General features: G+C 44.5%; 25 protein-coding genes (1 of these 25 cut by a window edge). 10 read left to right on the plus strand and 15 right to left on the minus strand.

Features of this window, described 5'->3' with window-relative positions; translation table 11 throughout:
* From C7460_RS16195 to C7460_RS16255, 13 genes are all read right to left on the minus strand, one after another.
* Nucleotides 1–1,490, minus strand: partial view of a sulfatase-like hydrolase/transferase gene (locus tag C7460_RS16195; RefSeq protein WP_115869173.1) — the 5' portion only. 181 nt of this gene lie to the left of the window's left edge; 1,490 of the gene's 1,671 nt are visible here — the first part of the coding sequence; it begins with the start codon at nucleotides 1,488–1,490; its stop codon lies beyond the left edge, outside the window.
* A 166-nt stretch (nucleotides 1,491–1,656) separates the two neighbouring features.
* Nucleotides 1,657–3,144: a PKD domain-containing protein gene (locus C7460_RS16200; protein WP_115869174.1), complete on the minus strand. Its 1,488-nt coding sequence runs from the start codon at nucleotides 3,142–3,144 to the stop codon at nucleotides 1,657–1,659.
* Nucleotides 3,145–3,336: 192 nt separating this feature from the next.
* Nucleotides 3,337–4,803 carry a PKD domain-containing protein gene (locus C7460_RS16205; RefSeq protein ID WP_115869175.1) on the minus strand — a complete coding sequence of 489 codons (1,467 nt, stop codon included), beginning with the start codon at nucleotides 4,801–4,803 and terminating at the stop codon, nucleotides 3,337–3,339.
* 34 nt (nucleotides 4,804–4,837) lie between these two features.
* Nucleotides 4,838–5,710 (minus strand): DUF1735 domain-containing protein, encoded by an 873-nt coding sequence (locus C7460_RS16210; protein WP_170148045.1) that lies wholly within the window; start codon nucleotides 5,708–5,710, stop codon nucleotides 4,838–4,840.
* Nucleotides 5,711–5,724: 14 nt separating this feature from the next.
* Nucleotides 5,725–7,467 carry a RagB/SusD family nutrient uptake outer membrane protein gene (locus tag C7460_RS16215; protein ID WP_170148046.1) on the minus strand — a complete coding sequence of 581 codons (1,743 nt, stop codon included), beginning with the start codon at nucleotides 7,465–7,467 and terminating at the stop codon, nucleotides 5,725–5,727.
* A gap of 12 nt (nucleotides 7,468–7,479) precedes the next feature.
* Entirely contained in the window at nucleotides 7,480–10,266 is a 2,787-nt protein-coding gene (locus tag C7460_RS16220) for a SusC/RagA family TonB-linked outer membrane protein (RefSeq protein ID WP_170148047.1), read from the minus strand.
* Between the two features lie 24 nt (nucleotides 10,267–10,290).
* Nucleotides 10,291–12,111, minus strand: a complete 1,821-nt coding sequence (locus C7460_RS16225) for a RagB/SusD family nutrient uptake outer membrane protein (RefSeq protein WP_115869179.1) — start codon at nucleotides 12,109–12,111, stop codon at nucleotides 10,291–10,293.
* Between the two features lie 21 nt (nucleotides 12,112–12,132).
* A complete protein-coding gene (locus C7460_RS16230; RefSeq protein WP_115869180.1) occupies nucleotides 12,133–15,291 on the minus strand; it encodes a SusC/RagA family TonB-linked outer membrane protein in 3,159 nt (1,052 codons plus the stop codon).
* A 490-nt stretch (nucleotides 15,292–15,781) separates the two neighbouring features.
* Nucleotides 15,782–19,252, minus strand: coding sequence for a carbohydrate binding domain-containing protein (locus tag C7460_RS16235; RefSeq protein ID WP_170148048.1), 3,471 nt, complete (start codon nucleotides 19,250–19,252; stop codon nucleotides 15,782–15,784).
* 107 nt (nucleotides 19,253–19,359) lie between these two features.
* Nucleotides 19,360–20,895 carry an alpha-L-fucosidase gene (locus C7460_RS16240; RefSeq protein WP_245986407.1) on the minus strand — a complete coding sequence of 512 codons (1,536 nt, stop codon included), beginning with the start codon at nucleotides 20,893–20,895 and terminating at the stop codon, nucleotides 19,360–19,362.
* Between the two features lie 78 nt (nucleotides 20,896–20,973).
* Nucleotides 20,974–22,548 (minus strand): hypothetical protein, encoded by a 1,575-nt coding sequence (locus C7460_RS16245; RefSeq protein WP_115869182.1) that lies wholly within the window; start codon nucleotides 22,546–22,548, stop codon nucleotides 20,974–20,976.
* Nucleotides 22,548–24,365, minus strand: a complete 1,818-nt coding sequence (locus C7460_RS16250) for a RagB/SusD family nutrient uptake outer membrane protein (protein ID WP_115869183.1) — start codon at nucleotides 24,363–24,365, stop codon at nucleotides 22,548–22,550. The genes C7460_RS16245 and C7460_RS16250 overlap by 1 nt, the downstream gene beginning before the upstream one ends.
* Nucleotides 24,366–24,383: 18 nt before the next feature.
* On the minus strand, nucleotides 24,384–27,494 hold the full coding sequence (locus C7460_RS16255; RefSeq protein WP_115869184.1) for a SusC/RagA family TonB-linked outer membrane protein: 3,111 nt from the start codon (nucleotides 27,492–27,494) through the stop codon (nucleotides 24,384–24,386).
* Nucleotides 27,495–27,912: 418 nt separating this feature from the next.
* Between C7460_RS16255 and C7460_RS16260 the strand changes: the two genes are divergently transcribed.
* From C7460_RS16260 to C7460_RS16295, 9 genes are all read left to right on the plus strand, one after another.
* On the plus strand, nucleotides 27,913–31,992 hold the full coding sequence (locus tag C7460_RS16260; protein ID WP_170148049.1) for a hybrid sensor histidine kinase/response regulator transcription factor: 4,080 nt from the start codon (nucleotides 27,913–27,915) through the stop codon (nucleotides 31,990–31,992).
* 79 nt (nucleotides 31,993–32,071) lie between these two features.
* Nucleotides 32,072–33,850: an arylsulfatase gene (locus tag C7460_RS16265; protein ID WP_170148050.1), complete on the plus strand. Its 1,779-nt coding sequence runs from the start codon at nucleotides 32,072–32,074 to the stop codon at nucleotides 33,848–33,850.
* A 4-nt stretch (nucleotides 33,851–33,854) separates the two neighbouring features.
* On the plus strand, nucleotides 33,855–35,339 hold the full coding sequence (locus tag C7460_RS16270) for a sulfatase family protein (protein WP_221409550.1): 1,485 nt from the start codon (nucleotides 33,855–33,857) through the stop codon (nucleotides 35,337–35,339).
* 527 nt (nucleotides 35,340–35,866) lie between these two features.
* The gene (locus C7460_RS16275; protein WP_115869188.1) at nucleotides 35,867–39,043 is read left to right on the plus strand and encodes a carbohydrate binding domain-containing protein; all 3,177 of its coding nucleotides are present in this window, start codon (nucleotides 35,867–35,869) and stop codon (nucleotides 39,041–39,043) included.
* A 202-nt stretch (nucleotides 39,044–39,245) separates the two neighbouring features.
* A complete protein-coding gene (locus tag C7460_RS16280; RefSeq protein WP_115869189.1) occupies nucleotides 39,246–40,109 on the plus strand; it encodes a family 16 glycosylhydrolase in 864 nt (287 codons plus the stop codon).
* 24 nt (nucleotides 40,110–40,133) lie between these two features.
* On the plus strand, nucleotides 40,134–40,259 hold the full coding sequence (locus tag C7460_RS24415) for a hypothetical protein (protein WP_262511858.1): 126 nt from the start codon (nucleotides 40,134–40,136) through the stop codon (nucleotides 40,257–40,259).
* A 27-nt stretch (nucleotides 40,260–40,286) separates the two neighbouring features.
* Nucleotides 40,287–41,525 (plus strand): DUF6786 family protein, encoded by a 1,239-nt coding sequence (locus C7460_RS16285; protein WP_115869190.1) that lies wholly within the window; start codon nucleotides 40,287–40,289, stop codon nucleotides 41,523–41,525.
* A 110-nt stretch (nucleotides 41,526–41,635) separates the two neighbouring features.
* Nucleotides 41,636–42,067 (plus strand): UPF0158 family protein, encoded by a 432-nt coding sequence (locus C7460_RS16290; protein ID WP_115869191.1) that lies wholly within the window; start codon nucleotides 41,636–41,638, stop codon nucleotides 42,065–42,067.
* Nucleotides 42,060–42,764, plus strand: a complete 705-nt coding sequence (locus tag C7460_RS16295; RefSeq protein WP_221409551.1) for a matrixin family metalloprotease — start codon at nucleotides 42,060–42,062, stop codon at nucleotides 42,762–42,764. Before C7460_RS16290 ends, C7460_RS16295 begins: the two co-directional genes overlap by 8 nt.
* Before the next feature lie 68 nt (nucleotides 42,765–42,832).
* Here C7460_RS16295 and C7460_RS16300 read toward each other — a convergent pair whose 3' ends face one another.
* Both C7460_RS16300 and C7460_RS16305 read right to left on the minus strand, forming a co-directional pair.
* Nucleotides 42,833–43,408: a YIP1 family protein gene (locus C7460_RS16300; RefSeq protein WP_115869193.1), complete on the minus strand. Its 576-nt coding sequence runs from the start codon at nucleotides 43,406–43,408 to the stop codon at nucleotides 42,833–42,835.
* A 197-nt stretch (nucleotides 43,409–43,605) separates the two neighbouring features.
* Nucleotides 43,606–44,889: a restriction endonuclease gene (locus tag C7460_RS16305; protein ID WP_115869194.1), complete on the minus strand. Its 1,284-nt coding sequence runs from the start codon at nucleotides 44,887–44,889 to the stop codon at nucleotides 43,606–43,608.
* Between the two features lie 104 nt (nucleotides 44,890–44,993).
* Here C7460_RS16305 and C7460_RS16310 point away from each other — a divergent pair, with 104 nt between their 5' ends.
* Complete coding sequence (locus tag C7460_RS16310) at nucleotides 44,994–45,389, plus strand: hypothetical protein (RefSeq protein WP_115869195.1); 396 nt, start codon at nucleotides 44,994–44,996, stop codon at nucleotides 45,387–45,389.
* The last annotated feature ends 130 nt before the right edge of the window (nucleotides 45,390–45,519 follow it).

Consider the following 45,519-nt stretch of genomic DNA (forward strand, 5'->3'; position numbering starts at 1 on the left):
GCCAGATGATAAAGCTCCTCGTATACTGGCTCTTCTCCCTGAAGCGGCCCTTCTATATAGGATCTATAGATAGCAATATCCGGATCGTGCACTTTATACAGCATTGCATTCACAGGAACACCCAGAGCTTTGGCGGTAGCTATTTTCTTGCGAGCCGAAAAATTGTTGTTTTTGTAGTACCTGATGTATTTCCACTGCAGATCCTGTACTGACTCGCAGCGAGGGTTTCCAAACTGGGTAGACCAAAGGTTTTCGGTAAATAAATAGTCCCTGACAGCCTTGCTCTGGCCGGTCATTAATGGCACCAGGCTTTTTCCCTGATAGGAATCGGGAATAGGAATGTCTGCCATTTCTAGCATAGTGGGTGCCACATCTATAGACTGCACCAGAGCATCTATTTTTCGTCTGCGGCTCGATCTTCTAGCTTTGGGATCATATACAATCATAGGTACATGCGTGGTAGTTTCATAGCAAAAAGCCTTTCCGCCCAGGCCATGTTGCCCCATAAATAGCCCATGGTCAGAAGTGAAAATGATAACCGTATTTTTATCCAACCCCTGATCCTTTAAAGTCTGCCGAAGCTGCCCTACCATCCGGTCTATTCCAGTCATGGCCTGTAGCTGACGCGTATAGCGCTCACGTGTATCCTCAGGAGTATCTACATAGTCATAACCAGTCTGTCGGTCTGCTACATGGTGAATCTTCGGCGGTAGTTTTGGGGTCACTATATCGGCTTTGGCCACATAGTTGGTAGGTAGTGGCAGGTCCTGATCACGGTAGAGCGATTTATAGATTTCATCGTCAGTGGGTTTTTGTTTCATAGAGCTGGTGCCCGCACCATGTGGTAAGTTGAAACACACTGAAAGCATAAAGGGCTGGTTTTTAGGTCGCTCATTGAGGAATTTTATTGACCCCTCCAGTTTTTGCTCATTGGATAGAAAGTCACTTACACCCTCACTAATGATTTCTGCTTGCGTGTCGGATTTGGCCGCACGAAATATCTCATGATGTTGTTTGGGATAAAAACGCAAATGACCATGCCCTGCATACCAGTAGTCAAAGCTTTTTTCCATCACCCCACTGGTATAGCCTCCCTCACCTACGGGCACGTGGTTTTTACCAATCCAGCCGGTATAGTAACCGTTTCTGCGCATCACCATCGGGTAACTATCTTCCCAGGCATTTACGCGCATGCTAGTACCTGAGTTGAAGTTGATACCGTGCTTTCGCTCAAACTCACTAAGTAAGATGCTCGCTCTGCTGGGTGTGCAAATAGCGCTGGTTACATGGGCATTGGTAAACAATATACCTTCCTCAGCCAGCTTATCCAGGTTTGGAGTTTTTACTATGGGATTGCCTGTACACCCCATATAGCCATAAGACTGATCATCAGTCAGTATGAAGACAAAATTTGGGTTGGAGGTGTCCTGAGCAAAACTCAATTGTATCAGGCCAAAGATGATAAAACAACTAAATGCAAAAGATTTCATATCGATGTTTGAATTACCTCAAACTAATTAAGAATAGTGGAGACTATTGATGGAAACCCATTGCGCAGATATGGTACTCCTTAAAAAGATATAATAAGGAGGTGTGTTTCACTTCAGCCAAAAAAAAACACGCATGCCGAAACATGCGTGTTAAAATCATTCTAGACTACTGTATTGGCTGCCAGTCAACATAATCTATTTCGAAAGCAGCATCTGAATCTGAGGCTTGTGCTGCTCCAATACGTATCTGAAACTTAAAGGCACGATCTACGAGCTCTTCAAGAACTGTAAGTTTGAAGGAGACCTCTACCCATTCATCAGTATCTGCAAAATTTCCATCATCATCCGTATCTGTAAATTCAGAATGAGACCAGGTTGTCAGGTTTGAAGAGAACTTTCCTCCCAACTTAAAAACCCCAAGAACCTGCTGTGCAGTCTCAGCATCACTTCCCGGTCCTTGTGTAAATACCGCATGATCCTGAATATAGCAACGCATCTCTAATGGACCTCCATCGGCTTCTGAACCACCCAGTGTATTTCTAAATCGAATTTTTAGATTGTAGTCACCTGCTGGTATTGAGCTGATTTTATTGGAGCTAATTACTGCTCCTGAGGCCATATCGCCACCTTGAGGAACCTTAACTCTCATGACACTTTCGCCTCCTCCATCAGCGGAGATAAACGTTACATTTTCGGCATCAACACCCTGCACAATCGTCCAGCCCGTGCCTGATTCAAAATCCCATTCGGTCCCGGCCTGTCCCAAAATTTGATTCGACACCTCCTCCACTACAATTACATCATTCAGCGTTTCCGTGTCCGAATTTCCGTCTTGAGTCCTGGTAGCCACTAGAGTCACATCAAAAACTCCGGGAGTGTTATATGTAATTACAGGATTTTCATCGGTAGACGTTGCAGGTGTTCCTCCTTCAAAAGTCCAAACAAAACTATCAGGGCTATTGGCTGATGTATTTGTGAAAGTAACGGTCATTCCCTGATTAATGGTCGTTGCACTTGTAGTAAAAGATGCCTCTACAGCCTCTTGCTGAACAGTGATCATTTCTGATTTCACTTTAGTATCATTGCCGGAATCAGAAGCCCTGGTGACTTTGAGGGTCACATCATAATTTCCAAATCTATCGTATGTTACGGTAGGATTTCGAATAGTTGAACTTGCGGGAGTACCACCTTCAAAAGTCCACTCCCAGGTATCTCCTTCCCTTAGACCGATAGATTCATCCGTAAATACAACCTGTCCACCTTCCGGGATAGTAGTCAAATCTGCACTAAAAGCAGCTTGCACCTCCACGGGTTCAGCAGAAACTTGAATGGTTATTTCTTCACGCTTCTTTTCTCCATTTCTAAAAGTCACCTCCACTGAAGCTGTAAAACTCCCGGTACTGCCATACTTAACAGTAACAGTTCTATTCGTTGAAGTAGCTGGATTGCCACCTTCGAATGTCCAGACTCTGCTTTCTGCTTCCGTAGAAGCGTCTGTAAATGTCACGGATTCTCCAATGGTGATTTCTGTGGCGTTGGCAAAAACGTCTAGCTCACCTGCCAGGATCTCGGGCTCATTATCTTCAGTACATCCATAAAAGATAGCCGCCCCACCTAACAGTAGCACTGGTAGAATATGTCTAAATATTTTCATGTGTATAAGTTTATTTCAACGGTCACATGGAATTCGCGATAAACTTTATTCATCCTTCGGTTGGTATAAATTAGGATGCCTAAAGTTTATGCTCATTTCATGATTTCTTTTTTAAAGGTCCAATTCGATTAATGATTTCACCAAAAAAGGGCACCGGCAGCCCCTAAGGACTACCGATATCCCATTCTTTTATTAAGGTTCTTCGGTGAGGTATACATTATCCAAAAGAATGTCGCATTCACCCCTTACCCTCAATACAGGAAAGGCAACTGCCGCATTTCCAATGTGCGTACACTCGAAAGTATAGGTGTGTTCTACCCATTGGTTTGGTGTGAAACTATCAAGTCGGACTGGTGCTGTAAGGCCGGACCAATTGTTAAGTGCCTGCCCAAAGTTCTGAATCATCGCAGGTCCTTTATCTCCTTCCGTAGGATGCGTCCAGCTTCCACTCGACAATACTTTGATCATCATGGACACCCTGTAGGTTTTACCTACCTCCAACTGAATGGCATTGTCTGCAGGATTATTATCTATTCTAGGGTCTGTAGCATCACCCGCGGCCTGAATTAATCGATAATGCGCATTGCCTGAATAGGATGTCTCGGCAGTCACCGATTCGTCGAGATCGAAGGTACCACCACCTCCGGCATATGACTTCCCATTAAACTCAATCAACACCTTACCATCTGCCCCATCTGCCGCAAAAACAAACTCCCTCCATGGATCAATAGTCAATCGATCACCATCCAGTTCGAAACGTTCGAAATTACCATTATCATTGATGACACTGGCTGGCTGAAGTTCTCTGACGATGATATAGTCAACAACTACTGTATCAGCCGCGCCTCCGGCATTGACCGCAACCAGGCTTACATCGTAAACACCAGGCTCATTGTAAGTGACTACTGGGTTGGCCTCTACTGAAGTGGCTGGCGTACCGCCTTCAAAGGTCCACTGGTAGGTATCCGCTCCAGTAGTGGTGTTGGTGTAGGTAACGCTACCACCTGCATCGATGGTAGTTTCATCGGCTGTAAAACTAATAATCGCCTCATCCAGTGAATTGACAGTGATGTAATCTTCCATCACCAGAGTATCCACTGATGAAACATCGCTGCGCGTTGCGATCAACGTAACATCATAAACCCCTTCTGCGGCATATGTAACTTCCGGGTTTTGGTCTGCGGAAGTGGAAGGCGTACCACCTTCAAATATCCACTTCCAGGTATCCGCTTCGCCAGTAGAGGCATCGGTAAACTGCACCGAAGCATCAATAATAGCGGTGGTTGGTTCTGCGCTGAAATCAGCCACAACTGCTCCTACCACATCCACTGGAACTCTTGCTATTTTACCGGATCCATCCTCAAATGTCAGCTGAACAGTAGAAACATAATCACCAGCAGTCATGTAAGTCACCTCCACTTCTGCTTCAGTAGACTCTGAAGGATTTCCTCCCGGAAAATTCCACAGCCTACTCACGACTCCCTCTGTCTGGTCATTGAAAAGAACCTTCCCTCCTTCTACCACCACTGACTTATCCACTGAAACAGCAGTGCTCTGATTGATTAGGACCGGATCTTTGGGCTTGTCTTCTTCACAAGACAGTGACAGTACTGCCAACCCAAAAACCGTCATATATTTTAGTTTTCTAAATTGTATCATAGGTTTTCTATTAGGTTATTTAGTTGGTAATTCATCACCATGTTTCGAAGACCACTCCATTGTCTCTAAACACCAATGAATCATAGACAGGTACTGGATCCTCCGTACCTATCTGATAGGAATAGGTATATACCAGTGCCTTATTACTGGCTACCTTGCCACTAAAATTCAGTATCTGAACATTTGGATCAGGAGTACCGAGCGCTGCACTCAGCGCCAAACTCTCCGGATCTACATTGAGCTCAAGTGAATTTGTAACTTCAGTACCATCACCAATTGCCGGAACAACTACCTGATTTACTCCACTAGTAGTCACTTCGAGTGCATCATAAATCCGAAGATCATCAGTGAGTCCGGTTCTGCCGGCATCTTCATCATACTTGTAGACCTTTCCATTCACAGTACCCAACTGATAGTAGGTACCATGGAAATCATTGATGTATTTCACCATTAATAAAACATAGTCTTTGCCAGCCAGCACCTGATCAGTAGTAAACCCTGTCAGTTTGATTGGCAACACATAGTTGTTACCCAAAGACAAATCGTCAACATAAAAATCATCAGTGAAGGTCAGTCTGAATTGTCCTTGAAACTCCCCAGACTTCACTTCAATAACAGAGTCTTCACCAACGTGCATGGTATAATGGCTGCCAGGCAAAAGTGAAACTCCATCTGGAAGCAAATCCGGAGCAAGTGAAAATGATGCCAACTCGGTGACTTCATTGTGCCGCTTTCCCCCAAGGACAATCCCCACTTCAATATCAGTATCTGAAGTAAAAACTGTTCGAAGGGGTTTTTGGTGAGGGAAATACAATGAACTTACTTCAAAGTCTTCTTTAAAGTCTTCATAACAGGAAGTCATACTCACTAATAAAACTCCCAATGTGATATATAGTAATTTTTTCATGTTCCTTCTATTTATTACCATCCCTGGTTTTGTGAAATTGTAGGAGTCTTGATTGACTCATTGAACGGCATGGGACCAAACCTCATATGAGCTTCAAACTGTGGCGTCACTAGCGGCTCTACTGAATAGGACTTATCTCCCAATTGATCTTTAGTGATCACGATTCTGTTGATGGTCTCATTGAGGTCTTCGAGATCACCTCCCCATCTTCTGATATCATAGAAGTAGTGTCCTTCAAAGCAAAGCTCTACCCTTCTTTCATTGCGAATGATCTGCCTTAATGTAAACTCATCGTTGGCAGCAACTGCGAGGTATTCGTCATTAGAAATGCCCGCGCGTCTTCTTATTTCGGCCAGAGCCTGGTAGGCTGTAAGTCCAAGACCATTGGGGTCATTATGAGCACCATATGCTTCTAGCGCTGCCTCTGCGTAGTTGAGCATCAACTCTCCTTTTCTAATCAGCGGGAAGTAGTGCCGGGCATTGGAGTTGGTATTTAGATCCGCTGCAGCGGCAACCCATTTCCTCAGGTAATACCCCGTTCTTGTAGAATTATTCACCGTTGCTGCGTCGCTTCCACCAGGATAATCTTTTCCATCCACAAACGTTTCGATAACGCTGCCTTTGAAAGCCTGTCCATCGTAAAGAATAGTCGCATTGAACCGGGCATTTCTTCCGGCATAAGGCTGATCTACATCATAACCACTTAATGGATCATCAGTAGGGTACCCATTTGCCAATGGAAATGCATCCACCAGATTTTGCGTCGGGTTGGTTCTGCCTCCACCTAAATAGGTAGGTGGAAATTCATTACGCTCTATTGCATTGTTTATTCCACCCAGTTTCCTAAGGATGACTTCATCATTTTCAGAGTCTGTATAGAATGCCTCTCCACCATCATCGTAAATATTAGGCAGACTGGTGCCCAACACTTCCAGTGCAGCTGCAGCAGCATCTGCTGCTTTGGCCATCATGTCTTCATCTACTCTACCTTCATTATACAAAGCACTCCCTGCGTATAAATACACTCTTGATAGCAAAGCATTGGCAGCCACACTGGTAGCTCGCCCATAGTTGAAGTTATAGCCCAAAGCAAAATCATCACCCGGAGTATATGCTTCTGGTAATAAAGTTGCCGCCTGATTTAGATCAGCGACAATTTGATTGACTACTTCATCAAAGGTATTTCGCTCAAGCAACTCATAATCATTGGCATCCTGCACTTCCAGTATTAAGGGTACTCCCATCATTTCACCCGATGCATCCACACCAGCAAAACGCTTGAGAAGATTAAAGTACCAATAGCCTCTTAGGAAATACGATTCACCTTCGAGTCTTTGCCGTATGGTGGCATTAATCGTAGAATCTGACTCACTTTTCCCTTTCCAAAAGGTGAAGTTTGAATCGATCCCCAATTCAAGGAAGTTATGTACAGCCTGGATCGCACGATAGCTAATGGTCCATCCACCTATATCTACAGGGTTACTGATCCTCTCCCATCGCTCTGCCAGTGTTTTGTTCAAATTATTCGTCAAATTATTTGTCACCGCATTTTGCGTGGCACAATCCAAAAATCCTCCGTATGCATCAGGCGAGCTTGGCATCAGGCTGTATGCCCGCAGCAACATACCTTCTACCCGAGCTGGGTCATTTACCGTTTGCTCAAGAGTTCGCTCATTGTCGTACTTCGGTTCGAAAAATTCTTCGTCGCAGGCACTTAGCATGATAAGCGCCAAAGACATGTATAGTATCTTTTTCATTCTGTTCATTCGTTAATATGAAAGAGTAAGTCCAAGGGAAACGGTCTTCATCAAAAAGCCTTGAGATAGACCAGCAAATGGATTATCTGCATTGAAATCCGGGTCATCAGAAATAGACAATAAGTCTGTTCCCCGAACAAAGATCTGAAGGCCCGAGGCATTTCCTATTTTGCTTCTCACGGCTTCTGGAAAGGAATAGCTCAACTCGATATTTCGCATTGTGAAATAATAAGCATCCGTCATCCAGAAGGTAGAGCCCACATAGCTATGAGCAGAACCAGTGGCAGAGGTAAGCCTTGGATGAGTGGCATTTGGGTTTTCCGGGGTCCATCGGTTTAAAGCATTCGCCGCATACTTTTGATCACCACGCCCTGTATAGGAGTTTAGACCATTTTTCAGTCGGTTGAATCCTGCTGCCCCCTGGCCCAGCACAAACAAGTTGAACCCTTTATAACTTACGTTAAAGTTGAGTCCGAACAAATGACGGGGCAAGCTATTGCCGATCACTACACGATCGTCACTGTTAATAACACCATCACCTGTAACATCTCTGTATTTCAGATCACCCTCCTGCACATCACCACCAAGAGAGCTGATCACATTTACCTCGGCTGATGAGGTGTAAAACCCTTCAGACACATAGCCCAGAATACGGTCAACTGGTTGGCCGTCTCTATGAAGGTGAGGCTCTGAAACTATGTCTCCGGTTTTTTCATAAACAGCTCTGGTATAGCTATAAAACCCTCCCAGCGAATAGTTTATATCTCCCGCATCACCAAAGTAAGTCAAGTCCACCTCAACTCCTCTATTGCTAATTTCGCCAAAATTCAACGTAGGAATATTCTGTATGCCTAAATAATCCGGATAGGCTGCAGAAACCTGCATAGGTATGTCTGAGCGATACTCGTTAAAGTAATTAAACTCCAAATTGAGGTGATCAAATAGTGTAGAGGTCACTCCCACGTTAAGCTCAGTGGCCACTTCAAACCCAAGGTTTGGATTACCGTACGTAGATACATCAAATGCTCCTTCGCTGTTGGTAGCTTGATCTGGTCCTAACAAAATAGCTCCAGCCCAATTGTAAGCTGTCCTATATCCAAAGAATGGTATATTGGAGTCATAGCCCATCTGACCATAGCTGGCTTTTACTTTAAGAAAATCAATAGCATCAATTGCCTTCAAAAAGCCTTCATTACTCGCCACCCAACCGATTCCGGCTGATGGGAACATCTGAAACCTGTTACCTTTTTCCAACCGATTGGTACCCATATAGGCTAGAGTAGCCTCTGCCACGTACTTCGAGTCAAAGCTGTAATTAACTTTAGCTCCATAGTTAAGGTTCTTCGATGGCTGATTGAGTCCACCTGCCTCACGGTTCTGAAAATTAAAGTTGGCCAGTATACTCAACTCATTCACGCCTTCTGTGAGGTCATAATTCAATGTGGAAATAAACCCATAGTTCCTGTAAAGCTGATTACCATTTACGTTTTGATTGGATGTAGGGTCATTGGCACCATATTGATTTCCCTGGGTGTCAAATCGTGCGTACTGCTCTTGTTTCCCATACCTGAGTATAGAGTATGAATCTACTCCAATGGAATTTTCCCACGTTAGTCCGTTGATTCCAATGGCCGAAAAATCCATCAAGGATGAAGTCTTAATTTGAGAAATTCGAAATTCGTCTTTTACGTATCCAGCTCTCAACAGCTCCCCTTCGATATTTGTGGATCGCTCGGGACTCCACCCTAACCGACCTTCTCCAATGTAAATCGGATACTCGTTTGGCCGGTGTGTACTTAATGTGGAAAAGAACCCAAGCCCAGACCAGTCTGTGTAGGTCAGTCTGTTTGAAGTAGTCAACTCTATCCGTGATGCCAGATCAAGCTTGAATGAAAGAAAGTTATTCATCGCAAAATCAAGATTCCCTCTTACATTGAAGCGGTTATACTGCGTTTCCTGACCTACAGCCTCCAGTCCATTTTCATTCACATAACCTGCAGAAATAAAATACCTGGTCTTATCCGTTGAATTGGTGTAAGTACCAAAGAATCGCTTAAAAGTTGTAAACTCTTTTAAGTATCGATCATAATAATCAACGTTAGGCAATGAATCATTGGGGCCGGCATTCCGATAAGCCTCGATCTGTTGAGGCGTATATATCGGATTTAACCCATTATTGGTCAATGACTCGTTATACAGTTCTGCATATTGCGCTGAGTTTAAAAACTCCGGAAGATGTGTTGGTCTTCTCACACCATGTTCGGCACTAAATGTTTGCAGCTTTTGACCAGACTTACCTCGCTTTGTAGTCACTAGGATCACACCATTTGCCGCAGCTGCTCCATACAGTGCTTTTGCCGTTACATCCTTTAGCACTGTGATAGACTCAATTTCATAGTAATTGAGCATTTCCAATGCACGATTGGCAATTCCATCGATCACCACCATGGGTGCATTATTCCCCAATGTATGGTTTCCTCGTACCAACATGGTAGTACCATCAAGACCAGGACGTGAATTCCACTTTCTCATATTCAATCCTGCAGTCCTGCCAACAAGGGCATTTCTAACGTCTAAATCAGCCGTAGTAATCTGATTATTTGTAATCGTAGAAACCGCCCCTACAAGACGGTCCTTTGGTATTTCACTGAAAGGAAGTCTTACCTTTTCCTCGGGTGCCACAATAGAAGTGTCTTCCGGTTGTACCACTTCCTGTATTGCTTCGCCCTCTTGAGCTATACTATTACCCACCATAGAAAAGAGGCAAATAGCAGCTACTATATATTCTTTTAATTTCATAAGATACATTGTTTTTTGCGCTAGTTACCAACCAGGACTTTGCGCCAGGTTAGGGTTATTTTGAACTTCAGCTTGAGGCAACGGATACCAGTAATGTTTATCCGTATACTGTCTGGCATTTTCAATTTCTGCTTTATCGTAAGTGAAATTGTCACCATCTTTGGTAATCACTGCGTAATAAATATGCTGTAGCTCATCAAAAGCTCTCCATCTTCTTAAATCCTGAAAACGGTGCATCTCCTGATAAAGCTCAACGGCACGTTCGTTTCTGATTCGCTCGCGGAACACATCAGCATTCACGGTATAATCAGCATGAATATCAGGCATTCCTACCCTATTTCTCACCACATTAATGGCTTCTACGGCAGTCATGGTCATGCCTGCATGACTAATGGCTCCATTAGGCCCAACGAGCTCATTCGCAGCTTCTGCAAAGTCTAGATACAACTGAACAAACCTGATGTGTGGCATCCGTCTTTGCTTCCCTACATTATCTACATTATTACATCCTTTCCAGAGGTGTTTTCTGGTGAAATAACCGGTCCATCTGCCCTGTTGGTTGGCATTATTCCATTGAGGTCCCCCTACCCAGGCTTCTACTTTAGTATCATTGTTGAAGAAGTAATCATCTCCATTTTTCCAGATAAACTCATAGAACCTGGGGTCGCGATCCTCATAAGGATTCTGCGGATCATATTCTGGGCTATCTTCAATGGCTTTGGCGGCATTGCCATTGTCATAAATGTGCTCAAACTTGTCTACCGCATTTTGAGTAGGTGCAGCATGAGCTGCCCAACCTCCTGCACCTGGAATGGCCCTCGGACGAAACATTCCAGCACCAACTACATTGGCATTCCCCTGGTTATCCCAGTATTCCTGGGGTGGTCCCCATAATGCTTCATCACTAATGAAATCATTGTCACTCCACCAGTTTTCCATATATTCTGACCAGGGGTACATTCGGTAATAGCCTGAGTTTTGCGCAGTTTGGATGGCCTCCAGAGAGGCTTCCGCTGCACGCTGCAAGTATTCGTCATTGTAAGCCTCCACGCCATTGTCGAGCAGGTTCATATTAGGACTAGCTGCATATAGCAAAGCCATAGATCTAATCGCCATAGCCGAGGTTTTAGTAGCTCTTCCTTCAAAATCACCTGTCCATTTTTCCGGCAGCAGATTAGCAGCAGTTTCCAGCTCTGACACGATCCAGTCGGTCATCACATCATACCGCTCTCGCTCAGCCAGGAATGGTTCGTTGGGGTCCATAGGCACATCAATAATTACCAAAGGCCCGTATCTACGAATCAATTCAAAATGAAACCAGGCTCTTAAAAGTCTGAATTCCCCCTCCATGTAATCTTTGATCTGGTCTCCGGTAATGCCTCCGGGTAACTGCGGCACCTCCTCTATCTCCCGAATGGTTTCGTACTCATCCAAGGCAATGTTGGCCAGCCGTATTCCTACAACAGCAAGGCCACCGACGGTTACTCCTTTTCGTCGCAACTGTCCACCACCGCCATCGTTGTACTGAAAGCCCATTTCTCTCCAGGTCCAGTCCAGCCAGTTTCCTGTATGAGCATTGGTAGAGTGCGGTCCGTTAGCGTGTACAGGCTGGCATTCGTCGCTGTAAACCCCCACAGGCCCACTCCAATCATCTCTACCAGCAATGTAATTGTGTACACTCCAGTAAGTAACACCGAGCACTTTATTTACAGACTCGTAGTTCGTAAACACTCGATCTTTGGTGATCTCGTTTTCAGGTACTGCATCCAAATACTCCTCACATGAATAAGAGGAGAGGACCAGCATCACTATCAGTATTTTATATAAATATTTTCTTACTCTCATGATTCATTCTTTTCGTAAGTATTAAAATGAAATTCTGGTCCCAACATTATATCTTCTCGAAATGGGATATACCTGAAGGTTTCTAGACTCAGGATCTACCTCTGGTGGGATCTTTGTCCATGTCCATAAATTATTACCGTTTACATAGACCTGAAATCTGTCAAAAAACCTCAGGTACCTGAATTTGGCAACCGGCAATTCGTAAGAAATCTCGGCTGTTCTCAAGCGTATGAAATCAGCGTCTCGGATGGAGTAAGTTGTAGGATTTCTGTTTGCCTTATTATGGTTATTGTTGATGCGTCGGACAGGTGCTTTTGCATCCAGATTGTCGGGGGTCCAGCTGTCCATGGCTTCCGTATTGTTTAGCTGATAACCAAACGTAGAAGAGGTCTCATCTGACCACAGGTAGTTAAAAGACAAGTTTTTGTAGACACCATCTACTCCCGTGAAATTTACCGAAGCAGCAAATCCCTTAAAGACGATTCCACCTGAGAAAGCATAAGAAGTGGCCTGATACCCAACACCTATGGGCACTCTGTCCAGATCGGTAATTATACCGTCACCATTATAGTCGACAAACCGAAAATCTCCTGGTATAAGCTGTGGTTCCCAACTAGATGCGGTGGAGTTGTAAACATCATCCCAACTATTTAAATGATCTGCTACAATCAACCCGGTCTGTACGCCAATTGGTTTTCCAGCTTCTTTCTGATACTCGGGTCTGCCCTGAGGGTCGTCTCGGGTAATTACACGGTTTTCTGAGAAACTGTAGTTACCTCGTACCCAGTATCTAAATTCTGAGTTTAGTACCTGCTCCCATCGCAAGTCAAATTCAATCCCGTGATTCTTGGTTTTACCGCTAGTGGCTATTGGGTCCGTTCGATATCCGGCCAGCACACTGGATGTCTCACTTCTTTTAAACTGTAGGTTTTCTCTTTTTTCGTCAAACAAATCAGTGGTCAAAGTCAGCTGACTATTAAAGAAACCAAGCTCAATACCAATGTTTTGTTTGGTACTGTTTTCCCATGTTGCATCCAGGTTTGGTATTCTGGCCTCGGTAATTTTCCCGCCGAGCACCTCTCTGTTCTGCCCAAAAAACACATGATAAAACGCGCGATTATCTTCTGTATACGTCGCTCGATAGCTCCAGGCCTGGAATGATTTATCAATTCCTACCTGACCATAGGAGTATCTAAATTTGACCAAATCCAGCCAACCTCCTTTTATGGTTTCCATAAATGGCTCATTGGTGAGTATCCACCCGGCGGCCATGGATGGAAAGAATCCAAAACGCTTGCCCGCAGCAAACTTATCACTACCCATATAGGAGCCATTCGCTTCTAAAAAGTATCTTTCGTCAAAATTATAGGTTACTCGTCCTACCCAACTTTCACGGTGTGTAGGAAAGCTGGCTGCACCATTTCTATCTTCCTGCCTGTAAAACAAGGCCAGTCCACCCAGGTTGTGCTTGCCAAAAGTCCTCTGATAGTTAAAAGATCCTTCATAGTAAAGTCTCTGACTATAGCTTGTAAGCGATTCTCCCTGCAGTACTGGAGGGGTCTGAACCGCCTGCGGGCCATTAAAGGGCTCCAGCCCCAATTCAATCACCTCTCCTGTCTCCTCATTAATGACAGTGTTGTTTCTGTTTCGGATGTAATAGAGTTGACTATAGTTCAACGCCTGCTGATACTGCGTGTAATTGTTGTACGATAATTTTGCGTTGAAAGAAAGACCGGGAACAAGTGCCTTCAAGTCCTGTCTCACAATTAAGTCTGTCCAGGTTCTTGCAGCTTTTTTAGATATTTGCCCACTTCGTTCAAACAAGCCTCGATAGTTAGTAGGAATAGATGAACCTTCCTCTCTGGTCCATTCTCCCGTGGAGTACCGAATCGGTACCATGGCCGCTGAGCTGAACAGTCTTTGCAGTGTTAGGTTGCTATTGTTCTCATTAAACCCTTTAGCTCCTCCCGAGGCAGTGCCTGGGTTTCCATTCCAGTTGGTAATTTGATTTGACAGCTTTACATCAACCTTTGTGGTTTTTGTAAGGTTGAAGGTCATGTTCTGTCTGAAATTATAGCGCTTTTGCCATGTCCTTGGATCAAACTCTGGCTGCTTGTCGATATCAAATACATCGCCATCATAATTGTAGCCGATGGATGTGAAAAACGTCACAAAATCATTACCCCCGCTAAGGTTTATATTGTGACTTTGTGCAGTACCTGTACCAATCAAATCATCCACCCAAGTGGTGTAGCTGTATAAATCGGGATTTCTATTTGGGTCCTCCCACCTGGCAATTTCAGAGTCTGGAATGATCTGTCCGAATTGGCGGTCATTCATGCTGGCCTCATTAAAAGCCCTCATCGTTTCACCGATAGAGGCTATGTAATCCACGTTGGCTACAGGCTCTTTGAAGCCAAAATTTGCTGTATAGTTTACCTTTACCCTACCTTTTACTCCATTTTTGGTAGTGACGATGATTGCCCCATTACCTGCACGTGAACCGTATACCGCCGTTGCAGATGCATCTTTCAGTACAGTAATTGATTTGATTTCATTGGGATCTATATTGTTCATATCCCTTTCGATACCATCTACCAGTACAAGTGGAGAACTATTAGACCAGGTACTAAGCCCTCGAATAAGTATGTTCGATTGAGAAGCACCAGGAATTCCTGCATTCTGCTGAGTAGTGACCCCCGGCATCAAACCTGCAAGGGCTTCACTTACGGTCGTGACACCACCTGCCTGAGTTACCTTCTTGCCATCAGTGGAGGCAATTGACCCGACTACACTTTGCTTCTTTTGTGTGCCAAAACCAACCACCACTACTTCATCAAGAGCCTGCACATCGACCTGCATGGTCACATTTACTGTACTCCTTCCATTCAGTTTTATCAGTTGCTTCTTGTATCCAATAAAACTCAATTCAAGCGTTACGTTTTCATTAGGAACTGTAAGCTTAAAGTTCCCGTCAAGATCAGTAATAGTGCCATCTCCAGTACCCTGTACCACAATGGCTACCCCGGGTAACCCTTCGGTGCCGTTTTCGTCCGTGACTCTACCCTGAACGATGTGCTGAGCCCAACCACCATAGCAGAGTAGCATCATTACCATCAATGCCAGTATCCTTCCATACGGAATTGATGTTCGTTTTACATCTGGTAAGTTTTCTTTCATGTTAGTATAGTTTGATGATTTGCAATCATGACGATTAATGGGGGAATCGACGTAAATCAAAACTATGGAGCCCTCGAAGGGAGAAGGGGTTCATTTTTATTACAAAAGCGGGAGTACAGTTATTGTACAGGGGGGTATTTCCTTTTCTCGAGGGAGGTCATTCGGTAAAAAACCTGCCTAATCAACGTAAAAAAGGGGTTTTGCTAAATACTCAAAATACACCCCATAAAATGCGTAATTACTATTTTCGTCACGCATTTTACAGGTGTAATTATGAATTTTAAATTAAAAAAATAAGAAAAGGAGGTACCACTTACTAAAGACTCACAAGGATTTGCTGCCAAAATCTAATCATATACTGGTGTTCAATGGCTTCTGCAGAAGTAATGAACAGGTATTTATCACTTTATAATCTTGTGTGTGAGGGGGAATGGGCTACTAGTCATAAACAATCTTAACTGGCAGACTGGGCAACACGCAGCACTACTTATTATTCTTTGATAATTTTATACTGTAATGTACCTGCCTGAATTTCCAGATCTAGCAGATAAATTCCCGAACTCTGGTCTGAAAAATCTAAGGAAGAATCAATAGCTCCAGACTTTAAAGCTTTTCCCGTCAGGTCTCTCAGGACAAATTTTCCAGAAATAGCCCCTGAAATCCACAACTTACTCTTGACTGGGTTTGGGTAGACCATCAAACTACCCTGAGTGTTCGAATTGAGCACTGGCTCTTCCTCCTTGGGGCATTCGCCTTCTGCAGGGTCCAGTCCTGTATTTCCGCCCACACATCGTCCGCACCGATCGATGTAGGCACTACCCCCGGCATCACCATTACAATCGTCACTGGGGGCTGCTCCAGAGGGCTGCCAATCTGGGCCAGGCACCCAATAAGGCTGCCCGCGCTCGTATGCACCAGCATCTGGGGCTTCTCCTGAGCTATTATCTGTAATGCCATCGATACTCATACCAGCATCTACAGCCATGATTCCTTCTTTTGGCATAAAATTGCGATTGGCAAAATCTTCAAATGGATCTGCATCGAGCTCAAGGGTTACATTATTTTTCAGGTCTGTCGCATGGTATTCACTGTTGTTGGCAAGTGTATTGTAAACCGGCACATTGGTAAATTCATAACCATTGACCCATCTGCCCATGGTGGAGCTCTCCGGGCTGTCCATACTCCACACCGTATTGTTGTAGATCTGCAGGTTTGTACCGGCCCAGTTGATCTGAATACCAGCCCACTCCAGGTTCCAAAGCACATTATGATCTACCACTACGTCTACTGTGGAGTTGTCCAGGTAAATTCCCGTGGCTTTATAGCTATTGAAATGCTCATTTCTGGAACTGATATCATGGATCCAATTGTGGTGAATGCGCGTATTGCCGTAATTGCCACAACACATGTAAATGGCTCCACAGTCATCATTGATCAGGTTAGCAGCATACAAATCATTATACGCTATTTCTGCGCCTTTGCCTCCTCCGTTGATCAGGTCACGACCGGCATTGAATATTTCATTGTGCAAGATCTTGTTAGCGCCTGAGAGCCTGATAGGTGCCGCATAGCTACCACTGTAGTCAAAATTGCCTACGTAGCTGTTTTGCACAACATTGCCTACACCATTTACTATCACGCCACTGCCTGAACCAAATTGAATGTTGCAGCGATTGATTACATTGTTTTGAGAGCTGCCACTAAGCTGAATAGAAGCTATTCCCGGGCGAAAAGACTGGTTTGCAGCACTGCCCTCTGCAGACAAACTGTGTGTTCCATAAAGTATTTCCACATCTTCTATCAGGCAATTCGTAGCGCCTTCCATGCGTAGGTTACCCCCATTCAGTTTCAGTCCGCGAATGGTCACCTGATCTCGGTCTTGTAAGTTAAAGCAAGAGACACGCTGCCTGACCTCCACAGACTTTCCTTCTAACGACACGCCTCCTGGAGCTTGAAAAAACAATTCATTGGTGGCACCATTTACATACCACTCTCCATCAGTATCTAGCGCCTCAAAACTGTTGTACAGGATGAACTCTCCTCCGTTTGATGGGCTATGAGACCCATTAAAAAACCAGTCATCAGGAAGGGTTTGGAAGCCAACAGAGCCAGCCGGATTACTTGTGATCTTACGCCTCCAGGAGGTCCAGCGGCTTTTGCCCAAAAACCAAACCACCCCTCCATTTTCAAACCCCTGAGCAGGAATACTCGAATTTTCTATGGTGCTGGCTGAGCCAAATCCCTTAGCAGACTGCAGATCAAAAGGATCAAAGCTTTCTTTATTCGGCCAACGAGCAAGGTTCATGAGTTGATCATCAAACATTACCGAGTTTTGCTCTCCAAGCGAAAAAGCAATTTCCGTTTTGTAAATCTTACCTGTATGCACAGTCCAGTCGTTGTAGCTCTCAAAAGCCGAGATAACCACCTCATCTCCCTCTACTGCCTCAAAGGTCACACCATCGGAAACAGGCTTCACATACTCACGGTAAGTCCCTTCAGCAATCACACACTTCTCACCGGGCAGCATTTCGTCAGCCGCTCGCTGGATTGTTAAAAATGGAGCTTCGGCTGTGCCGGGGTTATCATCAGACCCTGACTTAGCCACATAAAACACACCCTCGAAACAAGTAACACCTGCTGTACCGCAAGCCACCACCTCAAAGCTGGTGGAAGCAGAGGCCTCATGGTAAAACTCATTACCTGCTTGTGTGGCTGTGACGGTCACGGTGCCTTCTATACCGTCTAATATCAACTGGTTGCCATCCAGTGAAGCCGGGCCAGATACAGCAAGTGCTAGCTCAAGTCCCGATGAAGCTGATGCTTCTACTCGAATGGGACGAGATTTCACACCCTGATCTGGAATTTGGCCTAGTTCAATCTGTTGATGTGCCTTGCTAATGCTAAACGTTTGCTCTACAGGAGTAGCGGCATTGTAGTTGGCATCTCCTGCCTGATGAGCGCTAATGGAAGCTTCTCCTATTCCTGTAATAGTCACTTCACTTCCTTCAATGGAAATATTTTCCGTAAGGGCAACATATTCTACTGTTAACCCTGAACTCGCCGTTGCCAGCAGTTCAAACGCCGGATCACCATAGGCCTTTTCAGTAATGGCTGGAAAGGTGATTTGCTGATCTTCTTTATTGGGGTCTGTGACAATGAGCGTGCGCACTACTGGATCTGCCGGTGCATACTCCTCATCGCCCTCCTGAGTGGCCGTAATCTGCGTGGACCCATCGCCAACAATCGACACCACATTACCATTGATAGTAGCCACATTGGTATTGGAGCTGGCATAGCTGACTTGTAGCCCGGAGGAAGCAGTGGCAGTCAGCTCAAAGTCAGCATCCCCTACTTGTCGGTTGGCTAGATCAGCGAAGGTTATTTCCTGAGGCGCTTTATACACAGTTTGCACCAATTCAAAATCATCCACAAAATAGGTTCCTACATTGGCTCTAAAGTCTATGTCAAACCTGATTTGACTATAGTCCGTACCGGCTACATCTGTAGCAAATGGAAATACAATTTCCTCCCAATCACCCCCTGTATAGACAATAGCAGTATCTGCAATAGACACCACAGGATCGGTTAAATAATCTCCTATACTTAAAAGAATTTCTTGACTCCCTGCCTGCTCTGCTTTTACATAAAACCGGAGTTCATAGGTTGTCTGAGTCTTGATACCCGTGACCTCTCTTCTGAGCCCGGCCATTCCGGCTACTTCTTTCCCTCCTGTGGTTTCAATATTTATAGACACCCCGTACGCGCCTGACCTGGCGGCAGCTTCAGTACGCGATACATTCATTTTACTATCTCCCCAGCGTTTATAATGCCAGTCATCCACTACGGAAGACCAACCGGGATTTCCCGCTTCAAACCCTCCGTTATAATCCATCAGATTACTTTCCTGCGCATGCAGCACAGATACCATTAAGCATACAAACAGTTGAAAAAGGTTTTTCATATCATTCCATTTTAAAAAAATAGCCCATGGCATGAATTGCCACAGGCTATTTGAAATAAACCACTATGAAGAAAATATTACAGTTTTTTGTGTACTCATCACAAGCATTAAAAGATGACTTTAAAGGCGCAGGCGTAGTTTCCTTTGGCTGAAGTCTGAATATTCAACCCCTCTGGAGTTTGCTCCCATCGAAGCTTTTCGACACTGCTCACCAATTGTACATCTGTGATCTTTTTGCCTCCCAAATACATACTCTCACTTCCAAGGGAAGTGATGGTATAGTCACCACTTTCACTATAATCCATAGCTATGGCGTAGAGGTGACCGTCTTTGGTGGTAAACCGAATATCCTGAGAGGTAAGTTCTTTGTTTTTACTTTCGGTATGGTGACCGGTAGCCACTTCAGTAGGCCCTTCACCAAAAACCACCCAAGGCCTAGTACCATAGATAGCCTCCCCATTTTTTTGGAGCCATCTCCCCAGCTCTTGCAAAACCTGCTGCTGATCCGCTGGAATAGTGCCGTCTGCTTTGGGGCCCACATTTAGCAGTAGGTTACCATTTTTACTTACGATATCTATGAGGTCATCCACAATTGTGTTGGGCGATTTTGACTTCCAGTTCGTAACATAGCACCAGGAATTTTTCCCAATAGAAGTGTCCGTTTGCCATGGATATTTACTGATATCAGACATCTTTCCGCGCTCGAGATCCAGCACATTGGTACCTGGCGGATAAGACTCAAACCCGTTAAAATTTTTATTTTGGAGTACTACCTCTTTGTTCCATTCAGTGGCCTTGTTGTAATAGTAAGCAGCTAGTTTGGGATGATAGGGGCGGTACTCCTCTCTGTCTATCACAAAATCGAACCATAATACGTCCGGCTGATAGTTGTCAATGATGTCTTTGGTGCGTGCCCACCACAGTTCTAAAAATTCGGTGTCTGCAGGCGTATAGGGCTCATGTTTTCTACCGTAGAGACCGGCATATTGCGGGTCATTTGTATCAAATCCAGATTTTTTATTGAAGTAGTCCCAGTTAAAAGCAAAATGTGACGATGCACCTACTTTTAGCCCCTGGGCTTTGCCTGCCTTGATCAGTTCACCGAGCACATCTCGTTTGGGGCCCATGTTTACGGCATTCCACCGGGTGACTTTAGAATCATACATGGCAAATGCATCGTGATGCTCAGCTACAGGCACAATGTATCGTGCTCCTGCCTGTTTAAACAACTCCACCCATTGCTGAGCGTCAAACTGCTCTGCTGTGAAGAGTGGAATAAAATCTTTGTAACCAAATGTATCGGGGTGTCCATAGTTTTTAAGGTGATACTGATGCGCGAAAGAAGGCTCTTTCTTAATTACCTCCCCTGTGGGGCTCCACACTACAGAGTCTTGGTACATCCAGCGTGGGTACCACTCAGACCCATGTGCAGGCACACTATATGGCCCCCAATGAATAAATATACCCAGCTTGGCATCTCGAAACCATTCTGGGGTTTCGTACTTTTTGAGAGATTCCCAATTGGGCTCGTAGTGTTCAGTCCTTTCTCTAGCTGATTCAAGTTTATCTTCTCTTTTTAAGAAGAAGAGAGCGGAAGCGCTCATCACCACTACCACCAGGCCTGTCATTATCCTGATTTTCATGAGTGTGTTTTAGTTAATGTTGCACACTTTATAAAAATATCCGCGACCAACTGGTCGCGGATATTTAGGGTACAGACCTTAAGGTCTTTCTTCTTTTACTGCAATACTCCAGTCATCTATATACATAGGGCCTGCAGCACTGTTGTGTCTAAACATGAAGTAGAAATCTTCATTACTGTTATTGTGCTCATATTCTTTCACAAGCTCTGTCCACTCTCCTTTGGTAACATCTCCAGTGGAAGTCCAAAACTGTTTCCCAAACCAACCTGGCGTATCTGAACGTATCCATGGGGAAAGTGCGGCAGCATCGTTTGAAGGATCTACAAAAACTTTAAATCTAAGTTCGTAAACAACACCTTCTTCCAATTGGAAGAACTCACTAGTAGTAGAACTTTGTGCCGATACGAAATTACCTCCTGCTTCGTATGAAAGCTTTAGAGAATAAGACCCTGAGGCAGCCTGCTCAGTAGAGTATTCTATGCTTCCGCTACTATCCCAGGTAGGTTCCCATCCGGCTGTTCCTCCTGCTCCGCCTACTTCAAAACCTGAATCAGGTCCTGCCAGGTTAGGGTTTTGATACATCTCAACAGGCTCATTCGAAAAGGACTCGAGAGATCTGGTGTCAATGGAAGTCAGATTACCTCCACTGTAAGACACTGTGATGTTATCATTCTGATAAATAGGCTCAGATAAAGTAAGTAGAAGCTGACTTCCATCTGCCGGGTTTTTCTCCACTTTTTTCACAGCTATTTCACCAACAGCCTCAACATCTACAGTAAAGAATGACTCCTGACCACCGAAATCTTCAAATTCACCATTGAAGCTAAGCACGATGGTTTCGTCTTCACGCTCAGTGATGGTCCCAATTTGCTCAAATGGCAAACTAGACGGTATTACCTTGATAGGGTTTGGGATACGTAGAAAATCCGATCCACCAGGAATGTTTTCACCTGAACGACTAGACCTTAAAGTCGCGCTATAAACGCCTAGTCTCGTAAAAGTTACTGTCGAAATACTATCAGCACTGTTCTTTCCTGCTACACTCCAGCCACGGTCATTTGGACGACCCTGTGTTGATACATCTACAAAATCAATGGATTCGCCAGCTTCAATTACCAATGTATCTTCACTCAATGGAATCTCAGCACCTTTGTAGAAAATCTTGGCCTCAGCTTTGATAGAATCATAAACATCTACCATGAATTGTTTTTCATAGAGCCATCTACCGTCTGGTTGCTGTACAGCAGCTACTGTATCCAGCCCTCTAAAAGCTACAGAATCTTTGAAGTAGTTTCTCAGCGTCACGATTTGCTGGCCGGGTTCAGTGAACAATACATGAATGGTCTTTTCATCCGAAACGGTATCCCCTCTATTTACGATCTTATCGGAATATACCGTATCCTTTCGAGTGATGGTTCCTTCAAGGAAAAATGCTCCTCCAGGAATGATCCAGGCATGCTCTAGCGCGTTTACAGACAAATCTGAAAAGGAAACATACCCATTAATCCCTGCACTCCACAGTGCTGAATCCTTACGAAACTCTGTGGTATACCAGCCCACATCACTAAAGTCTGTGGGCGCTACATAATCCTCTTCACAAGCCATGAAAACCACAGCAAGAAGAAGCGTTGCTATTTTTATAATATTTTTCATTACTGATCAGAGTTAGAGTTGATTAAATTATTTGTGGTAAGCTCTGAGTTTGGAATCGGCCAATAAGCATGGGCTGACTCGATATAATTACTTGCTGGCATAGATCGATCTACATACCTATTGTGTGCTTCATCCACTGTAGATACTCTTATCAAAGAAGAAGCCCAACGAGTAGCTTGATTTCCTTTCTGATCGATGAACTGATGGTCTTCAGCATTGTAAAGTCCTACAGATAGCTCTTCGAAACGCTCTTTGGTGATTCCCCATCTTCTGAGGTCAATGGTACGAATGGCGTGACCTTCAGCAGACAACTCCAACGGACGCTCCACATACATAAGGTGGTCCATCAATGTTCTGGCATTGTAAGTGACTCCATCATGTTGATTAGCAGGGTATTCGCCAGTACCGTCTTGTCCAAGCAATACAGTTTTAGCACGTCTTCTTATACGGTTGATATAGCGCATGGCTTCTTCCACTCCAGCGTCATCTGTACCACCTTTGATCAGACACTCTGCATACATCAGGTAGACATCTGCCAGACGAATCAATCGCATATTGATGCCTGAACGTTGCGCCGGATTGAAATCACGCTCGCTTTCTACGATAGCCCAGTTAGTGTATTTTCTCCAGTAAGCTGTTTCACCGTTATTAAATGGAGCAGCCTGAGCTGGAGTAGCCTGGTAATAGGGTAGAATGTCGTCCACTAACGCAATACTTTGTGAAGTACGATGCGAATAAGGCCTTAGCACAACCGAATCCTCACCATTAGATGCAGTTAAAGGTTCACCTTCTTCATCCACCACCGTCACATAGTTGTCAGGGTCGTTTTCATCCACCTGCTCCTCTTTATAAGCCATGATCAACCAACACGCTGGGTATACACTTCTCCATCCACCAACGGGGCTAAATGAGTAGTTGAGGTTATTAGAAACCTGCTCCTCACTCCATACACTCTCCTCTGATTTAAACTGCGTGGTATAGCTTATTTCGAGTATCGATTCCTGGTTAAACTCATTCAACGAAGTGAAGTTATCACCTAAGTTGCTTACTAAAGAATAACCATAATCAGGGTTTTCTATTACATCTTTGAAGTACTCCGCAGCAGTAGTGTAATCACTGTCGTATAAGTAACTCTTACCCAATACTGCCGTAGCAGCACCTGCAGTCACCCTGCCAAGATTTGGAGAGTAGCTCGGAGGCAAGTTCTCTCTGGCATATTCCAGATCTTCACGGTAAAAGGCCTTTATTACTTCAGACTCACTCAAAGGTTGCTTAAACTCCTGATCGTTTTGAGGAATGAAATCAAATAATACCACCGCACCTTCATTGAAAGACGTGTTTAGGTAGAAGTAAAACAATCCTCTAAAAAACCTTGCTTCAGCATAGATCAGGTCAGCAATCTCCTGACTCTCTTCTCCCTCGAATGTCCCCGTAAGACGTTCATAGGCTCTTATCACCTGATTCGCTCTAAAAACACCTTTATACAAAGACTGCCATTTACCATTTGGCGCACCAGATGACTCTGTAAATGTTTGCAAGAAGTATTCGTTAGACGTATTGGGTCTTCCCCATCCTGGCCAGGACAAATCACTTCTATTGATTTCAGAAGTTACCTGATAAATGCCTTGATCCTTGAACGAATTATATACGGCATTTATACCTAATTCCAGATCACCAACAGTTTTCCAAAAACTATCCGTAGACAGTTCATTGGGATTTACTTCTTCTAAAAAATCTTTTTCGCAGCTGACAAAAGGCACACTTCCAAGAATTAAGCCTATTGCCAGGAATATTGATTTATAAAATGCTTTTTTCATAACAATGTATGTTTATTCTTAAAAGTCAAGTTGGATACCAGCTCTGTAAATGGCACTGATCGGGTAATTACCTCGGTCTAAGCCACGCGATGACAGTCCGTTGTTACCAACTTCTGGGTCATAACCCGTGTACTTGGTCAGTGTGATAGGATTCTGAGCTGAGAGGTACACTCTTAGCTTAGATATACCAGCTGGCTGAGTAATGGCCTTAGGTAATGTGTAACCAAAAGCAATGTTTCTAAGACGTACGAACGTACCATCTTCTAACCAGTAGTCGGTGTATCCACGCGCATTGTAATGATCTCTACCGCGGTGTGCCGGAATATCCGAATTAGGATTCCATGGGCTCCACTGATAGTACTGATCCATATGTCTTCCAAACTTATATGCATACGCTTTGCTTCCGTTCATCACTTCTCCACCTACAGCGGCATACCAGTTCATAGAAAAGTCAAACCCTTTCCAGTCCATGCTGAAGTTTAAACCAACTTCAAAATCAGGAATACCAGATCCCATGTACACTCTATCATCCAGTGTGATGGTGCTATCTCCGTTTTGATCTACATATTTCAGGTCTCCCATTTTGGCCGTAGGCTGAATCTTCTTATAAGCTTCCAGCTCTTCTTCTCCATCTACAATTCCATCCGTCTCGATCAGAAAGAATGATCCAGCAGGATAACCTAGCGCAATTGCTGTAACAAGATCCTCGTTAGGCACGCCCTGTACTACCGTACTGTTGTCCAGATACATAATTTCAGACCCTTCTTGCATTTTGGTCACTTCGTTGATGTTTTTCGAGAAGGTACCACCCAGGCTCCACGACAACTCACCTGCCTGTCTCCAGTTTGCTGCCAGCTCCACTCCTTTGTTGGTCATGTCACCAATGTTTAGAATCACTGAGCTAGTAGTACCAGCAGTAGGAGGCACTACGTAAGGAAAGAGCATATCTATCTTATTGGTATTGTAGAAATCACCAGTCACTGTCAGCCGATCACTAAGTAATCCCATGTCAAAACCAACGTTTAACTGCTGTGACGTTTCCCACTTCACTTCAGGGTTGGCATAGTCTAACTGAGTAGCTCCAAGCCCAAGCATTACGTTATCCTCTGGCCCAAATGGATAATCTCTTCCAATGGCGATCGTCGCTGCATTGCTGTAATCAAGGAAGTTCTGGTTTCCTGTAGTACCCAAACTAGCACGTAGTTTTAGAGTAGATAATGTACCTGCTACAGGTGCCCAAAATGCTTCATCCGACACGTTCCATCCTGCGGATACAGAAGGAAATACCCCCCATCTATTCTCTTTCGCAAATCTGGAAGACCCATCACGACGAACACTCGCGCTAAACAAGTATTTACCTCTAAAGTCATATTGCAAACGAGCCAACATACCGATCAATGAATTGGAACGATCTTGATTCCAATTGTTGCCAGTACCTACATTAGGATCAGCGGTAACTCCCTGGAGCGTGGTAACGTCATTACTGATTAGATCTTTCTTTTCAGCAAAGAAAGAAGTGAATGTATAGTTCTCCATCGAGAACACACCTAACAGTTTGAAATTATGCTCACCAAAAGATTTTTTATAGTTGATCATATTTTCCCAGGCCAAACTACTGGCACGCGAGCTCTGGTTGTATACTCCTGATCTTGCATTGCCATCAAATGCTATTCGATTTCCATCGTCATCATAGGCAATAAATAGAGGGTTAATTCTTACCCTGGTATCATCCGTAAAGGTTGTTCCAAATCGTGAGGACAGACTTAGGTTTTTAGTGATCTGATTGCTGATCTGGATCATTCCATTGAAATGGTTTCCATGTCGGCGATCGTCTTGTTTGAGTTTTGCCATCAATCCACCAAGTGCCGCGGCTTGAACTCCATTACCTGCATCCTGTACAATAGATGCATCCGGATGTAGTGGCTGCTGAAGTGGTTTATACTTGATAGCATCAAGCAAAAACTGCCATGGAGCATATTGCTGCTTTTCTACTCTGGCACCCATACCAGTATTCACTGTCCACTTATCTTTCTTGAAGACGGTGTTGGCACGAACATTATAGCGCTCATATCCCGAGTTGATGATAGTTCCCTGGTTTTCATGAAAAGACCCTACCACATTGTAGGTAAGTCCATCGCGACCACCAGAAACTGTCAATGCATGGTTTTGAATGATGGCATTGTCATTTTGAATGATTCCTCTAATATCGGTATCATTGGTAAAGCTAGTAGGGTTCGTTTCTAGTGATGACCAGGTATTTTGAAAATGCTGGTTAGGGTTTAGGTGATACTGATGAATAAAATTCGAGTAGAGCGACTGCTCTCTATTCATCAGATGTTCTCCGGAAGTAATTCGCTGAACACCTACATAGCTATCCAGACCAATCTTCATGCTACCTGCTTTACCTTTCTTAGTCGTAATCAGGATCACACCTCCAGATCCACGTGTACCATATATTGATGCGGAAGCCGCATCTTTCAGTACATCGATGGACTCGATCTCGTTCATACTCAATTTAGGGTCACCGTTAAAAGGAACTCCATCCACAACATAAAGTGGATTGCTAGATCCATTCACAGAGCTAAGTCCACGAATCTGAATATTAGACCCTGCACCTGGCTCACCAGAGACAGCCTGTACGCTTACTCCGGCTATTTGACCCTGAAGTGCTGTACCTATATCCACCGTTGCGTTTTTGATTAGCTCTTCGGTCTCGATTCTGGCTACAGCACCTGTTACTTCTTTCTTCTTTTGTTCGCCGTAACCAATGACTACTACCTCGTCCAATGCCTGTACATCTTCAGACATTTCTACGTTAATCACCGAACGACCATTAACAGATACAACCTCTTTTTTGTAACCAATAAAGCTGAACTCCAAAATAGCGTCATCTGCATTTGGAACACTCAACTTGAAATTGCCGTCTATGTCCGAAATCGTTCCGTTACTAGTACCTTGTACAACAATAGCTACCCCTGGAAGCCCCTCGTCTCCAGCCTCTGATGTAACTACCCCTTGCACAGTCTGCTGCGAATACCCCGGCAAGTGTATCAACACCAATGCCAGAGCGCAAAGCCACCTGGTGGCACTTACCATTCCTGGAAGTTTTAATGGTAGACTCTTTCTCATGTTTTAGTTTAGTTAAGGATTTAAGTAAATTACTCAAGCGACAAAAGCCGCTTTTCACACTTTACAAATGTACTTTCGCTATTGAGCGTCAATATGAATTTTTTCAGTCCAAAAGCGGGGAGAAATTCTAAATGGCGGGGGTATTTTTATGAAATTACAGAGGGTATTTATACAAATAACCTCACGGAATAGACTTAAAAAGCAAAATACAACAAATTAGAGGAATAAAACACATCCCCATTATTAACCTTTGAATTCTGCAATCAATTTGGACAGGTACTATATGAGTAAAAGTAAAATTGTATTTTTCATAGTTAGGAGCAATACACCCCACCATTCAACAAAACGGTGGCTACTGTTTTTAGGCATCGTATTATGCACTGCACTAACCACACTTTTACACGCCCAAAATGGGGCAATGCAGCTTCATGGTAAGTTTGATATTTATTCCACAAAAAACGGACTTTCACAAAACGATGTACGCTGCTTGTTCCAGGATTCTTACGGTTTCATATGGATTGGCACTCATGGAGGACTCAATCGATTTGACGGATATTCGTTCAAAACCTATCAAAAAAATATTGACGACCCTACATCGCTTCCCAGCAACCTAATCAGCTCGCTTGCGGAAGACCAGCACGGAAACCTGTGGATCGCCACGGATGATCAGGGCATCGTGATCATGGATCGGCAAACGGAGTCTTTCCAACAACTACGCCATGAACCAGCAGACCCAAACACCATTACCAACAACCACGTAATCACGCTATTTATAGACAGTAAGGGAATTGTATGGGCTGGTACCTCCACAGGACTCAACCGGATAGAATATGACCACCACAGCAAATCGGCAAAAGTCCAACGCCTGACTGCCGACAAAAACAACCCAAACTCCATCAGCCACAACCATATTTACCACCTCTTCGAAGATAAATTTGGCAATGTATGGGTAGGGACTATCAATGGACTAAATCGGTATATTAGCACAGACGACACCAACCACCAGTTTCTCTCCTATCGAGTTGGGACCTCCAATAACATCAGACATATTACCAGCAATGACACCAGCCTGCTCATAGCTACTACCCTCAATGTATTGGCACTACCCTTTAGCCAAATAAACACAAACACCCCTGACCTTAAAGTCATCGTAAGCCAACCTTTTTTAGAGATCATAAGTGACCAACATCAAAACCTGTGGGGCATCAATAACACAGGCGTGAGCCTCCATTATGTACAAAATGGCCAAATGAAAGATCACCAGTTTGTCAATAGCTGGGCAGACCCTAAAAGTCTGAGTAAAAACATTGCCACAGCGATTATTGAAGACCGCTCTGGACTCATCTGGATAGGAACAAACGGTGGAGGCCTCAACCTGTACAACCCTGATCGAAAAAACTTCAAGCATTACCATAAAAACGTATCTCCCGGTAGTCTCTCATACAACAAAATCAGAGGTATAGAGGAAGATCCTCAGGGCAATCTATGGATCGGCACAGAAGGTGGCGGACTCAACTTTTTGCCGGCCGCTAGAAAAAATGAATTTGAATCCGGTTTTAAGCAAATCGATATCAATCGCGGCACAGGCAATTTCGTATTTAGTCTGGAAAGCACCAAACAGGGCTACCTGCTCGCAGGTGCAGGCTACCCGGCTTCTCTATATGTACTAGACGCAAACCATACCAACACGCCTAAAATCGTAGAAACATTCAATGCCAAAGGCAATGTATTCTCCATACTACAGGACTCTGACGATAACATTTGGCTAGGCACCTATAGCAATGGCCTCTATCGAATGACACAAGATAATAATGGGCACATCACTGTTTCTGCGCACTTTACTCATGAACCAGAAGACTACTCGAGTCTGTCATCCAATGTCGTACGTAGTATTGGAGAAGACCGAGATGGGAACCTCTGGATAGGGACAGATGAAGGGCTCAACAAAATCACACGTCAGGAGCGAACAAAAGACACCCCAAACATCATCCGATACAAACAGGGAGATCATGAAAAAAGCATCAGCTACGATTACATTCTACCTATTTTTATATCCTCTACAGGAGATATCTGGATAGGCACCCTCGGTGGCGGCCTCAACAAACTAATTCCCGGCACCACACCCAACAACGACCGGTTTGAGCACATAACCACCAGCGACGGACTGCCCAACAATGTGGTGAAATCCATCCAGGAAGACGACCAGGGCAACCTCTGGCTGGGTACTAACAAAGGATTATCAAAATACAACCCAAAAACCCAACAAATCACCAACTACGGTATCAGTGATGGGCTGCAAGACATGGAGTTTAGTGAAATCGCTTCACACAGACTTTCCTCTGGCGAACTGATCTTTGGTGGTGTAGATGGCTTCAATGTATTTGACCCCCAGGATATCATTCCGGACACCTCTGAAGTAAACGTGGTATTTACCGAGCTGCAAATACTCAACCGCACGATTAACACCGGAGAGGAAATCAACGGACGAATCATCCTCAGTTCAGATCTCAACCGCACCCAAACACTGGAGTTGTTTCATAATGAAAACAGCTTTTCTGTAAAGTTTGCGGCCCTCCACTATGCGGCTCCCGAAAAAAACAAATACGCTTATAAGCTTGAAGGTTTTGACAAAGAATGGATCTACACCTCGGCGCAAAACCGAATAGCCAAGTATACCAACCTGGCCCCGGGCACCTACACGCTACTGGTAAAAGCCAGCAACAGTGACGATTACTGGACCGAAGACCCCATACGACTTCAAGTACAAATAGCCCCGCCTTTCTGGCGCACACACCTGGCCATGATCTCGTACATCATACTCATTGTTACGGCTTTGTGGTTTTTTAGAAAATACACACTCATTACCAACTCACGAAAAAACCAGCTGGTCATCGAACACCTCGAACGCGAAAAAATCGAGGAACTGAGCCAGTTAAAACTGCGCTTTTTCACAAACGTGTCACATGAGTTTAGAACACCACTCACGCTGATCCTGGGGCTGATAGAGCGCCTAAAAAACACCGCCAGCAAGCTAGACGAAACCGAACGCCAGAAATACTACGACAAAATACACCGCAACTCTCAGGTGCTGCTCAACCTCATCAACCAGCTACTGGACTTCCGAAAAGTGGAGCAAGGAAAAATGAAAGTCAAAGTACAGCATGGTGATATCGGCACGTATATCCACGGCCTGTGCGAAAATTTCAACGAACTGGCCCGCAAGAAAAATATAGACTTTCAGTTTATCTGTGAAGAGCCCATCAGCGGCTACCACGACAAAGACATCATCGAGCGCATTACGTTTAACCTGCTTTCCAACGCCTTTAAATTTACGAACGAAGAAGGTGAAATCACGGTGAGCCTGGAAGCCGTAGGAGATGCCTTAAAGATGCAAGTGGTAGATACGGGCATAGGCATGAGCAAAGAAGTGCAGGACCATCTCTTCGACCGCTTTTCCCACACATTTGTAAAAAGAGAGCACGGATCTGGTATTGGGCTTTCCTATACCAAAGGCCTCGTGGAGCTGTACCACGGCGAAATACAATGTGAATCTGCTCCAGACCGAGGCACTACCTTTAGTATAACTTTCCCTTTCAAAAAAGAAGCCTTTAGTCAAGACATCATCCTGGACGATCAAGATCAGGATGCAAACACCACTCGCGATGTAGACTGGCTAATCGAAAACACCTCCACGCAGGTCAGAGAAAGTCAGGTAGACCCATCAGGGCAAAAGGCCACCGTACTCCTCGTGGAAGACAATGAGGACATCCTTTTTTACCTGGAAGAACACTTTAAAGACCGCTACATCATCCACAAAGCCAATGAAGGACAAGGTGCCCTCAATATCTGCCTGGACAAGCATGTGGACCTGGTAGTGAGTGATGTGATGATGCCGGGAATGGACGGTCTGGAGTTTTGTGAAAAACTCAAAGAAGATGACCGCATCAACCACATACCTGTAATTCTGCTTACCGCAAAACGCTCTCCAGACAACAAGGTAAAAGGCTACGAAAAAGGTGCCGATGCGTACATCCCCAAGCCTTTTGATATGAATGAGCTGGAAACACGCATGGAAGCGCTCATCAGCGGGAGACAAAAAATCCTAAGCAAACTGCGCAAAAACATTGAGCTTAAGCCTTCCGAAGTAAAAGTCACGAGCCTCGATGAGAAGTTCCTAAAACGCGTACTTTCCTACATCGAGGAAAACATAGGCATGACGGAGTTTACCGTAGAAATGCTAGCTCACGAGTGCGGCATGTCGCAGCTCCACCTCAACAAAAAACTCAAAGTACTGGTAGGCCAAACAGCCAATGCGTTCATCCGGTCGATACGTCTGAAGCGTGCGGCTCAGCTACTGAGCAAAAACCGGTACTCTGTAAACGAAGTGATGTACGAAGTGGGCTTTATTGATGCCAAGTATTTCCGGACTTGCTTCAAAAAGGAATTTGGCACCACTCCTTCTGACTATCAGAAAACCCACGCCGAAGAGGAATCTTAGAGCAATGCATTGCGCAGGGAGCATGCTCCGCTAGCAGGTAATTTTAAGTCTATTTTTTAGCATAGAAATGAACTTACGCATGCATTGGAAAACACATCTGTTCCTTATCACACTAGTGGGGCTATTTTTGGCCTGTAAGCCCAGTACACCTCCCAATATCATCCTGATCGTTACTGACGACCAGGGCTGGGGTGATGTGGGCTTTCATGGCAATGAAATTGTAAAAACACCACAACTGGATGCCTTTGCAAAGAATGCTGTAGAACTCACCAACTACCACTCAGGCACCACTTGTACGCCCACACGTGCGGCGATCATGACGGGCCGAAACTCCAACCGAAACGGTGCCTGGCACACCATAGCGGGCGCCAGCATACTCAATGCGGACGAACAGACCATCGCGGAAGTATTCCAACAAAACGGCTACCGTACGGGGATGATAGGCAAGTGGCACCTCGGCGACAACTACCCCTACCGCCCTCAAGATCGGGGATTCGAAGAAACCTTCTACCTCGGAGGTGGAGGTGTGCAGCAAACCCCCGACTACTGGAACAACGACTACTTTGACGACACCTACTTTAGAAATGGCGTACCGGAAAAAACCAAAGGGTACTGCACCGATGTTTGGTTTGATGAAGCGTTGAAGTTTATCGGTGGAGCGGACGAAAAGCCATTCTTTCTGTACCTGGCTACCAACGCCGCTCACGGCCCTTTCAACGTACCTCCTGCTTACCGCGAAATGTATGCAGACAGTGAACTCAACTCGAAGCAGAAAAACTTCTATGGCATGCTCACCAATCTGGATGACAACTTTGGCAAGCTGGAAAAATACCTGAAAGACAACAAGCTTTTGGACAACACCATCCTCATCTACACTACTGATAATGGTACGGCCGGAGGAATAGGCTATAACAGAAAACTTGAAAAAACCGTGGGCTTTAACCCACTACGGGGCACCAAAGGGAGCCACTATGACGGAGGTCACAGGGTACCATTTCTTATCCACTGGCCAGCGGGTGGACTCACTGGCGGACAAAAGGTTGATGAACTTACTGCTAGCGTAGACTTACTCCCTACCCTGAGCTCCCTGGCAGGAATTCCTCTTTCCCTCGACCGGCCACTAGATGGCGCGGATGTCTCTCCCGTGCTGACCGGGCAGAAAACTACTCCCACTCGAATGCTTGTGGTAGACACGCAGCGCAACCAGTGGCCTGAAAAATACCGCAACCCTTGTGTGATGGATGGCCCTTGGAGGCTGGTCAACCATAAGGAACTATACAATATCGAGGAGGACCCTAAACAGCAAAATGACCTGGCGAATCAGCACCCTGATCGCGTAAAGGACATGCAGAACTTTTACGACAAGTGGTGGGCAAGCACCGTGGATGACTGGGAACACTCAGCTATCTATTTGGGAGCAGCAGAAAACCCTACCACCATCACGATCCACGACATGCATCCAGACAGCACAGGGGCCATTCCCTGGAATCAGAATCAGGTCCGCATGGGTAAAATCTCCACTCCAGGATACTACGAAATCAACGTAGCAGAAGCAGGCCGTTACCAGTTTGAGTTGGCGCGCTGGCCATTTGAGGCCGGCCTCAAGCTCAACAGCACCGTGGAAGCTATACCCGATCTTCCCCACAGAGAAGGACTCAGCGCAGGCAATCGTGTGGTTCTTACCAGCTCACAGGTAATGCTGGCGGGCACTCAGCAGTCGGTAGAAATACAGCCGGACGCCCCACATGCCAGCATGGAGATAGAAGTGCCTGCAGGCAAAACGCAGCTAAGAGCCTCATTCCTCACTCAGAAAAATGAACACTTTCCCGCTTACTACATCCGTGTAACCAAACTATAAATCCATGCGGACATTATTTCTAGTACTTCTTACCACGTGTATGGCCACTTTGCTTGTGGCTCAAAATAAGCCCAATGTGATCGTGATTCTTGCCGATGACATTGGAACTGGAGACATCTCCTACTACCAGCGCCTTACGGGTGGAAAAGTGGTAGTAGAAACCCCCAACATCGATGAGCTGGCTTCAGAAGGTGTGGTGTTTACCAATGCACACTCACCCGCTGCGCTGTGTGCACCCTCCAGATATGCGGTGATGACGGGCAATGCCACGCACAGAAGCTATAGACCCTGGGGCGTATGGGGAGCTTATGAGCGCTCACCATTGGAACCCACAGACCTTACACTGGGTAAGCTGATGAAATCTGCCGGATATCGTACGGGTTTTTTGGGTAAATGGCACATGGGAGGTGACTGGAAGCTTAAAAGCAATCCCAATGAAATCTACCGAGGCCCTCGCTACAAGCCCGAACTGGATATAGATATCACCAAACGCATAGGTGGTGGCCCACAGCAAAACGGCTTTGACTACTCACTTACCCTACCCTCAGGTGTACAAGATGTGCCCTATGCCGTATATGAAAACAGCCAGTGGATGCCTCTACATGCCAACTCAGAGATCACCTACATCTCACAAGAGAAAATGGATAAGCTCAACGTAAAGCTGGACAAGTCTGAAGGCCTGGGTGATTCGCACTGGGACCCTCACCATATAGGACCATTGCTGGCCGGCAAAGCAGTGGCTTTTATAGAACGAAATGCCTCAAAACCGTTTTTCATGTACTACTGCTCACAAGCTGTACACCTACCGCATACACCTCCTGATTCACTAAATGGCAAGGCGATATCCGGAGCCACTGCCACCAAACACATGGACATGATCGTGGAGCTAGACCAACAGATAGCCATGATGGTAGCAGCCCTCAAAAAGCAAGGCATCTATGACAATACACTATTTGTATTTACCTCCGACAATGGAGGCCTCATGCGAAAAAAGACATTAGAAACGGGTCACCGCCCCAACAGTATATATAAAGGTGGCAAAAATCAAATCTTTGAAGGAGGACACCGTGTACCGCTGATTGTCTCCTGGCCGAAGGAACTAAGCCATGGAAAAACCAACACGCTAGTGGCAGGGTATGACATACTAGCCACGCTTGCAGAGCTTACGGGTCAGTCCACAGGAGCGGGACAGGCGATGGATGCTAAAAGCTTTTTATCCGTAGCGCGACAGCCAGAGCAATCGCATACAATCCACGAACACCTGATCATACAAGGAGGCACCAGCAGAGAAGTGGCCTACTACGAAGGAGACTGGAAGCTCGTGGTACAGTTTGACAAAAAAGACCAAACTGATAAAACGCGCACCCCTAAGGCTCTGTATCATCTAAAGAAGGATATCCGGGAATCAAACAATCTGCTAACAACACAGCCATCACGTGCTGAAAAAATGTTTACTCGCTTTAATGAGCTGCGGCAAGCAAACCAATGAAATATTGTCAAGTGATCTTTGAATCCAACTACTGATTATTGCCCACTCTTTGATTCTAAATTTCTGTGAATACGTTTATCAATTTAAGATTATCGCAATAACACAAGGGGTATATTGTTTTTTTTACGGATTTATCACTCACAAATCCTTTTTATGAGAAAAAAGTAATTTCAGCAATTATTTTTTAGAAAAACTTCACGTGATATTTCAGTGAATCGCTCATATTGATGAGGTATATAGTAACTTGATCTTCGGTTGACACCATAGCACATTGAACCGCCTCAAAATTAGAATATTACAACATTTCATTCAATTACTACTAACAACACAGCTCACACTTCACCTCACCGATTGGAGTGTTTTCCCCAATTACAATTATGCTGTAATGGCTACCTGAATCCGTTCCGAGTTGTTGTAAAAACAACGATAAGCACAAAATTATACCCCGTAAATTTCTTAGAAATCCCCCCTCTTCTGGCTCAAGAATACTCAATACCTTAAGGATCCTAAACCAAAACTAAAAAGTGATGAGCCAAACTACCCAACACAAATTTTTAAAAGTATTATTTCTATTAATCATTACCACAATATGGCTACCTGCCATTGGTCAGGTACCTATTGACATAGATCTAAACACAAAAAAATACATAGGTGGTGTTTCGGATCTATCTCGTGCCAAATATTTCAACATGCATCATACTTATATTAGCTGGGAGCTAAACGAAAATGGTTATGATGCAGAACTGCTAGATAATCTTGGCGCAAATTATGGACGTGGTTTCAACGGCCCCGGTAGTGGCAACCCTAACACTTCTGGTGGAAAAATAACCGCATTCCCTACTGCCTCAGAAGGAACAACCATTGGTACTAATAAACTTAACGGATGGGATGACAACCCTACCTTTTACACCAGAAGGACCAACGAGATTGTGGTCACCGACCACCCTAAATTGGGATTTCTCTACAATGGTGACTTCAATGCAGGTGCAACATATAATTCCAATTATTTGCAAGCCGCCTTTTCCGGTAGTATTCCAAAATACTACGAGATGCTTAATGAGCCGTTCGTACATGTATCGGACTTTGCTCCCTGGAATGACCGTCAGCTAGTCATCAATCAGATGTCTGACATGTGGAAAACTGTAGCGGACAAAATTCATCAGGACATCCCTGGCATGCAGGTGGGTGGTTACGCCTCAGCATGGCCAGAAATGGAAGACAGTAATTTCAACCACTGGGCCGAGCGCATGCAAACCTTTATGGACCGAGCCGGCAGCTCTATGGACTTTTTCTCTACCCACTTTTACGATGGGAAGAATGTAACTGGTACTGATCAAAACCGATCTGGCAGCAACTCTGAGGCTATCATGGATCTGATAGAATCCTATAGTTATAAAAAATGGGGTGTAGTAAAACCTCACCTCATCTCCGAATACGGTAAAACCGTAAAAGAATGGACAAAAGATGCCAATGGCAACAAAGATCCTAAACCCTACTCTGAATCCAGAGATGGTGAAATTCTAAAAGCAGTCAATGCATTTTTGTTTCAGTTTCTGGAGCGTCCGGACAGAATTTTAAAATCCATTCCTTTCATAACGGCAAAGTCTACCTTTTTTTATCAAAGCGACAACCCCAATGAATACCCCTATCCCTGGGTAGTGCTACGAAAAGATGGGAACGGCGGCTATACCTGGACACACCTTAAAAAATTCTTTGAACTATGGAAAGACGTTTCTGGTGAAAGAACCAAAATCAACAGTGGCGATCCCGACCTGGTTGCACATGCTTTTTTGAATGGCACCAAGGCCTATGTGGCTGTGTACAACATGGAAACGGCGAGCAAAACGATCAATTTAAATTTCTTAAACAATTCTGCCGCAAACATCAATGATGTCACCTTACGTCGGTTGTTCACAGATGCAAGTGGAATTCCAAATCTCACCACCACTACTCAGGCACTGCCAGGAAGCCTCACACTGGCTGGAGGAGAAACCGTGGTAATGGTGTGCAATTTAAGCTCAGCAATCACTCCTTCAGGAACCATCAATGAATCTAACTATTATGCGACCAACGTATTAGAGCCAATTTCTGCCAATACTACCATTACCTACACTATCAATGGAGTGAGTACAGGAACCGGCAATGCTACCTTACGACTAGGTCTTGGGCGTGATCATGGCTTATCACTCAGTCCAGAAGTGAAAGTAAACGGTACCACAGTAACTGTACCTACTGACTGGATGGGATACAATCAATGGAACCGTAATCAGTTTTTTGGTGTCATTGAAATACCATTCGACGCAAATTTATTGCAGAGCAACAATACTATTACCGTTAAATTTACAGATGGAGGTGGACATGTAAGCTCCGTGATTCTCAATACTGAACTGGATGCCTCATCTGTAAATGATTTGGTTAGTCTTGAAAATGCAGATACTATACTTAGCAGCCAAACCTCATACAGCGTAGACCTGGTGTACACTGCTAATGGCTCTAAAGAACTCGTATTGGAATTTTGGGATGGCACCACATGGCTAGACAGTGACGTGCAGACGGTATCTTCCGGATCCGGTACGCAAACATTAACGGTCAACCTGGCTACGGCTCCTGCACCTGGTTCTAACTATGTCTGGAAGGCTCAAATTCGCCCAGTAGGATCCACATGGCAAGACGCTACGGATACCGATCAAATCAACAACGTAACGGTACAAAACCTGGTAGATGCTGTAAGTCTGGAAAATGCAGCTACCAGCATGCCAAGTCAAACCACATACAGTGTAGACATGGTCTATACTGCCAATGGCAGCAAAGAACTCGTATTGGAATTTTGGGATGGCACCACCTGGCTGGACAGTGACGTGCAGACGGTATCTTCCGGATCCGGCACGCAAACATTAACGGTCAACCTGGCTACGGCTCCAGCACCTGGATCTAACTACATCTGGAAGGCTCAAATTCGCCCAGTAGGATCCACATGGCAAGACGCTACTGATACCGATCAAATCAACAACGTAACTGTTACAGCATCAAACCTTGTAAACAACCCAGGCTTTGAAACTGGAGACCTCACCAACTGGGACACGTCATGGGGTACCGTAACTGTGGTTACTAACCCTAAGCAGGGAACATACGGCGTAAAAATAACTGGAGCAGGTTCGGCAAGTCAAGTAATAACTGGGCTGCAATCAAACACCACGTATGACTTAAGTGCTTACGCCAAAATAGCAAGTGGTAGCTCAGAAGTACGATTAGGTGTGAAAGACCATGGAAATCCAGATCAAAGCACAAGCATCACAAGCACCACCTACACCCAGGGCTCGCTTTCGTTTACAACAGGTGCGAGTAGTACATCGGCCAAAATCTATCTCTATGTACCTACCACTGGTGATATAGCATATGGAGATGAGTTTGACTTAAAAGTTGCCAGTGGCTCGAGAAACATTCAAACCTCTCCGAACCTCGAAGCAATTAAAATATTCCCGAATCCAAACTATGGCAAGGTGAACATTAGTTTACCGGAAGGATGGACTACTGGAAAGGTACAGGTCATCAACATCAATGGACAAACCGTACTGGAACAGCAATTCGATAAAAATCAATCAGGAGTATTGACGTTCGAACTCCCAGGCAATTCCAGGAGCTTGTACCTACTTCGTATTTCTGATAGCAACAATTCCTACCAAAAGAAACTACTCATACGCTAGGAAGTATAAAATAAAAGGAGCAACCCTATCGCATTTATCAATTCAACCAGTTTTTTAAATGCAAGGGGTTGCTCTTTCTTCTTTACACACGCTCAAACTCCATCTACTAAATCAGTATGCGCCTATTGCTTGATCAAAGCTTTGCTCCTGTAGGAAATGCACTCAGCACTATGTTTGTTGTCAGCAAAATTACATCAATCGCATGCGTACTATTTGTTACTTCTTTTTATCTATAAGTCTACTTTCAGTCAAAGCTCAGGACCTGACCATCCCCCAAAAGAACTATGCCGACTCAGTAGATTTTAAGGATGCCCCCAAACGTAAAAACCACAAATTCCCACTTTCGGACCAACGCAATACGGGTAAGTGGAAGCTCCGCAAGGACCTCTCGGATGAATTTGACAGCAAAACCCTCAACACCCGGCGCTGGCACCCCAACAATCCCGGCTGGAAAGGTCGTAAACCCACCTATTTCCATGGCAGCAATGTGAGCTTACAGGATGGCGAACTACAAATACGTGTAAACCAACACGAAAAAGATATTTTGCCGGAGGGCTACACCCACAGCACGGGGTTTATCAAGAGTAAGGAAACCGTTTTGTACGGATACTTTGAAGTAGAAGCTAAGCTGATGAATGCGCCCTGGGTGAGTGGATTTTGGATGTGTAAAGTAGGCAAAGAGTGGTGGACGGAAATAGACATCTGCGAAAACGCCCCCGGACTGGCGTACAACCGCCACGACCTCAATTCCAACATTCATGTATTCAGAGCTCCGGAGGATAAAGGCAATGTGAAAGAACACTTTTCGCGAAACAAGAAATACTACGTACCCTTTGAGTTGCAAGCCGACTACCATGTATGGGGACTGGAGTGGAATGAAGATGTAATCCGGTTTTACCTGGATGGCGTGCTCTTTCGCGAAGCTGAAAACACCCATTGGCATCAGCCGCTAGAGATCAACCTCAACTGTGAATCCAACAAGTGGTTTGGAGCCCTGCCAGATGACAACAGGCTGGATGGAGTGTACAAGGTAAAATACTTTCGTGCCTGGTCACAAAGCGAATAAACCTCCTAACTAACGAGCAAAACCATGACTATCAAAACTGCTTTTCTACACCGAACCCTTACGTTGGTGACTCTGATAGACAACCTCCTGTTGGTTTTTAAAGCTGAATGGGTAGTAGAAAAGATCGCCAATGTAAACCGATTAGAGTAATTGACGGTTAAACGCCCCTAGAACCCTATGAAGTACCCAAACACCGGATGGAAACGACTACTGCGAAAAGCCGGCAGCATGTGCGTCATACAGACGTTTGGCATAGTAGCAGCCACGTGCATTTTGAGCGCATGGTCTCAGGATACGGCGGCACAGACTTCCCTTCAGGACAAAAACCTGATCCAGCATCACACGCCGCTTGTAGAGCTTTCCGTGCCAGGATCTGCTGCCACTATAGCTGTGGCACCGGCGTTCCAGGGCAAAGTAATGATCGCCAACTCCGACTACCCATCGGGCAGCACCATTGGCTGGATCAACAGGGAGGCGCTGAAATCGTATCCCTGTACAGGAGGAGAAGTTGGCGGACTCGAACGCATATGGCTAGGACCACTGGGTAGTCAGTTTTCGCTGTACTACCAGCAGATTTTTCCTCTAGACGAAGACAACTGGAGCGTACCCCCACCACTAGCCACAGGTTCTTTTAAAACGATAAACCGCAGCAGATCCAGTATAGCAATGTGTATGAACATGGAGCTGACCAACTATATAGGCACCAATTTCCAAGTGTCGCTCCAACGAAAAATCACCCTACTGAACAAACGTACCGTTACTAAAAACCTGGCTGTCAGCCTGGAAAACACCGTCGACTTAGTGGCTTACACTACCGAACATGTGCTTACCAATACCGGATGGGCACCCTGGAAAAAAACCACAGGACTACTCGGGCTATGGAGTGCCAACATGCTGGAGGGAACACCTCACACCACAGTGATCATTCCTCTGAAAGACGCCACAACACGTGACGCCATTTACACCTATTTTGGCCCGCTGGACAGCACCCGACTGCTACTGCAAAACAACCTGCTGTACTTCAAAGCAGATGGCAACTACCGAAGTAAGATTGGCATACCTCCACTGCTGGCTCCGGATCGCTTTGCCAGCTATAGCCCGGAGCACAACCTACTTACTGTAGTCACCTATCAAAAAACTACCGATACGCTCTATTTTAACTCAAACGTTTCCATCCAGAAAGAACCCTATCATGGTGAGGTCATCCCTATTTATAACAATGGCACGATGGACTATCTACCTTCAGCAACACCTACTTTTTATGAGCTGGAGTCTACCTCAGCTATGCGCCCGCTATATCCTGGCGACTCCCTATCCCACCAACAAACGACTTATCACTTCAAAGGCACACCATCTGAACTAAACCATATTTTCCGACAGGTATTCAACACGGATCTGGTAAAAATTCCTTTCTAATGTGACCTGTCAGCACAGGTTACACTTCCGGTATTTCGACTTAGCACGCCTTCCACATGCACTATTTTTGGTAACTTTTACTTTTCAAAACAGACTACCAGCATAAAGGAATGGCAACACGAAAAAAACCTACCGAACAGGACATCAAAGAAATAGCCGAAGGACTGGAATGCGGAATGGTTTGCTACTACCACACCTCCACTGGTGAAATACTGGAGCTGCCGAACCCGGACGACATTTACTTTGAATCCGAAGGCTGGGAAGATTTGATGGATAGAGTCGAGCAGGAGCAAGAGCAGCTCATCCAGTTCGAGCCCATGAATAGTCGGGAGGGATATTTGATGATGGAGCGCTTTGCTGAAAATCTTGACGATGAGGATGTTAAGAACAAGCTGCTTCAAGCACTCAACAGAAAAGGCCCTTTTCGGCATTTCAAAGGCACCATAGACCATTCCCCCTACCGGGAAGATTGGTTTGCATACAAAAGTCAGGCATATAGAGACTGGGTCAAAGCACAGCTGAGCGACTATGCTGATGAATAAGCGCTTGCATATGGCATGGATTCTGGCCGTGCTGGTCATGGCAGGTTGCAACAAACAGCTGCCCATCATCAATGAGTCGGACACTTATGCCATCTGCAATGACCTACTGGTGGCCTGTTCGGGTCACCAGCCGGGATCCTATTGCCTTTTTGGTTACAAGTGGGGGCCCGAAGCTTCAAGCATTGTACCCGGACTCGAATCCACTGGTCCACAAGTAGCTGGTGGCACACTGACTTATTCCTTTCAGGAGAAAAATGGCACCCTCAGCACCCATCGGCAAGTAGATATCCCTTCCGAATCGTGGGATGAAATCCTGGACTGTGCCCAGGAAAACATTCGGGAAGCCTTTACCGAATGGTCTAGTGAGACCAATGTCTCTTTTCAGGAACTGAGCATCAACAGTAAGGCCGACATCAAAATCTACGTAGCAGCCACGGTGCAGTCCGCAGTGGCTTTCCCCAACTATGAGGAAGCCCCATGTGATGCACTCAGTGGTGTGATGGTGTTTGATGCCAACTCTCGTGAAAAATCATGTAGCGCATTTTACATCAATGCCCTACACGAAATTGGACATGTATTGGGCTTAGGCCATGTTAACACCGGCCAGGTGATGGCTTCCGACCGATCGAAATTTTCATATAAAGGCTTGCAGCCAGGAGATATCGCCGGAGCCCGGCAGCTCTATGGTGAGAAGTAACCGGCACTTCCTTTTTGCCCATATACCGCACTTCAGCTATCTTAACCATTTTCCTGTTAGCTTTTCGTCTAGCTCCCAAGTGATAGTCTGATTATTACATAAGGCAAATAAGCCATCAGTATGTTTAGCAGAGCCATTCCGTAACTAAATTTTTGAGCAACCGAGACACCAATTACCAGGAGTCTAAATCCAACAATCCATAAAACATATTGAAAACCCGCATTGATATTCGCTAGCGTCGGTTCAGCTCTAATCAGCAGTAGGAAAAGCTGATAAGTAAGCATTAAACAAAATGGAATTCCGGCCAACGAGTGGACATTGGCTAATTCTGATGTTGATGCTTCACCTTTCCAAATTTTTCCGATTAAGTTCATTAACCAAGGGTTCAGAATGCCAAGAATAAGATATGTTGCCCCGACTCCAACCAACGATGTTAGGACGTAAGTAAGGAGTTTGTACTGTGGTTCGGGGTTAACATCAAATAGCAGGTAAATTTCAGGTCCCATGTTGAGTCCGAAGGAGATTCCATAGATTATAAATGGAAGTCCATAGGTAGATTGACTGAAACGTTCGTAAAAAAAAGATTCAAAAGTTGACCTGGGCTTGGTCCAGATGGTTAGGTATGGATTAGGTTTTGAAGGCATTTATGAAATATAACGGTTACTGTATGTTTTCGTGGCTGAATTCAAGGTAGTGAAATTTCGGTTTACCACGGAGTCAATCTGCAAGATTGACTTGCTAAATTTATCCTCCAATGCTAGTCAATCTTGCAGATTGACGGGGTTTCTGCTAAGAACCAAAGCCTCGAACACCACTAACCAGCCATGAAATATACAGAGTGTTAGCTACTTTTTTTAGTTTCTACAAATTCAATAATTTCAATTTCTTCCTTTTCATCCTCTTTTGAATCTACCCAAGCGGTTTTAGTACTGTTTTCATACTCTGGTTCAATCTGAAAGGTTATAGTTCCCTCTCGGTTATAATCTCTTGCCAGTAACTCCCACCTAATAGATACTTCTTTACTGCCTATTTTGGGGATGAAATAGGATTTAAATTGTCTGCTATCCTTTTGAATTAGTGGTTTGTCGTCAAGTGGTGAATATAAAATCATGTTATCTTCGTCATATGCGAATGTGGTTCTGTATTTCGACAACTTTTCGTACATGAAAATATCATTTGTAAAGTCGTCATCTATCTTTCGTACGTTTTCATCAAAGTATAGATAGAACTTCCAATCTTCAAGAACTGTACTTCCAGAATTATGAATCAAGGTTTCAAAACTGCACCAACTATGATTGATTTTATTTGATCCTCCAAAAATTCCAATTGGTTCTACTTGACTTAAAAATGCATGGTGCGGGAAAATGGATTTTTCTATTTGATTATCAATAGGTTTCTTAATTCTATATTTAGTAGTGATTTTTTCAAACTTTGGTTTAACAATTAACTCATTATCTACTCCAAAAAAATCTATTTGAGTATCAAACTGATCTTTGAATTGAATGTTGTCTACGTACCAATTATAAGTATTCCGATTTTCATCAATAAAATCTGCTATGTCTTCCCAAGAGTAAAGTAGAATTTCAAAACCGCCATTCTCTCTATTCTCAATATCTTTTATTCGGATATATTCTTCAATTTTGGAGTCTTTAACCGCAGTAGTACAAAAAATAAATGTTTCTAGCTCAGGTTTAAAACTCTTGGCATTTTCTATCTCTTTGTCAATCTCTTTTTTTGTGAGTTTGGACTTTTTGTAATTGTCTTTTCCCTTACATTGAATTCCCCAATATTTGCTTTGCCCTTCTGGAATTGCATATACATCAACCCCTGCTTGAGGTTGACCCAAGCGACCATTCTTTTTGATTTTAAGAGAACAATTCCATAGTTCGCCAAATAACTTTTTACAAAGTGATTCAAAGTCCTGCCAGTTTTCTGGTTGTCTTATGGATTTTTTCATTCTTGTTGTAGCTAACATCCAAATAGTAGTGCATTTATGCACTATATCCGCATTGTACCCTTCGAAGATAATGGTTTTTAAGCAATTGCAAGCACCGATACTGCTTAACCAAAGCAAGACTAAATCCTTGCTGAAAGACGGCAAACCATAGATGTGATGGCGGGTCATACCGAGCCTGTCGAAGTATGGGCCTGTCGAAGCATAAGACACGCCCTATTGCCTGTATAAACCAGGTCCCATCCTGAAATAGCTTGACACTAATTCGTCAAGTTATGAAGACAACAGAAAAATTAGACATTGAAAAAAAGTACAAAAGTAAGCGCCTATATCGTGCCGCATTTAAACATTTGATCTTAGAAGATTTAGTAACGGGCTTGGAGTCTATGAGCTTTATCGGCAGGAAACATGGACTGAGCCATCAAACTGTCCATAATTTTAGACAGGAAGCCTTGGAACAACTGGGATATTTTCGCATTTTAAATCAAATGAAAGGCAGTAATACAAATAAGAAAGATACTTCAGCTGTAGAGAAGGAAAACGAAGAGTTGAAGAAAGCATTAGAGCTAGCCATGCTGAAGGTGTCTGCTCTGGAAACGCTCGTGGATGTAGCCGAAGACCAGTTTAACATCCAGATCAGAAAAAAGCTTGGGGCCAAGCAGTCCAAATAATGCGATTGATATATCCAGACAAGGGGCTAGCAACTCTTTGTCGACTGTTTGGCAAAAGCCGCCAAGGGTGGTATCACTGGCATCAGACCAAGACATCTCACATCTTACTAGAATCCATCGTGGTGAAGCT

Origin of the sequence: Marinoscillum furvescens DSM 4134 (genome assembly GCF_003386095.1) — a bacterium.
Taxonomy (GTDB): Bacteria; Bacteroidota; Bacteroidia; order Cytophagales; family Cyclobacteriaceae; genus Marinoscillum; species Marinoscillum furvescens.

What these genes read in the sequence shown, in the direction of transcription:
- C7460_RS16200 (WP_115869174.1), bottom strand. Translation starts at nt 3,144, where the DNA reads ATGAAAATATTTAGACATATTCTACCAGTGCTACTGTTAGGTGGGGCG.
- C7460_RS16205 (WP_115869175.1), bottom strand. Translation starts at nt 4,803, where the DNA reads ATGATACAATTTAGAAAACTAAAATATATGACGGTTTTTGGGTTGGCA.
- C7460_RS16210 (WP_170148045.1), bottom strand. Translation starts at nt 5,710, where the DNA reads ATGAAAAAATTACTATATATCACATTGGGAGTTTTATTAGTGAGTATG.
- C7460_RS16215 (WP_170148046.1), bottom strand. Translation starts at nt 7,467, where the DNA reads ATGAAAAAGATACTATACATGTCTTTGGCGCTTATCATGCTAAGTGCC.
- C7460_RS16220 (WP_170148047.1), bottom strand. Translation starts at nt 10,266, where the DNA reads ATGAAATTAAAAGAATATATAGTAGCTGCTATTTGCCTCTTTTCTATG.
- C7460_RS16225 (WP_115869179.1), bottom strand. Translation starts at nt 12,111, where the DNA reads ATGAGAGTAAGAAAATATTTATATAAAATACTGATAGTGATGCTGGTC.
- C7460_RS16230 (WP_115869180.1), bottom strand. Translation starts at nt 15,291, where the DNA reads ATGAAAGAAAACTTACCAGATGTAAAACGAACATCAATTCCGTATGGA.
- C7460_RS16235 (WP_170148048.1), bottom strand. Translation starts at nt 19,252, where the DNA reads ATGAAAAACCTTTTTCAACTGTTTGTATGCTTAATGGTATCTGTGCTG.
- C7460_RS16240 (WP_245986407.1), bottom strand. Translation starts at nt 20,895, where the DNA reads ATGAAAATCAGGATAATGACAGGCCTGGTGGTAGTGGTGATGAGCGCT.
- C7460_RS16245 (WP_115869182.1), bottom strand. Translation starts at nt 22,548, where the DNA reads ATGAAAAATATTATAAAAATAGCAACGCTTCTTCTTGCTGTGGTTTTC.
- C7460_RS16250 (WP_115869183.1), bottom strand. Translation starts at nt 24,365, where the DNA reads ATGAAAAAAGCATTTTATAAATCAATATTCCTGGCAATAGGCTTAATT.
- C7460_RS16255 (WP_115869184.1), bottom strand. Translation starts at nt 27,494, where the DNA reads ATGAGAAAGAGTCTACCATTAAAACTTCCAGGAATGGTAAGTGCCACC.
- C7460_RS16260 (WP_170148049.1), top strand. Translation starts at nt 27,913, where the DNA reads ATGCAGCTTCATGGTAAGTTTGATATTTATTCCACAAAAAACGGACTT.
- C7460_RS16265 (WP_170148050.1), top strand. Translation starts at nt 32,072, where the DNA reads ATGCATTGGAAAACACATCTGTTCCTTATCACACTAGTGGGGCTATTT.
- C7460_RS16270 (WP_221409550.1), top strand. Translation starts at nt 33,855, where the DNA reads ATGCGGACATTATTTCTAGTACTTCTTACCACGTGTATGGCCACTTTG.
- C7460_RS16275 (WP_115869188.1), top strand. Translation starts at nt 35,867, where the DNA reads ATGAGCCAAACTACCCAACACAAATTTTTAAAAGTATTATTTCTATTA.
- C7460_RS16280 (WP_115869189.1), top strand. Translation starts at nt 39,246, where the DNA reads ATGCGTACTATTTGTTACTTCTTTTTATCTATAAGTCTACTTTCAGTC.
- C7460_RS24415 (WP_262511858.1), top strand. Translation starts at nt 40,134, where the DNA reads ATGACTATCAAAACTGCTTTTCTACACCGAACCCTTACGTTGGTGACT.
- C7460_RS16285 (WP_115869190.1), top strand. Translation starts at nt 40,287, where the DNA reads ATGAAGTACCCAAACACCGGATGGAAACGACTACTGCGAAAAGCCGGC.
- C7460_RS16290 (WP_115869191.1), top strand. Translation starts at nt 41,636, where the DNA reads ATGGCAACACGAAAAAAACCTACCGAACAGGACATCAAAGAAATAGCC.
- C7460_RS16295 (WP_221409551.1), top strand. Translation starts at nt 42,060, where the DNA reads ATGAATAAGCGCTTGCATATGGCATGGATTCTGGCCGTGCTGGTCATG.
- C7460_RS16300 (WP_115869193.1), bottom strand. Translation starts at nt 43,408, where the DNA reads ATGCCTTCAAAACCTAATCCATACCTAACCATCTGGACCAAGCCCAGG.
- C7460_RS16305 (WP_115869194.1), bottom strand. Translation starts at nt 44,889, where the DNA reads ATGACCCGCCATCACATCTATGGTTTGCCGTCTTTCAGCAAGGATTTA.
- C7460_RS16310 (WP_115869195.1), top strand. Translation starts at nt 44,994, where the DNA reads ATGAAGACAACAGAAAAATTAGACATTGAAAAAAAGTACAAAAGTAAG.